At 64.8% G+C, this 54898-nt stretch carries 55 protein-coding genes and 1 tRNA gene (2 of these 56 only partly in view); 39 read left to right on the plus strand and 17 right to left on the minus strand.

What is annotated here, in order from left to right:
• Both B5M41_RS06760 and greA read right to left on the minus strand, forming a co-directional pair.
• Positions 1–720, minus strand: partial view of a glycosyltransferase family 4 protein gene (locus B5M41_RS06760; protein ID WP_268998284.1) — the 5' portion only. 348 nt of this gene lie to the left of the window's left edge; the window shows 720 of its 1068 coding nt (coding positions 1–720); it begins with the start codon at positions 718–720; its stop codon lies off the left edge, out of view.
• A gap of 11 nt (positions 721–731) precedes the next feature.
• On the minus strand, positions 732–1208 hold the full coding sequence (gene greA / locus B5M41_RS06765) for a transcription elongation factor GreA (protein WP_134647113.1): 477 nt from the start codon (positions 1206–1208) through the stop codon (positions 732–734).
• A gap of 223 nt (positions 1209–1431) precedes the next feature.
• Here greA and B5M41_RS06770 point away from each other — a divergent pair, with 223 nt between their 5' ends.
• From B5M41_RS06770 to B5M41_RS06790, 5 genes are all read left to right on the plus strand, one after another.
• Positions 1432–1695, plus strand: a complete 264-nt coding sequence (locus tag B5M41_RS06770; RefSeq protein WP_134647115.1) for a hypothetical protein — start codon at positions 1432–1434, stop codon at positions 1693–1695.
• 426 nt (positions 1696–2121) lie between these two features.
• A complete protein-coding gene (locus tag B5M41_RS27005) occupies positions 2122–2439 on the plus strand; it encodes a hypothetical protein (RefSeq protein WP_134647268.1) in 318 nt (105 codons plus the stop codon).
• 10 nt (positions 2440–2449) lie between these two features.
• A complete protein-coding gene (locus tag B5M41_RS06780) occupies positions 2450–3415 on the plus strand; it encodes an SDR family oxidoreductase (RefSeq protein WP_134647117.1) in 966 nt (321 codons plus the stop codon).
• Between the two features lie 58 nt (positions 3416–3473).
• Positions 3474–4703, plus strand: a complete 1230-nt coding sequence (locus B5M41_RS06785) for a putative DNA modification/repair radical SAM protein (protein WP_134647119.1) — start codon at positions 3474–3476, stop codon at positions 4701–4703.
• Positions 4703–6157, plus strand: a complete 1455-nt coding sequence (locus tag B5M41_RS06790; RefSeq protein ID WP_134647121.1) for a UdgX family uracil-DNA binding protein — start codon at positions 4703–4705, stop codon at positions 6155–6157. Before B5M41_RS06785 ends, B5M41_RS06790 begins: the two co-directional genes overlap by 1 nt.
• A 183-nt stretch (positions 6158–6340) precedes the next feature.
• On the opposite strand, the gene carB is transcribed toward B5M41_RS06790, so the two are convergent.
• A complete protein-coding gene (gene carB, locus B5M41_RS06795; protein ID WP_134647123.1) occupies positions 6341–9823 on the minus strand; it encodes a carbamoyl-phosphate synthase large subunit in 3483 nt (1160 codons plus the stop codon).
• Between the two features lie 241 nt (positions 9824–10064).
• Positions 10065–10871, minus strand: a complete 807-nt coding sequence (gene blaOXA / locus B5M41_RS06800; RefSeq protein WP_134647124.1) for a class D beta-lactamase — start codon at positions 10869–10871, stop codon at positions 10065–10067.
• 110 nt (positions 10872–10981) lie between these two features.
• On the opposite strand from blaOXA, the gene B5M41_RS06805 reads away from it, so the two are divergent.
• Positions 10982–11869, plus strand: coding sequence for a LysR family transcriptional regulator (locus B5M41_RS06805; protein WP_134647126.1), 888 nt, complete (start codon positions 10982–10984; stop codon positions 11867–11869).
• Here the strand turns inward: B5M41_RS06805 and B5M41_RS06810 are convergent.
• Together B5M41_RS06810 and B5M41_RS06815 are read right to left on the minus strand one after the other, a co-directional pair.
• Positions 11866–12897 (minus strand): zinc-dependent alcohol dehydrogenase family protein, encoded by a 1032-nt coding sequence (locus B5M41_RS06810; protein ID WP_134647128.1) that lies wholly within the window; start codon positions 12895–12897, stop codon positions 11866–11868. The two genes, B5M41_RS06805 and B5M41_RS06810, sit on opposite strands and share 4 nt — an antisense overlap.
• Positions 12898–12953: 56 nt before the next feature.
• Complete coding sequence (locus B5M41_RS06815) at positions 12954–13613, minus strand: dihydrofolate reductase family protein (RefSeq protein ID WP_134647130.1); 660 nt, start codon at positions 13611–13613, stop codon at positions 12954–12956.
• Between the two features lie 222 nt (positions 13614–13835).
• Here B5M41_RS06815 and ypfJ point away from each other — a divergent pair, with 222 nt between their 5' ends.
• The 3 genes from ypfJ (at position 13836) to B5M41_RS06830 (ending at position 17717) form a co-directional block, all read left to right on the plus strand.
• A complete protein-coding gene (gene ypfJ / locus B5M41_RS06820) occupies positions 13836–14768 on the plus strand; it encodes a KPN_02809 family neutral zinc metallopeptidase (protein ID WP_134647132.1) in 933 nt (310 codons plus the stop codon).
• A 175-nt stretch (positions 14769–14943) separates the two neighbouring features.
• Positions 14944–16197: a TCR/Tet family MFS transporter gene (locus B5M41_RS06825; RefSeq protein WP_134647134.1), complete on the plus strand. Its 1254-nt coding sequence runs from the start codon at positions 14944–14946 to the stop codon at positions 16195–16197.
• A gap of 149 nt (positions 16198–16346) precedes the next feature.
• On the plus strand, positions 16347–17717 hold the full coding sequence (locus tag B5M41_RS06830; protein WP_134647136.1) for an MATE family efflux transporter: 1371 nt from the start codon (positions 16347–16349) through the stop codon (positions 17715–17717).
• 84 nt (positions 17718–17801) lie between these two features.
• On the opposite strand, the gene carA is transcribed toward B5M41_RS06830, so the two are convergent.
• Positions 17802–19010 carry a glutamine-hydrolyzing carbamoyl-phosphate synthase small subunit gene (gene carA, locus B5M41_RS06835; protein WP_134647138.1) on the minus strand — a complete coding sequence of 403 codons (1209 nt, stop codon included), beginning with the start codon at positions 19008–19010 and terminating at the stop codon, positions 17802–17804.
• 323 nt (positions 19011–19333) lie between these two features.
• Here carA and B5M41_RS06840 point away from each other — a divergent pair, with 323 nt between their 5' ends.
• The 3 genes from B5M41_RS06840 to recQ all read left to right on the plus strand — a co-directional run bounded on the left by B5M41_RS06840 (position 19334) and on the right by recQ (position 23819).
• Positions 19334–19783 (plus strand): GatB/YqeY domain-containing protein, encoded by a 450-nt coding sequence (locus tag B5M41_RS06840; protein WP_134647140.1) that lies wholly within the window; start codon positions 19334–19336, stop codon positions 19781–19783.
• Positions 19784–19907: 124 nt separating this feature from the next.
• A complete protein-coding gene (dnaG, locus tag B5M41_RS06845) occupies positions 19908–21905 on the plus strand; it encodes a DNA primase (RefSeq protein ID WP_134647142.1) in 1998 nt (665 codons plus the stop codon).
• A gap of 75 nt (positions 21906–21980) precedes the next feature.
• Complete coding sequence (gene recQ / locus B5M41_RS06850) at positions 21981–23819, plus strand: DNA helicase RecQ (protein WP_134647144.1); 1839 nt, start codon at positions 21981–21983, stop codon at positions 23817–23819.
• Between the two features lie 54 nt (positions 23820–23873).
• Here recQ and B5M41_RS06855 read toward each other — a convergent pair whose 3' ends face one another.
• Complete coding sequence (locus B5M41_RS06855; protein ID WP_134647146.1) at positions 23874–24644, minus strand: SDR family oxidoreductase; 771 nt, start codon at positions 24642–24644, stop codon at positions 23874–23876.
• A 152-nt stretch (positions 24645–24796) separates the two neighbouring features.
• Between B5M41_RS06855 and B5M41_RS06860 the strand changes: the two genes are divergently transcribed.
• The 7 genes from B5M41_RS06860 (at position 24797) to B5M41_RS06890 (ending at position 32991) form a co-directional block, all read left to right on the plus strand.
• The gene (locus B5M41_RS06860; RefSeq protein ID WP_134647148.1) at positions 24797–25525 is read left to right on the plus strand and encodes a class I SAM-dependent methyltransferase; all 729 of its coding nucleotides are present in this window, start codon (positions 24797–24799) and stop codon (positions 25523–25525) included.
• A 25-nt stretch (positions 25526–25550) separates the two neighbouring features.
• Positions 25551–26006, plus strand: a complete 456-nt coding sequence (locus B5M41_RS06865) for a GFA family protein (protein WP_134647150.1) — start codon at positions 25551–25553, stop codon at positions 26004–26006.
• A 37-nt stretch (positions 26007–26043) separates the two neighbouring features.
• On the plus strand, positions 26044–27231 hold the full coding sequence (locus tag B5M41_RS06870) for a glycine C-acetyltransferase (RefSeq protein WP_134647152.1): 1188 nt from the start codon (positions 26044–26046) through the stop codon (positions 27229–27231).
• Between the two features lie 33 nt (positions 27232–27264).
• Positions 27265–28302 carry an L-threonine 3-dehydrogenase gene (gene tdh / locus B5M41_RS06875; protein ID WP_134647154.1) on the plus strand — a complete coding sequence of 346 codons (1038 nt, stop codon included), beginning with the start codon at positions 27265–27267 and terminating at the stop codon, positions 28300–28302.
• A gap of 43 nt (positions 28303–28345) precedes the next feature.
• Positions 28346–28693 (plus strand): GFA family protein, encoded by a 348-nt coding sequence (locus B5M41_RS06880; RefSeq protein ID WP_134647156.1) that lies wholly within the window; start codon positions 28346–28348, stop codon positions 28691–28693.
• Between the two features lie 416 nt (positions 28694–29109).
• Positions 29110–31164 carry an RNA polymerase sigma factor RpoD gene (gene rpoD, locus B5M41_RS06885; protein WP_134647158.1) on the plus strand — a complete coding sequence of 685 codons (2055 nt, stop codon included), beginning with the start codon at positions 29110–29112 and terminating at the stop codon, positions 31162–31164.
• Positions 31165–31344: 180 nt separating this feature from the next.
• Positions 31345–32991: an alpha/beta hydrolase gene (locus tag B5M41_RS06890; protein ID WP_134647160.1), complete on the plus strand. Its 1647-nt coding sequence runs from the start codon at positions 31345–31347 to the stop codon at positions 32989–32991.
• Between the two features lie 88 nt (positions 32992–33079).
• Here the strand turns inward: B5M41_RS06890 and B5M41_RS06895 are convergent, their stop codons facing one another.
• Complete coding sequence (locus B5M41_RS06895) at positions 33080–34186, minus strand: branched-chain amino acid ABC transporter substrate-binding protein (RefSeq protein WP_134647163.1); 1107 nt, start codon at positions 34184–34186, stop codon at positions 33080–33082.
• 297 nt (positions 34187–34483) lie between these two features.
• Here B5M41_RS06895 and B5M41_RS06900 point away from each other — a divergent pair, with 297 nt between their 5' ends.
• From B5M41_RS06900 to B5M41_RS06920, 6 genes are all read left to right on the plus strand, one after another.
• A complete protein-coding gene (locus B5M41_RS06900; RefSeq protein WP_134647165.1) occupies positions 34484–35056 on the plus strand; it encodes a transglycosylase SLT domain-containing protein in 573 nt (190 codons plus the stop codon).
• Between the two features lie 96 nt (positions 35057–35152).
• On the plus strand, positions 35153–35506 hold the full coding sequence (locus B5M41_RS06905; protein WP_134647167.1) for a DUF1428 domain-containing protein: 354 nt from the start codon (positions 35153–35155) through the stop codon (positions 35504–35506).
• Between the two features lie 50 nt (positions 35507–35556).
• The gene (locus tag B5M41_RS26845) at positions 35557–35679 is read left to right on the plus strand and encodes a hypothetical protein (protein ID WP_256365802.1); all 123 of its coding nucleotides are present in this window, start codon (positions 35557–35559) and stop codon (positions 35677–35679) included.
• Positions 35680–35692: 13 nt separating this feature from the next.
• Positions 35693–36115 (plus strand): secondary thiamine-phosphate synthase enzyme YjbQ, encoded by a 423-nt coding sequence (locus tag B5M41_RS06910; protein WP_134647169.1) that lies wholly within the window; start codon positions 35693–35695, stop codon positions 36113–36115.
• Between the two features lie 58 nt (positions 36116–36173).
• Positions 36174–36524 carry a nuclear transport factor 2 family protein gene (locus B5M41_RS06915; RefSeq protein WP_134647171.1) on the plus strand — a complete coding sequence of 117 codons (351 nt, stop codon included), beginning with the start codon at positions 36174–36176 and terminating at the stop codon, positions 36522–36524.
• A gap of 110 nt (positions 36525–36634) precedes the next feature.
• Complete coding sequence (locus tag B5M41_RS06920; protein ID WP_134647173.1) at positions 36635–37063, plus strand: hypothetical protein; 429 nt, start codon at positions 36635–36637, stop codon at positions 37061–37063.
• Between the two features lie 204 nt (positions 37064–37267).
• Here B5M41_RS06920 and B5M41_RS06925 read toward each other — a convergent pair whose 3' ends face one another.
• A complete protein-coding gene (locus tag B5M41_RS06925) occupies positions 37268–38026 on the minus strand; it encodes an SIMPL domain-containing protein (protein ID WP_134647175.1) in 759 nt (252 codons plus the stop codon).
• Between the two features lie 157 nt (positions 38027–38183).
• Between B5M41_RS06925 and B5M41_RS06930 the strand changes: the two genes are divergently transcribed.
• Positions 38184–38259 (plus strand) — tRNA-Ile (locus B5M41_RS06930).
• A 209-nt stretch (positions 38260–38468) separates the two neighbouring features.
• Here B5M41_RS06930 and B5M41_RS06935 read toward each other — a convergent pair.
• Positions 38469–39215: an SDR family oxidoreductase gene (locus B5M41_RS06935; protein WP_134647177.1), complete on the minus strand. Its 747-nt coding sequence runs from the start codon at positions 39213–39215 to the stop codon at positions 38469–38471.
• Positions 39216–39307: 92 nt separating this feature from the next.
• Between B5M41_RS06935 and B5M41_RS06940 the strand changes: the two genes are divergently transcribed.
• The gene (locus tag B5M41_RS06940; RefSeq protein WP_134647179.1) at positions 39308–40240 is read left to right on the plus strand and encodes an AraC family transcriptional regulator; all 933 of its coding nucleotides are present in this window, start codon (positions 39308–39310) and stop codon (positions 40238–40240) included.
• Between the two features lie 88 nt (positions 40241–40328).
• Here B5M41_RS06940 and catB read toward each other — a convergent pair whose 3' ends face one another.
• Both catB and B5M41_RS06950 read right to left on the minus strand, forming a co-directional pair.
• On the minus strand, positions 40329–40955 hold the full coding sequence (gene catB / locus B5M41_RS06945; RefSeq protein ID WP_134647181.1) for a type B chloramphenicol O-acetyltransferase: 627 nt from the start codon (positions 40953–40955) through the stop codon (positions 40329–40331).
• A gap of 194 nt (positions 40956–41149) precedes the next feature.
• The gene (locus B5M41_RS06950) at positions 41150–42067 is read right to left on the minus strand and encodes a LysR family transcriptional regulator (RefSeq protein WP_134647183.1); all 918 of its coding nucleotides are present in this window, start codon (positions 42065–42067) and stop codon (positions 41150–41152) included.
• Positions 42068–42205: 138 nt separating this feature from the next.
• Between B5M41_RS06950 and B5M41_RS06955 the strand changes: the two genes are divergently transcribed.
• The 3 genes from B5M41_RS06955 to B5M41_RS06965 all read left to right on the plus strand — a co-directional run bounded on the left by B5M41_RS06955 (position 42206) and on the right by B5M41_RS06965 (position 44510).
• The gene (locus B5M41_RS06955; RefSeq protein WP_134647185.1) at positions 42206–42535 is read left to right on the plus strand and encodes a nuclear transport factor 2 family protein; all 330 of its coding nucleotides are present in this window, start codon (positions 42206–42208) and stop codon (positions 42533–42535) included.
• Positions 42532–43311: an SDR family oxidoreductase gene (locus B5M41_RS06960; protein WP_134647187.1), complete on the plus strand. Its 780-nt coding sequence runs from the start codon at positions 42532–42534 to the stop codon at positions 43309–43311. Before B5M41_RS06955 ends, B5M41_RS06960 begins: the two co-directional genes overlap by 4 nt.
• A gap of 212 nt (positions 43312–43523) precedes the next feature.
• A complete protein-coding gene (locus B5M41_RS06965) occupies positions 43524–44510 on the plus strand; it encodes an aldo/keto reductase (RefSeq protein ID WP_134647189.1) in 987 nt (328 codons plus the stop codon).
• Between the two features lie 69 nt (positions 44511–44579).
• Here B5M41_RS06965 and B5M41_RS06970 read toward each other — a convergent pair whose 3' ends face one another.
• Positions 44580–44777, minus strand: a complete 198-nt coding sequence (locus tag B5M41_RS06970) for a hypothetical protein (RefSeq protein ID WP_134647191.1) — start codon at positions 44775–44777, stop codon at positions 44580–44582.
• 489 nt (positions 44778–45266) lie between these two features.
• Here B5M41_RS06970 and B5M41_RS06975 point away from each other — a divergent pair, with 489 nt between their 5' ends.
• Genes B5M41_RS06975 through B5M41_RS06990 form a run of 4 tightly spaced genes read left to right on the plus strand, consistent with a single transcriptional unit; the run spans position 45267 to position 49086 of the window.
• Complete coding sequence (locus B5M41_RS06975) at positions 45267–46292, plus strand: sulfate ABC transporter substrate-binding protein (RefSeq protein ID WP_134647193.1); 1026 nt, start codon at positions 45267–45269, stop codon at positions 46290–46292.
• A 5-nt stretch (positions 46293–46297) separates the two neighbouring features.
• On the plus strand, positions 46298–47161 hold the full coding sequence (gene cysT, locus B5M41_RS06980; protein ID WP_230640006.1) for a sulfate ABC transporter permease subunit CysT: 864 nt from the start codon (positions 46298–46300) through the stop codon (positions 47159–47161).
• Positions 47151–48014 carry a sulfate ABC transporter permease subunit CysW gene (cysW, locus tag B5M41_RS06985; protein ID WP_134647197.1) on the plus strand — a complete coding sequence of 288 codons (864 nt, stop codon included), beginning with the start codon at positions 47151–47153 and terminating at the stop codon, positions 48012–48014. The genes cysT and cysW overlap by 11 nt, the downstream gene beginning before the upstream one ends.
• 19 nt (positions 48015–48033) lie before the next feature.
• Positions 48034–49086, plus strand: a complete 1053-nt coding sequence (locus B5M41_RS06990; protein WP_134647199.1) for a sulfate/molybdate ABC transporter ATP-binding protein — start codon at positions 48034–48036, stop codon at positions 49084–49086.
• A 15-nt stretch (positions 49087–49101) separates the two neighbouring features.
• On the opposite strand, the gene B5M41_RS06995 is transcribed toward B5M41_RS06990, so the two are convergent.
• Entirely contained in the window at positions 49102–49245 is a 144-nt protein-coding gene (locus tag B5M41_RS06995) for a hypothetical protein (RefSeq protein ID WP_160869614.1), read from the minus strand.
• A gap of 169 nt (positions 49246–49414) precedes the next feature.
• Here B5M41_RS06995 and B5M41_RS07000 point away from each other — a divergent pair, with 169 nt between their 5' ends.
• The 5 genes from B5M41_RS07000 (at position 49415) to B5M41_RS07020 (ending at position 54419) form a co-directional block, all read left to right on the plus strand.
• The gene (locus B5M41_RS07000) at positions 49415–51055 is read left to right on the plus strand and encodes a phosphoethanolamine transferase (RefSeq protein ID WP_134647201.1); all 1641 of its coding nucleotides are present in this window, start codon (positions 49415–49417) and stop codon (positions 51053–51055) included.
• A gap of 94 nt (positions 51056–51149) precedes the next feature.
• On the plus strand, positions 51150–51806 hold the full coding sequence (locus tag B5M41_RS07005) for a response regulator (RefSeq protein ID WP_134647203.1): 657 nt from the start codon (positions 51150–51152) through the stop codon (positions 51804–51806).
• Entirely contained in the window at positions 51803–53146 is a 1344-nt protein-coding gene (locus B5M41_RS07010; RefSeq protein WP_134647205.1) for a histidine kinase dimerization/phospho-acceptor domain-containing protein, read from the plus strand. Before B5M41_RS07005 ends, B5M41_RS07010 begins: the two co-directional genes overlap by 4 nt.
• 171 nt (positions 53147–53317) lie before the next feature.
• Positions 53318–53539, plus strand: a complete 222-nt coding sequence (locus B5M41_RS07015; protein WP_134647207.1) for a hypothetical protein — start codon at positions 53318–53320, stop codon at positions 53537–53539.
• A 103-nt stretch (positions 53540–53642) separates the two neighbouring features.
• On the plus strand, positions 53643–54419 hold the full coding sequence (locus tag B5M41_RS07020; RefSeq protein WP_134647209.1) for an SDR family oxidoreductase: 777 nt from the start codon (positions 53643–53645) through the stop codon (positions 54417–54419).
• 7 nt (positions 54420–54426) lie between these two features.
• Here B5M41_RS07020 and B5M41_RS07025 read toward each other — a convergent pair whose 3' ends face one another.
• Both B5M41_RS07025 and B5M41_RS07030 read right to left on the minus strand, forming a co-directional pair.
• A complete protein-coding gene (locus B5M41_RS07025) occupies positions 54427–54681 on the minus strand; it encodes a hypothetical protein (protein ID WP_134647211.1) in 255 nt (84 codons plus the stop codon).
• A 63-nt stretch (positions 54682–54744) separates the two neighbouring features.
• Positions 54745–54898 carry the 3' end of a LysR family transcriptional regulator gene (locus tag B5M41_RS07030; RefSeq protein ID WP_134647213.1) on the minus strand. 695 nt of this gene lie beyond the right edge of the window, so 154 of the gene's 849 nt are visible here — the last part of the coding sequence; the start codon falls outside the window, past its right edge — the gene reads right to left on this strand; the stop codon is at positions 54745–54747.

Below are 54898 nucleotides of genomic sequence, written 5' to 3' on the forward strand. Positions count from 1 at the left end.
GTGCTCGCCGATGAAGAGGATGCGGTCGGACAGGCCGGCATTCTCGACCTTGCGCTTCAGTTCCGCCTCGAAGGCGGCGTGCTGCGGCGTGGTCCGGCCCGCGACGATGGCCGACCAGGCTGGCCGTTGCGGCAGCAGCGCGATCATCGCATCGACGAAGAGGTCGGTGCCCTTCTGGTGGCGCACGCGGCCGAAGCAGCCGACGAATTTCCGGCTTCCATCCAGTCCGCAGGCCTTCTTTGCCGCGGCCTTGTCGGCCGGCGGCGAGAAACGGGCGATATCGATGCCGTGCAGGACGACGGTATTGGGGACACGCAGATAGGACGCCGTCTTTTCACTGGTCGCGACGACCGCATCCATCTTCGAGACGAGGAAACGGGTCCAGCCGCTGTGGGCACGCTGCGAGGCGGAAGTGAAGACCAGCCTGAGCTTCATGCGCAACAGATCGCGCATCAGAATGCCCGGCAGCATTTCGAGATTGCGCCGGGCGTGCCAGACACGGAACGGCTTCTGCGCCGGCGCCTTCCAGAGGGAAAGAAGGTGGCGCCAGCGCATCGACGGCAGGCTGGCGGGCAAGCCAGGCCCGAGGGTGGAAACCTTCTGGCCGAGCCGGTTCTGTACGGGGACAAGCTGGATGATCGTGGACGTCACGCCGGACAGCCGCCGCTTGAAGTTCGGCGCGATGACCTCGACGTCCTGCATGTCCTTTATGTATGCCATGGAGGGAGGGTTCAGCCCCAGGTCACGGCGAGGATTTCGTAGGCCTTGGCGCCGCCTGGAGCGTTCACCTCGATCGAGTCGCCGACTTCCTTGCCGATGAGGGCGCGGGCGATGGGCGAGGAGATGGAAATGCGGCCCTGCTTCACATCGGCTTCCTGGTCGCCGACGATCTGGTAGACCTTTTCCTCCTCGGTATCCTCGTCGACGAGCTTCACCCGTGCGCCGAACTTGATCTTGTCGCCGGACATCTTGGAGAGGTCGATGACCTCGGCGCGGGCGACGAAATCCTCCAGCTCCGTGATGCGGCCTTCATTGTGGCTCTGGGCTTCCTTGGCCGCGTGGTACTCGGCGTTTTCCGACAGGTCGCCATGGGCGCGCGCCTCGGCAATCGCTTCAATGATTCGCGGACGCTCTTCCTGCTGACGCCAGCGCAGTTCCTCCTGCAGCTTGACGAAACCGCCCTGAGTCATCGGCACCTTTTCAACCATTTTTATCCCGTCCTTCAGAGTGCACCACGCGGATTTCGACCCGCGTGAACGCAAAAGAAAACGGTCTCCGGAGAGGAATCCCCGGAACCGTCTGAAACATTCGAACGCCCCTTATAACAGATTGCCTGTTCCGAAAGCCAGTTTTTTCGCCGCAGGGGGAAGACGTTCACCGGTCGGAACATTCGTGCAGGGCTTCCGTTAGCCGTTCAGGCAGGAGGCAACAATGGCCATTGACGACACGATTCATCTGGAAGGCAGGATCAACGCACACAGGCGCCTGCTGGTGGAACTCATCTCCGTCATGGCCGCCATTCCCGCGGCGCGCGAGGCGCTTGTCGCCATGGCGCGCGACAATGAAACGGTCATCGACCACGAGGAGGATCCGGGCAGCGACCCCGATCCGGCCTTCGCCGCCCAGCAGATCGCCGATGACGAACTGCGCGCGATCCTCAAGGCGGCGATGGCGCGTCTCGAAACCAGATTGTGAGGAAAGACCATGAGCGTGATGCACAAGATATCCGGTTATTTCAAGCAACTCGCCGGCGAGGTTTCCGGCAGTCAGGCGCTGCATGACGAAGGCCGCCGCAAAGCGGGTTATCAGGAAAAGGATGAGCCGGCGGTTCCCGTGGTGCCCGTTGCCGGTTCCGGCAATGTGGTGTCCGCGCAGACAGGGCGCAGGACGACGGTCGAGGCCGATGCCGTTCCGCAGTTTGCCGTTTCGCAGGCGGGCGGCACCAATGACGGCGTTGTAAGCGCCAAGCCGCGCGTCATCACCGGCAGCGACGATGCGACGGCGCATCGCACGCCGCCCGGAACGCCGGCGCCGGATGCGGATTGGTCGGCCGGCTTCGACGAAAACGCACCGCGGCAGGATAGGGAAGCACCGGTTGCGGATTATTCCGATGTCGAGCAGCTGAAGCTCTACCGGCTCGTCCCGGTCGCGGCGGCTTCCGACACCAACTGGGACAACGCGCCCAACCAGGGTGAAGTCGTGGTGCGCGCCCGCTCCAGCGGCGACGCGCGTGTCGTGGCGGCGGAAGCGGAGCTGGATTTCACTGAAATCGATGCGCTTCCCGGCGACGGCAATTCCACGACGTCGTCGAGCGCCTTCCGCAACGAGAAGCTCTACACCGTCATCGACGAGACGAACCCGTCCTATTCGGTCGACGGTCCGCGCGGGGTCGTCGACGGCACCGTCCGCGTCGACAATATCCGCCCCACCCAGCTTTGAGGAGGCTGTCATGACTCCCCACCAATCCGCAAGAACGGCTGCCAAGCAGCGCGATATCCAGGAGGATGTGGCCAAGGCCGACCGCAAGGGCGGCAGCCAGGAGCCGGAGGCCATGCAGGCCGGCGCGCGCCTTTATCCCGTGCCGCCTTTTCCCAGGCAGCACCAGCCGAAACCCGGCTTGGAGGCGGAGCTCGATCCGCCACCGATGTATGATGCGCCCTTCTACAAGGGATCGGGCAAGCTGGAAGGGAAGGTCGCGCTCATCACGGGCGGTGATTCCGGCATCGGCCGGTCGGTCGCGGTGCTCTATGCGCGGGAAGGCGCTGATATCGCCATCTGCCATCTCGCCGAGGGCCGGGATGCGAAGGATACCATCGCCGCCGTGGAAGCCGAAGGGCGCCGCTGCATCGCCTTTGCCGGCGACGTCAAGGACAAGGCGTTCTGCGTCCAGACGGTGAAATGTGTGGTGCGCGATCTCGGCCGGCTCGATGTGCTCGTCAACAATGCCGCCTTCCAGGTCCACAGCAAGGATATCCTCGATCTCACCGAGGAGCATTTCGACGAGACCCTGAAGACCAATCTCTACGGCTACTTCTATATGGCGCAGGCCGCCATTCCCCATATGGAGCCGGGCTCGGCGATCATCAACACGGGCTCCGTCACCGGGCTTGAAGGGTCGAAGGACCTCATCGACTACTCGACGACGAAGGGCGGCATTCACGCCTTTACCCGTTCGCTTGCCAGCCAGCTGGTGCCGCGCGGCATTCGCGTGAACGCGGTCGCGCCGGGACCGGTCTGGACGCCGCTCAACCCCTCCGACAAGGAAGCCGAGGATGTCTCGAAATTCGGTGCGCAGACGCCGATGAAGCGGCCCGCCCAGCCGGAGGAGCTTGCGCCCGCCTATGTCTTCCTCGCGTCGCCGCAGTGCTCCAGTTACATCACCGGCGAGGTGCTCCCCATCGTCGGCGGCTACTGAGCCGCCGACCCCGCCGTTTTCCGTTGACTCACTTCATTAGAACATATAGTGAACAAATATGAAGAAATCGCTGCAGGAACGTTTGGCCATTCTTTCGGATGCCGCCAAATACGATGCCTCTTGCGCATCGAGCGGAACGGAAAAACGCGACTCCGTGAAGTCGGGAGGCCTTGGCTCCACGGAGGGGGCGGGGATCTGCCACGCCTATGCGCCGGATGGACGGTGCATTTCGCTCTTGAAGATCCTGCTCACCAATTTCTGCGTTTTCGATTGCGCCTATTGCATCAACCGCTCCTCCAGCAATGTGGAGCGCGCGCGCTTCACGCCGGACGAGGTGGTCTGGCTGACGCTGGAATTCTACCGGCGCAATTATATCGAGGGGCTGTTCCTGTCGTCGGGCATCATCCGCTCGCCCGATCATACGATGGGGGAAATGGTGCGGGTGGTGCGCGACCTGCGCACCGTGCACGGCTTTCGCGGTTACATCCACCTCAAGTCCATTCCCGATGCCGCGCCTGAGCTCATCGAGGAGGCGGGGCTCTATGCCGATCGCCTGTCGCTCAATATCGAGCTGCCGACGGATGCCGGAATCGGGCGTTTCGCGCCGGAAAAGCGGCCGGACGGCATTCGGCGTGCCATGGGCGACCTGCGCCGCAAGATCGAGGCGGCCGGCGAACCGACGCTGCGCACGAAGCAGCGCAAGCGGTTCGTGCCCGGCGGCCAAAGCACGCAGATGATCGTCGGTGCCGATGGCGCCGATGATGCGACCATTCTCAAGACCAGCGCGCGGCTTTACGGCAGCTACGGGCTGAAACGGGTCTATTATTCCGCCTTCAGCCCCATTCCCGATGCTTCGCGTGCGCTGCCTCTGATCAAGCCGCCACTGGTGCGCGAGCACCGGCTGTACCAGGCGGACTGGCTCTATCGCTTCTACGGCTTCGGAGTAGACGAGATCACATCGGCAACCGGCGGCATGCTCGATCTCGACATGGATCCCAAGCTTGCCTGGGCGCTCGCCAACCGTGCGCGCTTTCCCGTCGATGTGAACCGGGCGGAGCGCGAGATGCTGCTGCGGGTTCCGGGCATGGGCACCAAGACGGTGACGGCCATCCTGTCCAGCCGGCGTTTCCGGCGCCTGCGGCTGGAGGACCTGGCGCGGCTCGGCGTTTCGCTGCGCAAGGTGCGCGCCTTCATCGAGGCGGAAGGCTGGACCCCGCGGCAGCTTGCCGACCGCGCGGACCTGAAGACGCTGTTTGCGCGCAAACCGGAACAGCTTTCGTTGCTCTGATGCACACGATCCCTCTCCTTGGCCGGGGTGATTTTTCCGAATGGCGCGATGCCGCGCGCGCACTCGCTGCCGCCGGCATCTCGCCGCGCGAGGTCGACTGGCGGGTCAACGGATCGGAAGAGCTGTTCGAGGTCGCGGCCCCCGAATTGCCCGCGCCTTCAGCCACGGCGCCGCCGCTCACCGTGCCGCCGGCCTTCCTGCCGCTGGCCGAGGCGGTCGTCTGCCATACGGAGCCGGGCCGGTTCCATCTGCTCTACCGGCTGCTCTGGCGGCTGCAATCCGACAAGCGGCTGCTGGAGCTTTCGGCCGACAAGGATGTCGCCTGGGCGCGGATCCTGGCCAAGAACATCCATCGCGACAGCCACAAGATGACGGCCTTCGTGCGTTTCAAGGAAATCCCCGGCGAGGTGGAGGGGCGGCGGCGCTTCTTCGCCTGGTTCGAACCGTCGCATTTCATCGTGGCCCGCACCGCCCCCTTCTTCCGGCGGCGCTTTGCCGACATGGACTGGATCATCGCCACGCCCAAGGGTACGGCGAGCTGGGATGGCGAGAGCCTGATCTTCGATACGCGTCCGGGCGACAACCCCGGCCATGGCGACCCGACGGACGATCTGTGGCGCACCTATTATGCCAGCATCTTCAATCCGGCGCGGCTGAAGCTGAAGGCCATGCAGGCGGAGATGCCGAAGAAATACTGGCGTCATCTGCCCGAAGCCGACCTGATCCCGGAACTCATCGCCAATGCCGAGGCGAATGTGCGCGCCATGGCCGAGCGCGCCGCAAGCGACCCGCCGCTCTTCCACTATCGCCTGCGCGAGAATGCGCCGGCGCTGCCGCAGATCGTGCCGGCCGGGGCCGACACCATCGACGGGCTTCGCGAGGAGGCGCGCCGCTGCCAGCGCTGTCCCTTGCATTGCACGGCCACCCAGACCGTGTTCGGGGAGGGGCCGCCGGATGCCCGCATCATGATGGTCGGCGAGCAGCCGGGCGACCAGGAGGACCTGGCCGGCCGCCCCTTCGTCGGCCCGGCGGGCAAGGTGTTCGATGCCGTGCTGAAAGAGGCCGACATCGCGCGCAATACGCTTTACCTCACCAATGCGGTGAAACACTTCAAATACGAGCCGCGCGGCAAGCGCCGTATCCACCAGAAGCCCGACCGCAACGAAATCGAACATTGCCGCTGGTGGCTGGCCAAGGAGGTGGAGCTCGTCAAGCCGAAGCTCATCGTGGCGCTCGGCGCGACCGCCGTCTTTGCGCTCAGCGGCGAACGCAAGCCGCTCAGCCAGTTGCGCGGCAAGCCGATCACCATGCAGGGCGACGTCGTGCTCTACCCGACCATCCACCCGTCCTTCCTGCTGCGCCTGCCAGATGAAGCCGAACGTAAACGCCAACACACCCTCTTCATCGAGGACATGCAGATGGTGCGGCATCTCTCGGAGATGATGGCGGCCTAGGTGGCCGATCCATATCGTTGTGGCAGTTATCCTTGGGAGGCGCTTACCCCCTCATCCGGCCTTTCGGCCACCTTCTCCCCACGGGGAGAAGGGGAAATGAGACGTAGCATCCTTCTTCCTTCTCCCCGGCGGGGAGAAGGTGCCGGAGGGCGGATGAGGGGGCCGGTTCGGCCCGCCTTGTTGTCAGAAATACGCCTGCAACGGACGCACTTCCAGCTGGCCCTGCTTGAGGGCCTGGATGGCCTGGGCGGCGGCGAGCGCGCCGGCCATGGTCGTGTAGTAGGGCACCTTCTGCATCAGCGCGGCGCGGCGCAGCGATTTCGAATCCGAGATCGCCTTGTTGCCGTCGGTCGTGTTGATGACCAGCTGGACCTGGCGGTTGCGGATGGCGTCCTCGATATGCGGACGGCCTTCCTGCACCTTGTTGATCTTGATGGCCTCGATGCCCTTTTCGGCGAGGAAGCGGGCGGTGCCCGACGTTGCCATCACCTTGAAGCCGATGCCCGTCAGGATGTTGATGGCGGCGAGCACGCGGTCCTTGTCCTCGTCGCGCACCGACACGAAGACCGTGCCTTCGCGCGGCAGGTCGACGCCGGCGCCGAGCTGCGACTTGGCGAAGGCCAGCGCGAAGTCGGTGTCGAGGCCGATGACCTCGCCGGTCGAGCGCATTTCCGGGCCGAGCAGCGTATCGACGCCCGGGAAGCGGGCGAAGGGGAACACGGCTTCCTTCACGGCGATGTGCTTGAGGTTGCGCGGGTCGGGCTTCTTGCCATAGGCGGCAATCGCCGCATCGAGGCCTTCACCGGCCATGACGCGGGCGGCGATCTTGGCGATCGGCGCACCGATGGTCTTCGCCACGAAGGGCACCGTGCGCGAGGCGCGCGGGTTGACTTCCAGAACGTAGATCGTGCCGTCCTTGATGGCGTATTGCACGTTCATCAGGCCGCCGACATTGAGCGCCTTTGCAAGGGCTTTCGTCTGGCGCTCCAGCTCGTCGACGATCTCGTTGGAGAGCGTGTGGACCGGCAGCGAGCAGGCCGAGTCGCCCGAATGGATGCCGGCTTCCTCGATATGCTCCATGATGCCGGAGACGAAAACGTCCTTGCCATCGCAAAGCGCGTCGACGTCGACTTCCACGGCATTCGACAGGTAGCTGTCGAAGAGCAGCGGGTTCTTGCCGAGCAGGGTGTTGATCTGGCCGGTCTTGTCGTTCGGGTAGCGCTGCTTGATGTCCTCGGGCACCAGTTCCGGCACGGTGTCGAGCAGGTAGGTCTGCAACATCGATTCCGAATGGATGATCTGCATGGCGCGGCCGCCGAGCACGTAGGACGGGCGCACGACGAGCGGGAAGCCGATCTCGCCTGCGATCAGGCGGGCCTGTTCGACGGAATAGGCGATGCCGTTGTTCGGCTGGGTCAGGTCCAGCTTCTGCAAGAGCTTCTGGAAGCGGTCGCGGTCTTCGGCCAGGTCGATCATGTCGGGCGCGGTGCCGAGGATCGGGATGCCGTTCTTTTCCAGCGCTTCGGCGAGCTTCAGTGGGGTCTGGCCGCCGAACTGCACGATGACGCCGACGAGTTCGCCATTGGTCTGCTCGGCCTTCAGGATCTCGATGACGTCTTCGGCCGTCAGCGGCTCGAAGTAGAGACGGTCCGACGTGTCGTAGTCGGTCGAGACGGTTTCCGGGTTGCAGTTGACCATGATCGCCTCATAGCCGGCATCCTTCAGTGCGAAGGCGGCGTGGCAGCAGCAATAGTCGAATTCAATGCCCTGGCCGATGCGGTTCGGGCCGCCGCCGAGGATGACGACCTTCTTGCGGTCGGAAATGCCGGCTTCCGAGCGCGTGGCGCCGGCGAACGGCGTCTCGTAGGTCGAGTACATATAGGCGGTCGGCGAGGCGAATTCGGCGGCGCAGGTGTCGATGCGCTTGAAGACCGGGCGCACGTCGAGGCCGTTGCGGAGTTCCGCGACTTCCTTCGGGCGCTTGCCGGAGAGCGTGGCGAGGCGGGCGTCGGAGAAGCCCATGGCCTTCAGCATGCGCAGGTTCTCGGCATCATCAGGCAGGCCATGCTCGCGGATGCGCGCTTCCATGTCGACGATGGCCTTGAACTGCTCGAGGAACCAAGGGTCGATCTTGGAGCCTTCGTGCACTTCCTCGAGCGACAGGCCGAGGCGCAACGCCTGGGCGACCATGCGCAGGCGGTCCGGCGTCGGCGTGGAGATGGCGGCGCGGATGGCGTTCTTGTCGTTGCCGTCGCCGAGGCCGGGGATCTCGATCTCGTCCAGGCCGGTCAGGCCGGTTTCGAGCCCGCGCAGCGCCTTTTGCAGCGATTCGGCGAAGGTACGGCCGATGGCCATGACCTCACCGACCGACTTCATGGCGGTGGTCAGCGTCGGCTCGGCGCCGGGGAACTTTTCGAAGGCGAAGCGCGGGATCTTCGTCACGACATAGTCGATCGACGGTTCGAAGGAGGCCGGTGTCGCGCCACCGGTGATGTCGTTCTCCAGCTCGTCGAGCGTGTAGCCGATGGCGAGCTTGGCCGCGATCTTGGCGATGGGGAAGCCGGTGGCCTTGGAGGCCAGCGCCGACGAGCGCGAAACGCGCGGGTTCATCTCGATGACGACGAGGCGGCCGTTCTTCGGGTTGACGGCGAACTGCACGTTCGAGCCGCCGGTCTCCACGCCGATCTCGCGCAGAACCGCAATCGAGGCGTTGCGCATGATCTGGTATTCCTTGTCCGTCAGGGTCAAGGCCGGCGCGACGGTGATCGAGTCGCCCGTATGAACGCCCATCGGGTCGATGTTCTCGATGGAGCAGATGATGATGCAGTTGTCCGCCTTGTCGCGGACGACCTCCATCTCATACTCCTTCCAGCCGAGCACGGATTCTTCGATCAGCACTTCGGTGGTCGGCGAGGCGTCGAGGCCGGAATTGACGATCTCGAAGAATTCCGAGCGGTTGTAGGCGATGCCGCCGCCGGTGCCGCCGAGCGTGAAGGACGGGCGGATGATGGCGGGCAGGCCGATCTCGTCGAGCGCCTGAGCGCCGATCGCCATGGCGTGGCTCATATAGCGCTGCTTGCGGTCGGTCTCGCCGAGGTTCCACTGGTTTTCCAGCTCGTCCAGCGCCTTGTCGAGCGCATCGCCGGACAGTTCGGCCTTCAGCTTGGCGCGCTCGGCCTCATGAACCTTGCGGTCCTGGTCCTTGATCTCGGTGGCGTTGGCGAGCAGCGATTTCGGCGTTTCCAGGCCGATGCGGGCCATCGCCTCGCGGAACAGCGCGCGGTCCTCGGCCATGTCGATGGCGGCGGGCTTGGCGCCGATCATCTCCACATTGTAGCGGTCGAGAACGCCCATGCGCTTCAAGGAGAGCGCGGTGTTGAGCGCCGTCTGGCCGCCCATGGTGGGCAGCAGCGCGTCCGGGCGTTCCTTGGCGATGATCTTGGCGACGACCTCAGGCGTGATCGGCTCGACGTAAGTGGCGTCGGCCAGGCCCGGATCGGTCATGATCGTTGCCGGGTTGGAGTTCACGAGGATGACCCGGTAGCCTTCCTCTTTCAGCGCCTTGCAGGCCTGCGTGCCGGAATAATCGAATTCACAGGCCTGACCGATGACGATCGGCCCCGCGCCGATGATGAGGATCGATTTCAAATCTTGGCGCTTGGGCATATCTCTATCCGTTCTTCCGCTTTGCCGCGTGCGCGAAAAACCGGCATGGCGATGGGTTCACCGGGCCGGGCGCGCAAAAGTGGTCTTTCAAGGCTAGAAGCGGCTTATAGGCAAATGCAGGGGCGAGCGGAACCCCGAAAATTGCCCCGTCGACAGGAAAAATGCGGCGCGCCGGATCAGCCGCTCGGGGCGGCGGCGGGAGGGTGCGCGCTCCCCGCGCCGGAGCGGGGAGCGACGGGCCTCAATTCTTCGCCAGAATGGCCGGCAGTTCGGCGAGGATGCCGTCGCGGGCGCGCAGGCTGGTGCGCGGTTCCTGCTTCTTCTCGTCCTGCAACAGACGGGCGAAAACGACGGTGCGGTCGTCGCGCCGCGCCCAGCCGACATACCAGCCCCAGGGCCTCGCATAATCGAAATTGCCGTCCGCCTTGCGGGGATAGGCCATGCCGGTCTTGCCCTGCACGCGCCAGCCGTCGGCAATGTCCTTTCCTTCGACGATCTCCATGGCCGCGTCCATGGCGTCGGCGGAGACGGGCAGTTCGTGATTGACGAGCTTGGCCAGGAACGCGACCTGCTCGCGCGGCGATATTTTCAAAGAGGACGCGATCCAGGCCCGCTCCAGCCCGTTGTCCTTGCCGGGATCGCCCGTCATGTCGCCATTGCCGTAGCCGAAGGCATCCGCATAGTCGCGCAGCTGCTCGTAGCCGAGGAATTCGGTGATGCGCTGCGAATACCAGACGACCGAAAATTCCATCCAGCGCTTCGGCGTTGTCGGCTGGCGCCAGTTGTCGCCGCCCCAGTCCGGATAGCCCTTCATGAAGGGCAGGACCGGTTCCTCCGCATTTTCCAGAAAGCCGGCGTCGTAGCCCATCACGGCGAGCGGCACCTTGAAGGTGGAGGCGGGCGTCACGCGCGTCTTGCAGTCGCCCTTCTCCAGAATCACCGCGCCGTCTGCGGCATCGGTCACGATGGTACAAATAATGCGGGCTTCGGCCGGCGTGCAGAGGCTTGCAGCCAGCAGGGCGCCGGCCGCGAAAAGACGGATATCCATCACGGTTTCCTTGAATTCTGAATGGCTTGCGTATTGTGGATAGCAATGATCTGATGCCGGGACAAAAGATCAATACTGGTCTCAGCCATTAGGAAAATTGGGGCATTGCCATGGTTCGGCCCTATCTGCCGCTGAACGCGTTCCGCGCCTTCGAGGCGTCGGCACGTCATCTCTCCTTCACCCGCGCCGCCATCGAGCTGAACGTGACGCAGGCGGCGGTCAGCCACCAGGTGAAGAGCCTGGAGGAACAGCTGAACGTCGTGCTCTTCAAGCGGCTGCCGCGCGGGCTGATGATCACCGCGGAGGGCGAGAGCCTGTTGCCGGTGCTGCGCGACAGTTTCGATCGCATGGCCGATGTCGTGGAGCGGTTCCGGGGCGGTCATGTGCGGGAAATCCTGACGGTCGGTGCGGTCGGCACCTTCGCCGTCGGCTGGCTTCTGCCGCGCCTTGCTGCATTTCGCGAGCGCCATCCCTTCGTGGAAATCAGGCTTTCGACCAACAACAACCGTGTCGACCTCGCGGCCGAAGGGCTCGATTTCGCCATCCGCTTCGGGGCCGGCGCGTGGCACGGCACGGATGCCGTCAGGCTGTTCGATGCGCCGCTTTCCGTGCTCGCCATCCCCGCCATCGCGCGCGGGCTGAAAACGCCGGAGGACCTGCTCGGCCTGACGCTGCTGCGCTCCTATCGGCGGGACGAGTGGACGCGCTGGTTCGAGGCCGCCGGCCTGCCGCGCACCCCGCCGCCGCAGAACGCCATCGTCTTCGACACCTCGCTCGCCATGATGGAGGCGGTGCTGCAGGGGGAGGGCGTGGGCCTCGCTCCGCCGCTGATGTTTTCCCGGCTGCTTTCGGCCGGCACCGTCGTCCAGCCCTTCGACACCAGCGTCGCGCTCGGCAGCTACTGGCTGACCCGCCTGCAATCGCGCAGCCTCACCCCGGCCATGTCGGCTTTCGCGGCATGGCTGGAGGAGACCGTGGCGGCCGAGGCGCTTGCCTAGTCTCGACGTCCTGGCATGACCAGCACCTTCACCTCTCCCGGCCGCGGCGGGTTCGCCAGAGCGTCCGGCAGGGCATCGAGGCCGATGCGGCGCGAGATCAGCGGCTCGACCCGGATCGTTCCTTCCGCGATCAGGGCGGCGGCGCGGGCATGGGTATCGGGATTGAGGAAGGCGGTCAGCACGCGCACTTCCCGGAACAGCAGGTCGAACGGCTCGATGGCGACCGTCTCGCCCTGCGGCATCACGCCGAGAATGACGACGGTGCCGCCGTTGCGCGCCAGTTTCGGCGCGTCCGCCATGGTCTCCGCCACGCCGGCGCATTCGATGACGACATCCGCGCCGCCGGGAAGCAGGCCATCGGGACCGCCGATACCCTCGATGACGTTGCCGCTGCCGGGATCGAAGGACGCGGTTGCCCCGGTTGCTTCCGCCAGCTGACGGCGTGCGGCCTGGCGGGTGACGAGGACGACGGATGTCGCGCCCGCCAGCCTTGCGAGCTGCACCACCAGCATACCGATGACGCCGCCACCCAGCACTATAACGGAACCGCCCGGCCGGATGCCGGCCATGTCGATGCCGTGCAGGCAGCAGGCCAGCGGCTCGCAGAACGCGCCATGTTCCGGCGGCAGGGACAGCGGCAGTTCATGGGCCTGCCTTTGCGGCACCAGCACATAGTCCGCAAAGCCGCCGTCGCGGTGGATGCCGATGGCCTCCAGGTTCTCGCACAGATTGATGCGGCCGCGCCGGCACTGCACGCATCGCCCGCAATGGATGTTGGGATTGCCGGTGATGCGCATGCCGGGGCGGAAATCGATGACGGCATCACCGACGGCCTCCACGATGCCGGAGAATTCGTGGCCGAGCGTCACCGGAGGCCTGCAGGGAAATGTGCCGTGCAGGAGGTGGCGGTCGGTGCCGCAGATGCCGGCGGCTTCGACCCGCACGAGCAGTTCGTCCGGGCCGGGCGAGGGCGTTTCCACCGCGCGCACGTGAAATTCGCCGATCGCTTCGAGCCGCGCCGCCTTCATGCCGTCCTCCCTTGTCCTCGCCGCCGATTGGATCGGGGAAGGCGCGCGCGGTCAAGTCATGTCAGGTTGCGGCGGCGCTCCAGTTCGGCCTCGGTCGGCGTGTCGAACTCGAAGGAGCCGGTCGCGACATCGCCGGCGCGGGTATAGCGGCTGATGACGATGCCGTTCTGGCTCGTCCTGGAGCTTTCAAGGGTGAGGGCGCGCGGGAAGGAGGCATCGCCGAACAGGCGCTTGCCCTTGCCGAGGATGACGGGGAAGACGAAGACGTTGATCTCGTCGACAAGGTCGTTTTCGAACAGGGTCCTGAGGAAATCGGGCGAGCCCTGCGTGAGGAGATCCGGCCCGTCGCCGCCCTTGAGCGCCTTCACGGCCGCGACGGCATCGGCGCCGAGCGTCCGGCTGTTCTGCCAGGTCGTGCGGAAGGCCGGGTTGCGGGTCGCGACATATTTGGTCACACGGTCGAAGAGCGGGCCGATCGGGTCGTTCGCATCCGCATAGGGCCAATGGGCCGCGAAGATGTCGTAGGTCTTGCGGCCGAGCAGCAGGTCGAAGGGGCGGGCGAACAGCTCGTCGATGACGCTGCCCGCCGTCTCGTCGAAATAGGGCGCGACCCAGCCCCCGAAGCGGAAGCCGCCGATGGGATCCTCCTGCGGCCCGCCCGGCGCCTGCATGACGCCATCGAGACTGATGAATGCACTGACGATGAGCTTTCGCATGGGGTTACTCCTGGCCCTGATCGATGGATGATATCCAAAGACGATCGATGCGGCGACCGGCCGACAGGGTGGACGAAAAATCTTTGCAGCGCCGCTTCGGAGACGGTGCCGGGCGCTCGCTTTTCGTTTTGCAAGCGGGCCCGGCACGCCCTATAAGCTGTTGCTGAGGAACGAATTCGTGTCGTGAACGTTCGTCGCCAATTCAATGCGGGGAAATGCGCCATGGAATGGAAAGGTCGTCGCCAGTCGGACAATATCGAGGACCAGCGCGGAGCCGGGCCTTCCATGGGTGGCGGCAACCCGTTCGGCCGCGGCGGCGGGTTCCGCATTCCCATGGGCGGCGGGCGTCGTGCCGGCGGCGGCATGAGCATCGGCACGATCATCTTCCTCGTGGTGATCTATTTCATCTTCAAGGCCATGGGCATCGACCTGCTGCAGGTCATGGGCAATGGCGGCCAGGTCAGCGTGCCCGGTGTCGAGCAGACGGAAAGCGCCAACCGGCGCACCTCGCCGCAGGAAGAGGAAACCAAGGCCTTCATGGCGACGGTTCTGGCCGAGACGGAAGACACCTGGAACGGCATCTTCCAGGCGGCCGGCGAGCGCTACGAGGAGCCCAAGATGGTGCTCTTCTCCGGTTCGGTCCAGTCCGCCTGCGGCTTCGCGTCGGCGGCATCCGGCCCGTTCTATTGCCCCGGCGACCGCAAGGTCTATCTCGACATGAGCTTCTTCGACGAGCTCGCCAGCAAGTTCGATGCGGCCGGAGATTTCGCCCAGGCCTATGTCGTCGCCCATGAGGTCGGCCATCACGTGCAGAACCTCACCGGCGTGCTGCCGCGCTTCAACCAGCAGCGCCAGCGCATGAGCCAGGAGGAAGCCAACCAGATGTCGGTCCGCGTCGAGCTTCAGGCGGATTGCTATGCCGGCATTTGGGGCAAGTACACGCAGCAGAAGGGCCTGCTGGATGCGGGCGACCTCGACGAGGCGCTGAACGCCGCCACCCAGATCGGCGACGATACGATCCAGAAGCGCATGCAGGGCTATGTCGTGCCCGAGAGCTTCAACCACGGCACGTCCGAACAGCGCCGCCGCTGGTTCAAGCGCGGCTTCGATACCGGCCGCGTCGATCAGTGCGACACCTTCAAGGGCGACGTCTGATCCCGTCGATCCATCGTCAACGAAAACCCTCCGGTCTGCCTGGCCGGAGGGTTTTTCGTTGGAGCGGGCGGCGATTTGCGATGTTCATGGATTGTTTCGCCCGGAAAACTGAAATAGAAGTCGCGGCCTGACATTTCCGCGCCCGATGGCGGGTGTTTTCGTTCGAGGTCTCTTCATGGTCGATGCCAGGTCCACCCGGCGCGGGCTCTTTCTCGTCTTCATGATCATGTTCCTCGACGTGATCGGCATCGCCATCGTCGTGCCGGTGCTGCCCACCTATCTGCACGAACTGACCGGCGACGATATCAGCCAGGCGGCCATCGACGGCGGGTGGCTGCTGCTCGTCTATGCCGGCATGCAGTTCCTCTTCGCGCCGCTCATCGGCAATCTCTCGGATCGCTTCGGGCGCCGGCCGGTGCTTTTGGCCTGCATCCTGACCTTCGCCATCGACAACCTGATCTGCGCGCTGGCGACGAGCTATTGGATGCTGTTTGCCGGCCGCGTGCTGGCGGGCATCAGCGGAGCGAGCTTCTCGACGGCCGCCGCCTTTATCGCCGATGTCTCCGACGACGAGACGCGGGCGAAGAATTTCGGCCTGATGGGCATCGCGTTCGGCACCGGCTTCGTGATCGGACCCGTGATCGGCGGCGTGCTCGGGGAATTCGGCCCGCGCATCCCCTTCTACGGCGCCGCCGCGATCGCCTTCCTCAATTTCGTCGCCGCCTGCATCCTGCTGCCGGAAAGCCTCGCGCCGAAGAACCGCCGCCGGTTCGAACTCGCCCGCGCCAATCCGCTCGGCGCGCTGCTTCAGATGCGCAACCATCCCGGCGTGCTGTGGGTGGGCGTCGTGCTGTTCTGCTACGGGCTGGCGCATGCCGTCTATCCGGCCGTCTGGCCCTTCGTCGCCGCCTTGCGCTACGGCTGGAGCGAAGGCCAGATCGGCCTGTCGCTCGGCGTCTTCGGCATCGGCGGGGCGCTGGTCATGGGCTTCGTGCTGCCGCGCATCGTGCCGCGCATCGGCGAATACCGCACGGCGGTCGTCGGCATCTGCTTTTCCGTCCTCGGCCTTTGCGGCTATGCCGCGGCCTGGCAGGGCTGGATGGTCTATGTGGTGATCGTGCTGACGGCGCTCGAAAGCCTCGCCGACCCGCCGCTGCGCTCGATAGCGGCGGCACGCGTTCCGCCATCCGCGCAGGGCGAGTTGCAGGGCGCGCTCACCAGCATATCCAGCATCACCACCGTCATCGGTCCGCTGCTCTTCACCCAGGCCTTCAGCTACTTCACCGGCCCGAAGGCGCCGGTCACCTTTGCCGGCGCGCCCTATGCGCTGGCGGCAGCGATCCTGTTCATCGGGCTCATCGTCTTCATCACGACGTTGCGCGGCGCGGGTGCGGGCCCGAAGGCGAAAACAGCGCCGGAAACGGCTTGAAGGCGCTTTCAATCGTGACATTTCGACGAAACCGTGCGGAAGCGGCCTGTTTCGGGCCGCTTTTCGTCTTTTTGATCAAAGCATCAATTCTATTCGATTGATCGCGGGCGGGACTTGTGATCGGAAGCGATGCGAAAGTGAGAACCACCATGGACACCGCATCGCATCACGCCGACAACAGCTGGCGCGCGCATTTCCGCGCAACCTTGACGCTTGGCGTGCCGCTGATCGGCGCCCAGCTCGCGCAGCTCGGCATCCACACGACCGATGTGGTGATCCTCGGCCGGCTGGGTGCCGCGCATCTCGCGGCCATCGTGCTGGGAAGCCAGTTTTTCTTCACGCTGTTCATTCTGGGTTCGGGCTTCGCCAATGCCGTCATGCCCATGGTGGCGCAGGCCTATGGCCGGGGTGACACCGTGTCGGTGCGCCGTTCCGTGCGCATGGGCATGTGGGTGGTGCTGATCTATGCCGCACTGATGATGCCGATCTTCTACAATGCGGAGCGCATCCTGCTCTATGCCGGCCAGAAGCCCGAAGTGGCGGCGCTCGCCGGCAGCTACCTGAAGATCGCCCATTGGGGCATGGCGCCGGCACTGCTCTTCATGACGCTGCGCGGGCTTGTCAGCGCGCATGGCCGCGCCGGCATCGTGCTCTATGTCACGATCGTCATCCTGACGGTCAACGCCTTCTTCGCCTATGCGCTGGTGCTCGGCCATTTCGGCTTTCCGGCCTGGGGCATCGAGGGAGCGGCCGTGGTCTCCTTCGGGGTCAACCTTCTCAGCTTCGTGCTGATTACCGCCTACATCCAGTCGCGGCCCGCCATGCGGCGCTACGAGCTCTTCGTGCGCTTCTGGCGGCCCGACTGGGCCGCATTCCGGGAGGTCGTGCAACTGGGGCTGCCGATCGGCCTGACCATGCTGGCGGAAGTAAGCCTCTTCACCGGCGCCTCGCTTTTGATGGGCCGTCTCGGCACGCTGGAGCTTGCCGCCCACGGTATCGCGCTTCAGCTCGCCTCGCTCGCCTTCATGATCCCGCTCGGCCTTGCGCAGGCCGGCACGGTGCGTGTCGGCGTGGCGCATGGGCGCGGCGATCGTCTGGGTGTGGTGCGTGCGTCCTGGGCGGTGCTCGCCGTCGCCGCGACCATCGCGGTCTTCGGCGGCCTGCTCTTTGCGCTCGTTCCGCGCGAACTCGCCGCTGTCTTCCTCGACAAGGCCGGCAAGGATTCGGCGGCGGTGCTGGCGATCGCCGGCCCCTTCGTGGTGGTCGCCGGCCTCTTCCAGCTGGTCGACGGCCTCCAGGCCATTGCCGCCGGCCTGCTGCGCGGCCTTAAGGACACGCGCATACCGATGGTGCTGGCCCTCATTTCCTATTGGCCGATCGGTTTCTTCTGTGCGTGGTTCCTGGCCTTCCCGGCGGGCTTCGGCGGGGTCGGCATCTGGTTCGGCTTCGTCAGCGGGCTGGCCGCCGCAGCCGTCCTGCTCAACTGGCGCTTCTACCGCCTCGTGCGGCAGCGGGTCTGATGGACGGCGCGCACTGACGTGTATTCACAAACTGAAAAGGCCCCGGACATGTCCGGGGCCTTCCTGTTTCCGTAGGTCGGAACCTTACGCGCGTTCCGGCAGGGCTTCCTCGCCCTTCTTCGCGCGCACCAGATTGATGAAGCGGCGGAAGAGGTAGTGGCTGTCCTGCGGGCCGGGGGAGGCTTCCGGGTGGTGCTGCACGGAGAAGACCGGCTTGCCGACGAGGCGCAAGCCGCAATTCGTGCCGTCGAACAGCGAGATGTGGGTTTCCTCCACGCCGTCGGGCAGCGACGACGAGGCGACGGCGAAGCCGTGGTTCATCGAGACGATCTCCACCTTGCCGGTCGTGTGGTCCTTGACCGGGTGGTTCGCGCCATGGTGGCCCTGGTGCATCTTCTCGGTGGTGGCGCCGACGGCGAGGCCGAGCATCTGGTGGCCGAGGCAGATGCCGAAGATCGGCAGGCCGGTTTCGATCAGTTTCTTGATGACCGGCACGGCGTATTCGCCCGTCGCGGCCGGGTCGCCCGGGCCGTTGGACAGGAAGATGCCGTCGGGCTTCTGCGCCAGGACGTCATCGGCGCTTGATGTAGCCGGCATGACGGTGACCTTGCAGCCGAGGCCGGCGAAGAGGCGCAGGATGTTGCGCTTCACGCCGTAGTCGAGGGCCACGATGTGGTACTTCACGTCGCTGTCGGCGAGGTCTTCATAGCCTTCGTTCCACACCCATGGCTTCTCGCTCCAGCGCGAGGACTGGCCGGAAGAGGCGACCTTGGCGAGGTCGAGGCCGACAAGGCCGCCCCAGGCCTTGGCTTCGGCCTTCAGCGTCTCGATGTCGAAGACGCCGTTCGGGTCATGGGCGATGACGGCGTTCGGCGCGCCGTTCTCGCGGATCCAGGCCGTCAGCGCGCGCGTATCGATGCCCGACAGGCCGATGATGCCGCGGGCCTTCAGCCAGGCGTCGAGGTCCTTGGCCGAGCGGTAGTTCGAGGGATCGGTGATGTCGGCCTTGAAGATGGTGCCGACGGCGCCGTGGCGGGCGGCCGGCGTCAGGTCCTCGATATCCTCGTCATTGGCGCCGATATTGCCGATATGCGGGAAGGTGAAGGTGACGATCTGCCCGAGATAGGAAGGATCGGTCAGGATTTCCTGGTAGCCCGTCAGCGCCGTGTTGAAGCAGACTTCCGCGGTCACCTTGCCGGTGGCGCCGATGCCCTTGCCTTCGATGACGGTGCCGTCGGCCAGCACGAGCAGGGCGGTCGGCTTTTCAGAGGTCCATGCGGGGGTCGAGGTCATGTTCATCCCGTTTCCGGCACCGGAGCCACCGGCTTGAAAGCCGCGGGGCCAGGCACCATTTGAGGTCGCAGGCAAGGGCGCGCGGAAACCCGCGTTGGTTCGCCCTGATTGCCAAATTTCGTGCAGGTGCCGGAAAATAGACAAAGCGGATGGCGGGGTCAACCGCCGCCTGTGGATTGCGTGGAATTATAAAGCGTTTTGAATCATGCGCTTACGCAATCCGTTTGCGGTCGGGCCCGTTGCCGGTCTATGAGCATGCACAATCGAACGACGACAAGGGCCTGTCGCGCATCCGGCGCCGGCGGCCTTTCATGGAGAAAATGATGCGCGAAATCTTCGCAAACGACCTGAAGGAAGCCCTCAAGGCAAAGGACGCCTGCCGTGTCTCCACGCTGCGCCTGATCCAGGCGACGCTGAAGGACCGCGACATTGCCAACCGCGGCGCGGGCAAGGGCCCCGTCGAGGACGACGAGGTGTTGCAGATCCTCGCCAAGATGATCAAGCAGCGCGAGGAATCGTCCAGGATCTTCGCCGATAACGGCCGCCCGGAACTCGCCGCCCAGGAACAGCAGGAAATCGCCGTCATCAAGGGTTTCCTGCCCGAGCAGCTTTCCGACGAGAAGGTGCGCGAACTGATATCGGGCGTCATCACCGAGATCGGCGCGCAGGGCCTGCGCGACATGGGCAAGGTCATGGCCGTGCTCAAGGAGCGCTATCCGGGCCAGATGGACTTCGCCAAGGCCTCCGGCGTGGTGAAGGACCTGCTGAAGTAAGACGGGAAGGGCGGCTTTGGCCGCCCTTTTCCTTTGTGCCGCCGCCTGTGGATTGCTGTGGGTGACGGACTATCGCTGGCGGCGGGGCGTCCGCGTGGTTATATGAACCTCGACCGAGGTAACCATGCGCTTTTCCAATGCCTTCCTAGACGAGATCCGTGACCGCGTTCCCATTTCGGACGTGATCGGCCGGCGCGTGACCTGGGATCGCAAGAAGACCAACGTTTCGCGCGGCGATTACTGGGCCTGCTGCCCGTTCCACGGCGAGAAGTCGCCGAGCTTCCACTGCGAGGATCGCAAGGGCCGCTATCATTGCTTCGGCTGCGGCGTGTCGGGCGATCATTTCCGCTTTCTCACCGATCTCGACGGGCTGTCCTTCCCGGAGGCCGTCCAGCAGATCGCCGACCTTGCCGGCGTGCCCATGCCCCAGCCCGACCCGCAGGCCGAGCAGCGGGAAAAGGAGCGCATGGGCCTCGTCGAGGTCATGGAGATGGCGACGCGCTTCTTCGAGGACCAGTTGCAGACCCCGGCCGGCGCCAAGGCGCGCGCCTATCTGCGCGACCGCGGCCTGACGGGGCGCACCATCGAGACGTTCCGCCTCGGCTATGCGCCGGAAAGCCGCAATGCGCTGAAGGAGCATCTGGCGCGCAAGGGCGTGCCGAAGGAGGCGATCGAGGCCTGCGGGCTCGTCGTGCACGGGCCCGAAATCCCCGTTTCCTACGACCGTTTCCGCGACCGCATCATGTTTCCCATCCATTCGGTGCGCGAGAAGGTCATCGCCTTCGGCGGCCGCGCCATGTCGCCGGATGCGCCGGCGAAGTATCTCAATTCCAACGAGACCGAGCTCTTCCACAAGGGCAGCGTGCTCTACAACCATGCCCGCGCCCGAAAGGCCGCGCAGGGGGCCGGCCGCGCCGGCAACGCCGGCCAGGACGACCGGGCGACCGGCACGATCATCGCCGTCGAAGGCTATATGGATGTGATCGCGCTCCATCAGGCCGGCATCGAGAATGCGGTGGCGCCGCTCGGTACGGCGCTGACCGAAAACCAGCTCGACCTTCTGTGGCGCATGACGCCGGAGCCCGTGCTGTGCTTCGATGGCGACGGGGCGGGCATCCGTGCGGCCAACCGCGCCGCCGATCTCGCCCTGCCGCTCATCAAGCCGGAGCGCACCGTGCGCTTTGCGCTTTTGCCCGACGGCAAGGACCCGGACGATCTGGTGCGCCATGAAGGCCGCGCGCCCTTCGACAAGGTCATGGCCAGCGCACGGCCGCTCGCCGACATGATCTGGAACCGCGAGGTGCAGGGCGCGAATTTCGACACGCCGGAAAGCCGCGCGGCACTGGAGGCACGGCTGCGCCAGGTCACGGCCGTCATTGCCGACGAGGACGTGCGCCGCCATTACCAGCAGGCGATGCGCGATCGGCTGAACAGCTTCTTCCGTCCAGTGCCGCGGCAGGGCGGCGGCAATTTCAGCGGCAACCGCCAGCAGAGGGGCGGCGCGCGCGGCGGCCAGCAGGGCAATGGGGTCGCGACGGGTATTTCCGACCGGCTTGCCCGCTCGGCGCTGGTGCGCGGCGCGCAGGAACTGCCGGCGCTGCGCGAGAGCGTTCTGGCGCTCACCGTCGTCAACCATCCCGGCCTGCTGTTCAGCGATTACGACGATATCGCCAGCATCGAGTACGACAACCGCGATCTTCAACGCCTGTGGTCGGCGCTGCTCGGCATTGCCGGCTCCGTCGGCGCGCGGCTGGAGCGCGACCGGCTGATCGAGGATCTCGAAACGGCCGGCTTCGAGACGCTGCTCAAGGGGCTGGAACAGCAGATCCGCAATTCACGCCTGTGGACGGCGACGGCCGAGGCCGCGCCGGAAGATGCGCGCGAGGGCTATCTCCAGGCGCTTGCCCTGCACAAGCGCACCCGCGCGCTGCTCTGGCAGCGCCGCGAACTGGAGCGGGAACTGGCCGTTTCTACCGAGGAGGGCGACGATGAGCGCGTGCCCCAGATCCTGCGCGCCCTTCAGGAGGTGCAGCTGGAGACCGTGCGCATGGAGAACCAGGAAGCCATCATCGAAGGCTTCGGCGTGCTCTCCGGCCGCGTGAAGGGGCCTGCCGGCAAGTAGGGGTAAACGACCTTGCAAAGGTTGCCTCCCCACGCTGCAAACCCCATAGTCCGCCGTGAACGAAACGGGATTCGCATGCTCGACACCTCCACCGCAACCGCCCGCCCATCTCCCCTCGACGTGTTGAAGCGCGTCTATGGCTACGACGCCTTCCGCGGCAAGCAGCAGGCGGTGGTGGAGCATGTCACGGATGGCGGCGATGCGGTCGTGCTCTTCCCCACCGGTGCCGGCAAGTCCCTGTGTTTCCAGATCCCGGCGCTGTGCCGCGATGGTGTGGGCATCGTCATCTCGCCGCTGATTGCGCTGATGCGCGATCAGGTGGAGGCGCTGAAGCAGCTTGGCGTCAGGGCGGCGGCGCTCAATTCCTCGCTGTCGCGCGAGGAGTTTTTCGCCGTGCGTGATGCCATGCGCGCCGGCGAGCTCGACATGCTCTACGTCACGCCGGAGCGCATCGTTACGGATGGTTTCAGCGACCTTGTGGCGGGCGCCCGCATCGCGCTCTTCGCCATCGACGAGGCGCATTGCGTCTCGCAGTGGGGGCATGACTTCCGGCCGGAATACCGCACGCTCGGCATGCTCGGCGAACGTTATCCCGGCGTGCCGCGCATCGCGCTGACGGCGACCGCCGATCCGCATACGCGCGAGGACATCATCGAGCGCCTGGGCCTCGACAGCGCGGAGGTCTTCACCACCAGCTTCGACCGGCCGAACATCTCCTACGAGATCGCCGAGCGCGACCAGCCGCGCCAGCAGCTCCTGCGGTTTCTTTCCAAGCATCAGGGCGAGAGCGGCATCGTCTATTGCCTGTCGCGCGCCAAGGTCGAGGACACGGCGGAGTGGCTGAACACGCAGGGTGTTCGGGCGCTGCCCTATCATGCGGGCTTCGACCGGGCGGTGCGCGATGCCAACCAGGATGCGTTCCTGAAGGAGGAGAACCTCTGCCTCGTGGCGACCGTCGCCTTCGGCATGGGCATCGACAAGCCGGATGTGCGCTATGTCGCGCATCTCGACCTGCCGGGCTCGGTGGAGGCCTATTATCAGGAGACCGGCCGCGCCGGACGCGACGGCCTGCCGTCGGATGTCTGGATGGCCTATGGCATGGCCGATGTCGTGCAGCGCCGCAAGATGATCGACGAGGGCGGGGCGGCCGAGGAGATCAAGCGCATCGAGCGCGCCAAGCTGATGTCGCTGCTGGCGATCTGCGAGACGGCCGGTTGCCGCCGGCAGGCGATCCTCGCGCATTTCGGCGAGAGCCATGCGGGCCGCTGCGGCAATTGCGATACCTGCCGCAATCCGGTCGAGACCTGGGACGGCACCGAGGCGGCCATCAAGGCGCTGGCCGCGGTCTACCGCACCGGCGAGCGTTTCGGCGCTGCCCATGTCATCGATGTGCTGGTGGGCGCCGTCAACGAAAAGACGGAGCGTTTCGGCCATACCGAAATGCCGGTTTTCGGCGCGGGCAAGGACGTTGCCAAAAGCGTCTGGCAATCGATCTTCCGCCAGCTCATGGCCATGGGGCTGGTCAGTGTCGACCATTCGGCCTTCGGCGCTCTGAAGCTGGAACCGGAGGCGCGTGCCGTCTTCCGTCGGGAGCGGGAGGTGCTTTTGCGCAAGGACCGGCCGCAGACCGGCCGCAAGGCCCGGGCGGGCGGATCGCCCGCGTCGCGCGAACGCTCCAACCTCAGCGGTTCCGACCTGGCGCTGTTCGAGGCGTTGCGCGCCGAGCGCCTGGCCATCGCCAAGGATCTCGATGTTCCGCCTTACGTCGTCTTCCCCGACACGACGCTGATCGCGCTCGCCCGCGAACGTCCCGCCGATCTGGAGGAGCTTCTGGATATTCCCGGCATCGGCGTTTCAAAACGCGACCGCTTCGGCGAGGCCTTCCTGGCCGTCATCGAGGATTTCGCCGGTTAGAGCATTTACAGCCGAAGCGGGATCGCTTCGGCGTCGGACAATGCGGCAAAGAAGCTACATCCTGACCGTCATGCCGCCATCGACGACGAGCACATGGCCGTTGACGAAGGAGGCGGCGTCGCTGGCAAGGAACAGGGCGGCGCCGGCGATCTCGTCGGGGCGGGCCCAGCGCTGGACGGGAATGCGCTGGCGCACGAAGGGCATCAGCTCCTCATTGGCGGCCATCGCCGCGTTGGTCTCGGTGGCGAACCAGCCGGGCGCGATGGCATTGCTGGTGATGCCCAAGGGGCCGTAATCCACGGCCATGCTGCGCATGAGGCCGGTCAGGCCCTGCTTGGCGGCGGGATAGACCCCGTCATTGGGCATGGCGACATGCCCGCCGATGGAGGTGACGGCGATGAGCCGGCCGTGGCCGTTCTTCTTCATCAGCGCGGCGGCGTCGCGCGAAAGGCTGATGGCGGCCGAGAGGTCGGTGAGGATGAGGTCGTCGATGGCGGCGTCGTCCATGTCCGCGAGGGCGCGCCGGTCCCGCGCGCCGACATTGTTCACCAGCACGTCCAGCCGGCCATGCCTGGCCTCGATGTCAGCGAGCGCCCTGCGCTGGGCCGCCCGGTCGGCGATGTCGAAGGCGGCGGCGGAGGCCTGGCCGCCGCCGGCGGCGATCCGGGCGACGGCCTCCTCCAGTGTCGCGGCGGTGCGTCCGCTCACGACGACATGCGCGCCGGCCTGCGCCAGCCCCAGCGCGATCTCGAAGCCGAGCCCGCGGCCGCCGCCGGTGACGAGCGCCACACGACCCTTCTGGGAAAACCTGTCCAGTATCGTCATCGCCCCAACCCCCGTTGTTCCCGCCACCGGACAAGAGGAATGCCGGGCTGTCAAGCCTGCTCTGGTCACCGGCCCGCCATGGTGACTGCCGTCACCCCTCGCTTTTCCGCATGTCGAAAACGCGTTATGTCCTTTCTCTGAAAGGATCCGCGATGGCTCAGAACATCTATGACCAGCCAGCCTTCTTTGAGGGATACAGCAATCTGCCCCGTTCGCTTTACGGACTTGCGGGTGCGGCAGAATGGGGCTCGGTGCGGGCGATGCTGCCGGACCTCGCGGGCAAGCGTATCGTCGATCTCGGCTGTGGCTTCGGTTGGTTTGCGCGTCATGCGGCGGGCGAGGGCGCGCAGAGCGTGCTGGGCCTCGATCTCTCGCAGAACATGATCGCCCGCGCGCGCGCCGAAACCACTTCACCGGTCGTGCGCTACGAGATCGCCGATCTCGACCGGCTCGACCTGCCGGCGCAGGCTTTCGATCTGGCCTATTCGTCGCTCGCCTTCCACTATACCGCGGATTTCGAGCGGCTGGTTCGCACGATCCATGCCGCGCTGGTGCCGGGCTCGGATTTTGTCTTCACCATCGAGCATCCCATCTTCATGGCGCCGTCCGCGCCCGATTGGGCCGAGGTCGGTGGGAAAACGATCTGGCCGGTCGATGGCTACCTTGTCGAAGGCCAACGCACGACAGATTGGCTCGCCGAGGGGGTCGTCAAATATCATCGCACGCTGGGCACGACGCTGAACGCGTTGATCGCGGCGGGCTTCACGCTTCGCCATGTCGAGGAATGGCGGCCGAGTGCCGCGCAGCTCGCCGAGCATCCGGAATGGCAGGTCGAGCTTAACCGACCGATGTTCCTGCTGATCGCCTGCGGGCGTCCCTAAGCATCCATCCTGAGAGGACCGAGCCATGAAAAGACTGAAATTGCCGCTCGATGGTGCCTGCCGTTGCGGGCGGGTCAAAATTCGCGTGAGTGCACCGCCGCTGATCACAATGGCCTGCCATTGCACAGGCTGCCAGCGCATGTCGGCCAGCGCCTACTCGCTGAGCGCAGCGATCCCGGCTGAAGGGTTTGCCGTTATTGCCGGCGAACCCGTCGTTGCCGGTTCCAGTCCGCATATCGGGCATCATTTCTGTCCGGATTGCATGACATGGATGTTCACGCGGATGCCCGGGCTGGATTTCTTCGTCAACGTTCGGCCGACCATGCTGAACGATGTGGCGTGGTACAGTCCCTTCGTGGAAACCTACACGAGCGAGAAACTGGCCTGGGCGACGGTCCCTGCCGTGCATAGCTATACGAAATTTCCTGAAATGAGCGAGATGGAGCCTCTGATCGCCGCCTATGCGGCCAGCGTCGCCTGATCCGCCGAATGTCCCTTCCAGCCGTGAGTGCGCGACCATGACGTCCACCTTTATCACCCATCTGCAATCCGAGATCGAGGGCCTCAAGGCCGGCGGCCTTTACAAGTCCGAGCGTGTCATCACCTCCAAGCAGGCCGGCGAGATCGCGGTCCAGTCGGGCGAGCGGGTGCTGAACTTCTGCGCCAACAACTATCTCGGCCTCGCCGACAACGCGGAACTGGCCGAAGCCGGCAAGGCGGCGCTCGACCGCTACGGCTACGGCATGGCCTCCGTGCGCTTCATCTGCGGCACGCAGGAAGAACACAAGCAGCTGGAGGCACGCATTTCCTCCTTCCTCGGGCTGGAAGACACGATCCTCTATTCCTCCTGCTTCGATGCCAATGGCGGCCTGTTCGAGACCCTGCTCGGTGAAGAGGACGCGATCATCTCGGATGCGCTGAACCACGCCTCGATCATCGATGGCGTGCGGCTCTCCAAGGCCAAGCGCTTCCGTTACGCCAACAACGACATGGGGAGCCTTGAAGAGGAACTGAAGAAGGCGGAGGGCAGCCGCTTCAAGATGATCGCCACCGACGGCGTCTTCTCCATGGACGGCATCATCGCCAATCTCGGCGGCGTCTGCGACCTCGCCGAAAAATACGGCGCGATGGTCATGGTCGATGACAGCCATGCCGTCGGTTTCTTCGGCAAGCATGGGCGCGGCTCGGCCGAACATTGCGGTGTCGAAGGCCGCGTCGATATCATGACCGGCACGCTCGGCAAGGCGCTGGGCGGGGCCTCGGGCGGCTATACGTCCGGCAAGCGCGAGGTGGTCGAATGGCTGCGCCAGCGCTCGCGGCCCTATCTCTTTTCCAACACGCTCGCCCCGGTCATCGCGGCCGCCTCGCTCAAGGTCTTCGACCTCATCGACCACGGCGATGCGCTGCGCGCCCGCCTCAATGCCAATGCCGATCTCTTCCGCAGCGAGATGACGAAGCTCGGCTTCACGCTGGCGGGCGAGGGGCATCCCATCATTCCCGTCATGCTGGGCGACGCCGCGCTGGCGCAGGAAATGGCAAGCCGCATGCTGGCGAAGGGCGTCTACGTCATCGGCTTCTCCTTCCCCGTCGTGCCGCGCGGGCAGGCGCGCATCCGCACCCAGATGTCGGCCGCGCACAGCGAGGCGGATGTCCGCAAGGCCATCGACGTCTTCGCTGAGGTGGGACGCGAACTCGGCGTTATTTGAACTGTCTTCTGAATCCCTTGCGGAGGTTTCGTCATGTCGAACATGATGCGTGCGCTGGTTAAGGCAAAGCCCGAGGTCGGCCTATGGATGGAGCACGTGCCCGTGCCCGAGGTCGGCCCGAACGATGTGCTGATCCGGGTCAAGAAATCGGCGATCTGCGGCACGGACGTGCATATCTGGAACTGGGATCAATGGGCGCAGAAGACCATTCCCGTTCCCATGGTCGTCGGCCACGAATTCGTCGGCGAGATCGCCGAGATCGGCTCGTCCGTCACCAAGTACAAGGTCGGCGAGCGCGTCTCGGGCGAAGGGCATATCGTCTGCGGCAAGTGCCGCAACTGCCGCGCCGGGCGCGGGCATCTGTGCCATTATACCAAGGGTGTGGGCGTCAACCGGCCGGGCTCGTTCGGCGAATTCGTCTGCCTGCCGGAATACAATGTCGTGCCGATCCCCGATGACGTGCCCGACGAGGTGGCGGCGATCTTCGATCCGTTCGGCAATGCCGTGCACACCGCGCTTTCCTTCGATCTCGTCGGCGAGGACGTGCTCGTCACCGGCGCCGGCCCGATCGGCATCATGGGCGCGATGGTCGCCAAGCGGTCGGGCGCGCGCAAGGTCGTCATCACCGACATCAATCCCGTCCGCCTCGAACTCGCCCGTAAGGTCGGCATCGATTACGTCGTGGATGCATCCAGCCAGGACCTCGCGGACGTCATGACGCAGATCGGCATGACCGAGGGCTTCGACGTGGGGCTGGAAATGTCGGGCGCGCCGCCGGCCTTCCGCTCCATGATCGACACGATGAACAATGGCGGCAAGATCGCCATCCTCGGCATCGCGCCTGATGGTTTCGGTATCGACTGGAACAAGGTCATCTTCAAGATGCTGACGCTCAAGGGCATCTATGGGCGCGAAATGTTCGAAACGTGGTACAAGATGATCGCTTTCGTGCAGGGCGGCCTCGACCTTGCCCCGATCATCACCCACAGGATCGGGATCGACGACTTCCACGACGGCTTCGAGGCGATGCGCTCGGGCAATTCCGGCAAGGTCGTCATGGACTGGTATTGAGGCTTGCCACGCGGGCGGCGAACACAGGCAGGGAGGAGACACGATGAGGTATGAGGGAAGCTGCCATTGCGGCAACATCGCCTTCGAGGTGGAGGGCACGTTCGACAGCGGGCTCGACTGCAACTGTTCCCTGTGCCGGCGGCGTGGCGGGCTCCTGGCCTTCGTTCCGGCGGAAAACCTGCGGCTGACGACGCCGCGCGAGAACCTGTCGACCTACACCTTCAACCGCCACGTCATCCAGCATCACTTCTGTGCCAATTGCGGTATCGCGCCCTATGGCGAGGGCACCGACCCCAAGGGAAACCGCATGGCGGCGGTCAATCTGCGCTGTCTTCCGGCAATCGACATCGAGGCGCTGACGATCACCAAGGTGGATGGGCGTTCCTTCTGACCTTCTGAAGCGAATCGCCTTGGCCGGATCGCCGGACATCAGGCGTTGGCAGGCCCTTGTCTTTGGGCGAAGAGCGCCTACATGAGGGACAATCACCCTGCTATGCCGGCTTTCCCGCCTAGAAACCCGAATCGTAGGCTTTTACGGGTTTTTTGCCGGAAAAGCTTGACGCAACCGAAAATTCTGGGAATCACCATTGTTGGCGAGCAAGGAATGGGTACGGCTATCGGGAAGTCATGCAGTCGTGTCGCCTCGGCGGCGCGTTCACAAGCCCGCAGGCCGGGCGTGGTTAATCGGGATTTAATTGTCCATCCGTTAGGTCAGGGATGCTGATTCGCGGTAACGCACGCCGAAGGGCGATCGGCTGCGGACCCCCAACCGCTTGGAAACGGATATTCAGGAAAGCGACAGAGTAAATGGCGACGAAGGTCAAAGAGAACGAGGAAGTCGAAAACGAACGCGAAGGCGCATCCGACGGCCCTCTTCTCGATCTTTCCGATGATGCCGTCAAGAAGATGATCAAGGCCGCCAAGAAGCGCGGCTATGTCACGATGGATGAGCTGAATTCCGTTCTGCCCTCCGAGGAAGTCACTTCGGAGCAGATCGAGGACACCATGTCCATGCTCTCCGACATGGGCATCAACGTCATCGAGGATGAGGACGCAGAAGAGGCGGCCCAGGGCGGCGACGACGAGGCGAGCGACGACGACAACGACGGCGAGGGCGGCGAGCTTGCCCCTTCCGGCGGCACCGCGCTTGCGACTGCCAAGAAGAAGGAGCCGACGGACCGTACCGACGACCCGGTGCGCATGTATCTGCGCGAGATGGGTTCGGTGGAGCTCCTGTCGCGCGAAGGCGAAATCGCCATCGCCAAGCGCATCGAAGCCGGCCGCGAGACCATGATCGCCGGCCTCTGTGAGAGCCCGCTGACGTTCCAGGCCATCATCATCTGGCGGGATGAACTCAACGAAGGCCAGACGCTGCTGCGCGAGATCATCGATCTCGAAACCACCTATTCCGGTCCGGAGGCGAAGGCCGCCCCGCAGTTCCAGTCTCCTGAAAAGATCGAGGCGGACCGCAAGGCCGCCGAGGAGAAGGAAAAGAACCGCAAGCCGCGCGCGGCAAATGACGACGACATCACCAATGTCGGCGGCGAGGGCCAGCCGGCGGAAGAAGAGGAAGAGGACGACGACGAGTCGAACCTTTCGCTCGCCGCCATGGAAGCGGAACTGCGTCCGCAGGTCATGGAAACGCTCGACACGATCGCCGAGACCTACAAGAAGCTGCGCAAGCTGCAGGACCAGCAGGTGGAAGCCCGCCTGCAGGCCACCGGCACGCTGTCGCCTGCCCAGGAGCGCCGCTACAAGGAGCTCAAGGACGAGCTGATCACGGCCGTCAAGTCGCTGTCGCTCAACCAGAACCGCGTCGACAGCCTTGTCGAGCAGCTCTACGACATCTCCAAGCGCCTGATGCAGAACGAAGGCCGCCTGCTGCGCCTGGCCGAAAGCTACGGCGTCAAGCGTGACTCGTTCCTCGAGCAGTATTCCGGCGCGGAACTCGATCCGAACTGGATGAAGTCGATCGCCAACCTGTCGGCCCGCGGCTGGAAGGAATTCGCCAAGAGCGAGAACACGACGATCCGCGACATCCGCCAGGAGATCCAGAACCTCGCCACCGAAACCGGCATCTCGATCGCCGAATTCCGCCGCATCGTCTCGATGGTGCAGAAGGGCGAGCGCGAGGCGCGCATCGCCAAGAAGGAGATGGTGGAAGCCAACCTCCGTCTCGTGATCTCGATCGCCAAGAAGTACACGAACCGCGGCCTGCAGTTCCTCGATCTCATCCAGGAAGGCAATATCGGCCTCATGAAGGCGGTCGACAAGTTCGAGTATCGCCGCGGCTACAAGTTCTCCACCTACGCGACGTGGTGGATCCGTCAGGCGATCACGCGTTCGATCGCCGACCAGGCCCGCACGATCCGCATCCCGGTGCACATGATCGAGACGATCAACAAGATCGTCCGCACCTCGCGCCAGATGCTGCACGAGATCGGCCGCGAGCCGACCCCGGAAGAACTGGCCGAGAAGCTCGCCATGCCGCTCGAAAAGGTCCGCAAGGTCCTGAAGATCGCCAAGGAGCCGATCTCGCTGGAAACGCCTGTCGGCGACGAAGAAGATTCGCACCTCGGCGACTTCATCGAGGACAAGAATGCGCTGCTGCCGATCGACGCTGCCATCCAGGCGAACCTGCGCGAGACGACGACCCGCGTTCTGGCCTCGCTCACGCCGCGCGAAGAGCGCGTGCTGCGCATGCGCTTCGGCATCGGCATGAACACCGACCACACGCTGGAAGAAGTTGGCCAGCAGTTCTCGGTGACGCGCGAACGTATCCGCCAGATCGAGGCGAAGGCGCTGCGCAAGCTCAAGCACCCGAGCCGCTCCAGAAAGCTCCGCTCGTTCCTCGACAGCTGAGCCTGTCCTGAACCGTTCAAGGGCCCGGTCGTTCTCGCGACCGGGCCTTTTTCGTTTCCGGATCGGGCCGGGCGGGCAAGAGGCATGCCTTCATGCCCAAAGCATGGGCAAAAAACCCGCCTGCGGTTGCCTCGGGGCGGTCGCCGTGCAAGGTTCCCTGTGACTGCGAAGGAGGTGCGGATGCGGGATCGGTTGTGGTCTTTTCTCTTGTCGTTCTCCGTGGTCGGCCTCCTGCTCGGCACGCTGTTCTTCGCGGTGTCGCTGACGCCAAGCCTTTTGCCGCGCACCTATGTCACGCAGGGCATTCTTTCCGGCGTCGCCATGGCCTGCGGCTATGGACTGGGCGTCGCGCTTGCCGCGCTCTGGCGCTGGTTCGAGCTGCCGGTGACGCAGGGGCCGGTGCGGCTGTGGCTTCGGGCCGCGGCCGGCGCGTTCTGCGCCATCGTCGTGCTCGTCTTCCTCTGGCGGGCGGCCGAGTGGCAGAATTCCATCCGCACGCTGATGCATCTGCCGCCGATCGAGACGGCGCATCCGTTCTATGTCGGCGCCATCGCGCTCGGCATCTTCCTGCTCCTGCTTGCCGTCGGCAAGCTCTTCGCCCTCGTCGTGCGGCTCATTGCCAGCACGTCGCGCGTTGCCGCGCCGCGGCGGCTCTCCTACGTCATCGGCACGGCGCTTGCCGCCACGCTGTTCTGGACCATGGCTGACGGGTTGCTGCTGCGCTTCGTGCTGCACACGGCGGATTCGTCCTTCCGGCGGCTCGACCAGGTCATCGAGCCCGACACGGAGGAGCCGTCCGATCCGCTGAAATCGGGAAGTGCCGCCTCGCTGGTGCGCTGGGACGAGCTTGGCCGCATGGGGCGCTCCTTCGTGGCCAGCGGTCCCTCGGCGCAGGACATCGCCTCCTTCACCGGCAAGCCGGCCGTCGAGCCGCTGCGCGTCTATGCCGGGCTCAATGCTGCGGAGACGCCGGAGGCGCGCGCGAAGATCGCGCTCGACGAGCTGATCCGCGTCGGCGGCTTCGAGCGCTCGACGCTGCTGGTCGTGATGCCGACCGGCACCGGCTGGATCGATCCCGAGGCCCTGGATACGGTCGAGTACCTGCACCATGGCGATATCGCGAGCGTCGCCATCCAGTACTCCTATCTCGCAAGCTGGCTTTCGCTGATCGCCGAGCCGGATTACGGCGCGGAGGCGGCCCGCGCGCTGTTCCGCGCCGTCTACAATCACTGGACGACGCTGCCGAAGGGCAGCCGTCCGAAGCTCTATCTCTACGGTCTCAGTCTGGGTGCGCTGTCGTCGGAGCAGTCGGCCGAACTGTTCGAGGTGATCGGCGATCCCTATCAGGGGGCGTTGTGGGCGGGCCCGCCGTTTCCCAGCCGCATCTGGCGCAAGATGACCGCCGACCGCAATCCCGGCACGCCGGCCTGGCTGCCGCGCTTCCGCGACGGCTCCTATGTGCGCTTCACCAGCCAGAAGAACGTGCTGCCCGAGGCCGGCGACCATTGGGGGCCGATGCGCATCGTCTACCTGCAATATGCCAGCGATCCCGTGACCTTCTACGATCCCTATTCGCTCTACCGCCAGCCCGCCTGGATGGCCGTGCCGCGCGGGCCGGATGTCTCGCCGGATTTCCAGTGGTATCCCGTCGTCACCTTCCTGCAATTGACGCTCGACATGGCGATGGCCACCACCGCACCGATGGGCCTGGGCCATGTCTATGCCGGCGAGCACTATATCGACCCTTGGATCGCCGTCACCGATGTGCAGGACTGGGGCGATGCCGATATCGCACGCCTGAAGGAGAAGTTCCGCGCCGAGCGATAAACGCTTCAAGGGATGAGGGGCAGCATCCTCTTCACAAACAAAAACGCCGGGGCAGTGCCCCGGCGTTCGACTGTCCAGGTCGCGCCGCTTACTCAGCGGAGACGATCTTGCCGTCTTCCCACTTGAAGAGCGAGAAGCTCTGCGAGGTGAGGTCGCCGGTTTCGCCGTAGGTCAGCTTGCCGATGGCGGTCGGGATCTCTTCGCCCGACTTCAGCGCGGTCGCGACAGCGGCCGGGTCATCGGCACTGCCGGCCTTCTCGATGCCGGCCTTCAGCACTTCCACGGCGGCATAGGCATTGAGCGTGAAGGCTTCCGGCGGGATGCCCTTTTCCTTGAGCGCCGCGACGGCAGCCGAGGAGTCGGGGTTCTTCAGCGCGTCAGATGCGTTGGTGAAGATCGTGCCGGCAGCCGCTTCGTTGCCGATTGCCCAATATTCGCTGTTCGACAGGCCTTCGCCGCCGATGATGGTGGCGTTGACCGAGAGGTCCTTCAGCTGGCGTGCGAGCAGGCCGCCTTCCGGGTGGTAGCCGCCGAAATAGATGACTTCGACGCCATCGGCCTTGAGGCGGGTGAGCAGCGAGGAGAAGTCCTTCTCGCCCGGCGTGACGGAGTCATAAAGCGCCTCGGTGATGCCGCCGGCATTGATCGCGGCCTTGAACGCATCGGCAAGACCCTTGCCGTAGGCGCCCTTGTCGTGGATCACGGCGACCTTCTTGTCCTTCAGGTTCTTCAGGACATAGGCGGCGGCGACTTCGGCCTGCTGGTCGTCGCGGCCGCAGGTGCGCAGCACGTTGGTGAGGCCGCGGGCCGTGAGATCCGGAGCGGTCGCGGTCGGCGTGACCATCAGGATGCCGTTTTCGGCCAGAACGTCGGAGGCCGGGATGGCGACGCCCGACGTGACCGGGCCGACCACGAAGCGGATGCCTTCGCCGACGATCTGGTTGGCGGCCGAAACGCCCTGCTTGGGCTCGCCGCCGTCATCGGCCAGTTTCAGCACGACCTGTTCGCCGAGGATGCCGCCGTTCTTGTTGATCTCGGCGACGGCTGCTTCAGCACCGTTCTTGACCTGGTCGCCATAGGCCGCGACGGGGCCCGTCAGCGGGGCGATGAGGCCGATGACGATATCGGCGTGCGCAAGCGGCGCGAAGGCGACGGAAGCGGCGAGCAAGGCTCCGGCGAAAATGGGCTTCTTCATGATTTTCTCCTCAACGGGGGCCATTGGGGCCCGGTTGCAAGCGCCCGTGCGAACGGGATGGCGTTGGCCGAAAATCCGTTGCAGGGCCGTGTTCAGCGGTCCGGAACAATCGTGCGCGAGAGGCCGGCTAGCTATGGATTGATTAGGCCGCGAGGGCAAAAAGAGCAACAAAATAATGCATTTGCATCTTTGATGGGCGGATCAGCCGCGTAGATGGAACGGATATGCGGCAATTGAATCAAAACGAATTGTTAAGATTTACGATTTATAAATATCCGCGATTTTTGAGGAACTGCGATGCGTTGCGTATTGATCGTCGTTCTCCTGCTGCTTGCCGGTTGTGCGTCTGTCCCCAGGCAGACACAGAATGCCTGCGCGATCTTCGAGCAGCGCGATGGACTTTTCGATAACTGGCGGAAAGCCGCCTATGGCGCCCAGCGGGAATACGGCGTGCCCGTGCCCGTGCTGATGGCGACGATCTATGCCGAATCCGGTTTCCGGCACAATGCGCGCCCGCCGCGCACCAAGCTCTTCGGCTTCATTCCGTGGAAACGCCAGTCGACGGCGCTCGGCTTCTCGCAGGCGCTCGACGGCACCTGGAAGCGCTACCAGCGCGAGACGGGCCGCTGGTCGGCCAAGCGCACCAACTTCAACGACGCGATCCGCTTCATCGGCTGGTATCACACCGAGAGCAACCGCCGGAACGGCATTGCGCTCAACGACACCTACCGCCTCTACATCGCCTATTACCACGGACATGCCGGCTATCAGCGCGGCAACTGGAGCGGCACGGCGAAGGCCGGCGCGAAACGGGCCTCGACCATGGCGTCGAACTACGCCCGCCAGTTGAGGTCCTGCGGCGGCTGGTAGGCCGCCGTCGCAAGGCGCCAGAAAAAGTTCGTCCCCCTGTCGGATCGGGCCTCGGCCCCGCGTCCTTGTTCTGTGTGAGCAGAAGGAGAGACGCGCATGACCTATGTTGACGGTTTCGTGCTGGCCGTACCGAAGGCCAATATCGAGGCATACAAGGAGATGGCCCGTACCGCCGGCGATGTCTGGAAGGAACTCGGCGCCGTCGACTATGTGGAATGCATCGGCGACGACGTGCCCTATGGCGAGCTGACCTCGTTTCCCCGCGCCGTGCAGGCGCGTGACGACGAGGTGGTGATCTTCTCGTGGATCACCTACGCCTCCCGGGAAAAGCGCGATGAGATCAATGCGAAAGTGATGAAGGATCCGCGCATGCAGGGGGACGCATGGAAGGAGGTCTTCGACGGCAAGCGCATGATCTATGGCGGCTTCCGGCCCTTCCTCGAATTGTGAAGACCTGCGGGCTGCGCTACTACTGTGCCATCCACAGGAAAGGACGCAGCATGAACCTCTATTACGCGATCGTCGGCGAAACGACGGATACCAATATGGGTCTCGCCCGCTTCATGGGCGTGATCGTGGTGTTCATCGTGCTGGGCGGCGGGCTGTCCTGGCTCATCGGCTGAGGCTGCGTTCGTCGTGCCGCAACGGCTGATCGAGATATCCACGCGCGGGCAGGGGCTTTACGAGTTCACCCGCGAGGTCGAGACTTTCGTTCGTGAAGCCGGCGTAACGGAGGGTCTTCTGACCGTCTTCGTGCGCCACACCTCCTGCTCCCTGCTGATCCAGGAGAATGCCGATCCCGACGTGCGGCACGATCTCGACCGGTTCTTCCGCCGGCTCGTGCCGCCGTCCGACGATCCCTCCATGCGCTGGGTCGTCCATACGATGGAAGGGCCGGACGACATGCCGGCGCATATCAAGGCGGCGCTCACGCAGGTCTCCATCTGCATCCCCGTCATGGCCGGGCGGCTTGCGCTCGGCACCTGGCAGGGGCTTTATCTCTTCGAGCACCGTGACCGCCCGCACCGGCGCGAGATCGTGCTGCATCTCAGCGCCTGACGGGAACCCTTTTCGGGCTCGTCCGTTTGGCGCCTTGCCCACCGGAGAGGAGACCCCCATGGCTGATACGACAGACCTTGCCCGCAGCGTGATCGCCGCGCTGAACGCCCGCGATTTCGCCACGCTTTCCGCCCGCGTGCAGGAGGATGTCGTGCTCTCCGGCATCGGCGAGGGCAGCGACAACGGCCGCGAGGCGCTGCGCGACCGCTTCGCCCGCTATTTCCAGTCATCGGACGAGACCTATGCCGACGCCCTCGTCATGAGCGATGCCGGCGGCCAGGCCGTGGCCATCCGCGTGACGGCGCATGGCAAGACGGCGGGCGGCAGCGCCTATTCGCGCGAAAAGATCGTGTTCCTGGAGGTCGATGAGGGCGCGATCACCCGCATTGCCCTGTTCAACGGTTCATGAAGTTGAACGCAAGCTGAACGGACGATTCCATTTGCGTTCAGCATCGCCGCCATAAGGTGTTCTCAATCGCCGGCGAGAAAAGGTTCTGCCGGAGCCAACAGGAGCCTCTCATGAAGACCTTTCTGACCAAGACCATTGTCGCCGCCGTCCTCGGCCTCGGTGCGTTGACCGCTTCTGTTCCGGCCGCCTCGGCTGCCGGCCTCAGCGTGACCATCGACAACGTCGGCTACCGCAACGGTTTCCTCCAGGTCCAGCAGGGCTGGGGCGATGATGGCGGCTGGGATCGCCGTGAGCGCCGTGACCGGGGCGATCGCTGGGATCGCCGCGACGACCGCCGTCATGGCGATGGCTGGGGCCGTGGCCGCGGCCGCTGCGCGCCGGGCCTTGCAATCGAGAAGGCGCGCGATTTCGGTATGCGCCGCGCCAGCATCGCCGACATGTCGCCGCGCCGCGTCGTGGTCGAAGGCTTCCGCCGTGGCGAATACACCCGCATGGTCTTCGCCAACGAGCGCGGTTGCCCCGCCATGTGGCGCCGCTGAACAGCTGCGGGGCCGGCGTGACGCCGGCTCCCGCGAGGAAAGCTGTTCGCCTCGTCACCCCCGGCCGGCGGACGGCCTGCCCTCCCGACATCGTCGGGAGGGCTTTTGCGTTTGCACGCACCTGATATGCGCCCCGATTCTTCCGACAACGAAAAAAGGGCCGGTTTCCCGGCCCTTCCGTCATGTCTGCAAGGCGGCAAGGCCTCAGTTGTTCAGCGCGAAGGTCACGTTGACGGTGACCGAGTAGCTGTTTTCGCCGGCCGCGATCGGCACGGCGCCGGCGGCGGCGAAATCCTTGGCCATGGTGCGGGCGATCGGCATCGCCTCGGCGCGGTAGGAGGTTTCGGAAATCTCGATCACGCGGCCAAGGCCCACGCCGGCGGCTTCCGTCAGTTCCTTCGCCTTGGCGACGGCGTTCTCGACGGCCTTCTTGCGGGCGGCGCTCACGGTTGCTTCCGGCTTGTCGTTGACGAAGCGGATGCCGCTGCCCTGGTTGGCGCCGAGCGTCACGGTCTTGTCGACGATCTCGCCGAGCTTGGAGAGGTCGCGCACGCGCAGCGTCACCGTGTTGGTGACCTGGAAGCCGATCAGCACCGGCGGCGGGTTTTCGCCCGTCGAGCTCTGCGGATACTGGTACTGCGGGTTGATCATGAAGCCGGAGGTCTGCACGTCGCGTTCCTCGATGCCGGCTTCCTTCAGCGCGGCGAGTATCTCGGCCATCGCCTTGTTGTTGGCGTCGAGCGCCTCGCGCGCCGTCTTGGCGTCCTTGACGACGCCGAGATCGACCACGGCCATGTCAGGGGCCACTTCCGCGCTGCCTTCACCGGTTACGATGATGGTCGCCTCGCGCGGCTTCGAGGCGGCGTCCTGGGCCCACGCGGCGAGCGGGAGCGCGGTGGCGGCAGCAAGCGAAAGGGCGAACAGGCTGGCAGCCGTGCGACGGCCGGTGATTGCATGGAACATGCTCGAATATCTCCTGATGATTGTGTCCCTTGCCGTGTTCATCGTCGTTCATTGTGTAGAGATTACGGCAGTGCTTGTGAGAAAAGACTATTTCGTCTAGACGGTTAACACCGTCGGCCGCCATTGACCGACGAACCCCCGCCCACAGGGCCGGGAAGGGCCTGTAGCTCAATGGTTAGAGCCGGCGGCTCATAACCGCTTGGTTGGGGGTTCGAGTCCCTCCGGGCCCACCATTTCCCATTATCCAATGTCGCCCAAGTGGTCTCCGGGCACCATTTCTGGAATATCATAGGGAAGTCCCCGCCGCCGACGGCTACAAGACCAGGTTCGGCTTCGGCGACCGGTTTTTTCTTCACGATGAAAACCACAGGACGGTCCACGCCTCTCTCATCAGCCTGGGGATCGAGTTCGCCATTCCGCAGGCCTTCCGCCGTTTCCTCCGTCAGCGCGCCTGGGCCAGCGCGACGGCGTCGGCTCCTGCGGGGAATCGAAGCCGGTTGCCGGTCTCGTGGACGGCCTGCCAGATCGCTTCTGCAACATCGCTTTCCGTCGTGGTCAGGGACGGATTGGCGAATGCTTCTAGGATCGGCCGGGCGAAATCTGTGTAGTCGCCGGGAAGGAGGTCCGAGACCGGAACGATGGCATTCGCCCCGAACCGGGTGGTCGGCGCATAACCGGGCTCGACGAGCTTCACCCGCACGCCGAAATAGCCGAGCTCATGCGCAAGCGAAGCCGAGAAGCCTTCGATGGCCTGTTTCGTTGCGGTATAGGCCGCCGCGAGCGGGAATGCTCCCAACGCGACGCTCGACGTGACGTTGATGATGGTGCCGGATCGACGCTCGCGCATCTGCGGGATGACCGCCTGGCACATGGCCATGACGCCGATCGTGTTGGTCTCGATAAGCTGCCGGACGAGGGACATCGGCATCGCCTCGAATGCACCCACACCGCCAAGCCCGGCATTGTTCACGAGAACGTCGATTGGACCGGCGGATTTGAAAAGGCTGGCGATGCTGTCGGGGCACGTCACATCGAGCGGCAGCACGCGCAGCCGTTCGTTTGCCGCAAAAAGCGATGGATCCGGACGCCGCATGGTCGCCAGGACATTCCACCCGCGGGAAAGGAAGTGTTCGGCGGTGGCCTTGCCGTAGCCGGATGATGTGCCGGTAATGAGGATGGTCTTCGTCATGTCGGTCTCCTTGGTTTCGGTGAGACAGCAATAGACAATCGCGGGAAGACGATCTATAATTCCACGTCCAGGAAATTTTATGGATCGTCCAGATGGACCCGCTCAGTGATATCGTCGCTCTCCTGCGGCCCAGGGCCGCGATCGCGAAGCCCATTTCCGGGCGCGGCCGATGGGGCGTTCGTTACAGGGCCTATGACGCGCCCGGCTTCACGCTCGTCCTCACCGGGGAAGCCTGGGTCGCGTTGGGCGACCGGGAGCCGCTTCGCATTGCCGAAGGCGACTTTCTGCTTTTGCCGACGACGCCGGCGTTTTCCCTGTACAGTGAACCCGGCGTCGCCTGCATTCCCGCCGAACCTCTGGCGGAAGCTGTCCGCCATGGCGAGCAGCACGGTGCGCCGGACTTCGCGGCGCTGGGCGGGAGCTTTTCGATCGAGAGCGTCAACGCACAGCTGCTGCTCACGCTGCTGCCCGACGCGATCTTTATCCCTGCGTCGGCGGGGCGGGGGACGCGGTTCGGCCGCATGATCGAACTCTTGTCCGAGGAGTGCATGGCTGATCATCCGGGCAAGGAACTGGTTATCCAGCGCTTGCTGGAAATGCTGCTGGTCGAGGCGCTGCGGTGGGACGTCGGCGGCGACACCGCGGCATCGGCGAACCTGTTGAACGGGCTGCGCGATCCCGCCATGGCCCGTGCCCTGCGCGCCATCCACGAGGATGTCCGCACGCGATGGACGGTCGCCGAACTCGCTGGAATAGCCGGCATGTCGAGATCGGGTTTCGCCGCGCGATTCAACGAGGTTGTCGGTTGCGCGCCGATTGAATATCTCGCGCGCTGGCGCATCGCTATCGCCAAGCAGGCACTGCTGAGCGGCGCAAAGTCGCTCGACAGGATCGCGGATGAAATCGGTTACGAATCCGCCAGCGCGTTCAGCACGGCGTTCAGCAAGCGGCTCGGCTGCTCTCCGGGCCGGTTCGCGAGACGCCATGCCGTCAATGCGGGCGGCGGCATGCCGGCGGCCTCGTAACGCTGCCGCCTGGCGGAGAGGGACCACCGGCTGTTGCCGGTGGTCGAGAGTTTACAGGCAATCTGCCGAGCGATGACCGTTGCCGGTTTTATCGTACCGACAGCCAGTACCGGTGAAGATCATCGATCCGTTCGCTGGTCATGATCGGCATCGCGTCCTTCAGGCGGTCCTCCGGCCAGTCCCACCACCGCATCTCCAGGAGCAGCGCGATCTCCCGTTCGGCGAAACGCTTCCGGATCACCTTGGCGGGATTTCCGCCGACGATGGCGTAGGGTTCCACGTCCTTCGTCACGAGGGCCCGTGTCCCGATCACCGCACCGTCGCCGACCTTGACGCCGGGCATGATGATCGCTTCGGAGCCGATCCAGACATCGTTGCCGATAACGGTGTCTCCGGCGGGAAGATAACCATTTGCCGCGCCTTCGAATGCCGCCACCTCCGACATGAAGAAGAAGGGGAAGGTGCTGATCCATTCGTGTCGGTGGCCCTGGTTGCCCGCCATGATGAAGGCTGCGCCGGAACCGATCGAGCAGAAGCTCCCGATGATCAGCTTGTCCGCGCCCTCGTCAGGCAGGAGAAAGCGTGCGCAGTCATCGAAGCTGTGGCCGTGGTAGTAGCCGGAATAGTAGCTGTATCGTCTGACGATCAGGTTGGGATTGGTGACCTGCTTGTCGAGCGTCACGCCTCGAAAGGGGCTTTCGAAAAAGTTTTCCATCTGTGTATCTCTGCATATGAACCTTCGTTTCCGCATGCCCAGGCAAGCGGATGCGAGACGCGAACCCTGCAGGGTTCGCGTCGAAGCTCCTCGCGTTCAGCGGGAGCTAGATGCAGGGAATACTCGCGGCCTTGATCATGGGGTTTTCTACCGCACATTTTCATGCCAGCCAAGGGCGCTCAGGCCGCAACCGGTCAAGGACCAAGTTGATCTTGTCTGCCATTCGCGAAGTCCCGCGCAGCCTTGATGAAGGCCGTGAAGGCAGCCGGGGGATTCTTCCTTCCGGGATAGTAAAGGGCCAGAGGCGCCAGGGCCGGGGTCCAGTCCTCGAGGACGCGGACAAGCCGCCCTGCTGCAATGTCCTCGCGCACGTCCGCCTCCATGACATATCCGAGGCCGATGCCGTTCTGGGCCGCGATCCTGACGAGGCTTGACTCGTCGAGGGTGATCGCGCCCTGCACATCGATCTGGACGGCTTCTCCATCCTTCTCAAATCGCCATCGGAACAAGGCATTGTTCGGCAGGCGCGCCCGGATGCAGCGAAACCGGTACAGGTCCGCCGGAACGGTCGGCGCGCCGTGCATGCGGAGGAACGCGGGGGACGCCACGACCGCATTGCTGCGCTTCAATCCGAGCGGCACGGCAATCATGTCGTTCGGCACCAGGTCCGCGGGCCTCAGTCCGAGGTCGAACCCGGCCGCGACGATGTCGACCAGCCGCCCCTCCGTGACCAGGTCGATATGCACCTGGGGATGGCGCTGCAGGAACGAGAGGATAAGCGGCTCCATCACCTCCCGGGCTGCCGTGGCGAACGCATTGATGCGCAGCGTCCCGGTCGGAACCTCCTGGAGCGACTGGGCGGCCAGCATGGCGTCGTGGATGTCGGTCATCGCCGGACCGACCCGTTCGACGAAGGTCTTTCCCGCATCGGTCAGCGAAACGCTTCGCGTTGTCCGGTTGAAGAGGCGGATGCCGAGGCGTTGTTCGAGTTTTGCGATGGAATTGCTCAATGCTGTAGTCGATATGCCGAGATCGAGGGCGGCCGCTCTGAAAGAGCCCAGGCGGGCGATGCTGAGAACGGCATCAAGTTCGGCAAGAACGGATCGGGTCATTGTCCCTCTTTTCGCAACGTCTCATCCTCCTTTGTCCCGCTTATCCTGTCAATGAGGGTGGTCTACCTTTGGGCCAGTCGATCTCAAACGGAGGTCGAACGGGAGCCGAAGGGCTCAGACGGGACCAGGAGGAATCGCATGACAATCAAATTACCCAAAGCCATCGAAGCCTATTTCGAGGCGGACCGGACAGGTAGCCCGGATGCGATCGCCGCCACATTCACCGAGAACGGTGTCGTGAAGGATAAGGGCAAGACCCATAAGGGACGTGAGGCCATCCGCGCGTGGATGGCCGACGAGGCCCAGCAGTACAGCTACACCGTCGAGCCCTTCCTGATCACCACCGAGAACGGAAAGACCCAGGTAACGGCGCACGCGGCTGGCGACTTCCCCGGCAGCCCGATCGACCTGCGGTTTTTCTTCGTCCTCGCGGGCGACAAGGTATCGGAACTGGAGATCACCGTATGAGCGATTTTCTCTCCCTGGAGGGCCGCAGGGCCCTCATCACCGGCGGCACCTCGGGGGCAGGCGCGGCAACCGTGTCGCTGTTCAAGGAACTCGGCGCGCGCGTGCTGACCACCGCTCGTTCGAAGCCGAAGAACTTCTCCGGTGCGGCATTCGTCGAAGCCGACCTGACGACCAAGGACGGTGTCCGAACGGTCGTCGATGCCGTGGCTCGGGAGCTTGGCGGGCTCGACATCCTCGTGAACGTGCTGGGCGGTTCGTCCGCGCCTTCAGGTGGCTTTGCCTCGCTGAGCGACGAGGAGTGGGACAAGGAATTCAACCTCAATTTCTTCCCGGCGGTCCGGTTGGATCGCGCGCTCATTCCCGGAATGATCGCGCAGGGACATGGCGTCGTCATCCATGTCACATCGATCCAGAACCGGCTGCCTTTGCCGCAGGCGACGACGGGTTATGCTTCGGCCAAGGGTGCTCTCAACACCTACAGCAAAAGCATCTCGAAAGAGGTTTCGCCGAAGGGCGTGCGCGTCGTGCGGGTGTCTCCCGGCTGGATCGCCGATCCGGGCTCCAATGGCCTGGCTCTGCGCATAGCCGAGGAAGCGGGCATCAGCTATGACGAGGCGGTTCAGGTGATCATGAACACCCTTGGCGGCATCCCGCTGGGAAGGCCCGCCGCACCCGAAGAGGTTGCCGACCTGATCGCCTTCCTTGCCTCGGACCGCGCATCGTCCATCACCGGGACGGAGCATGTGATCGACGGTGGCACCGTTCCCACGGCTTGAAGACAGGGGATTTGCGGCGAGCCGCAACTCCACGTCCCGACGGAATGTAACGGGATCAGCAGCGGCCGGGGAGGGCACTCCGCCCTGGCCGCTTATCCGACGCCCGAACTCGCTGCGGCGCTAAAAAGGATGGCTGAGCAGTGGAACCGATTGGTTTATGCGATAAGGTGCTGATAGCGGCCGGCAGGCCGGTGTCATGAGGAGAGCATTGCATGAAGGATAGACAGTTCGGGCGCACGGGCCGCGTGGTCTCGGAGATCGGGTTCGGAGCCTGGGCCATCGGTGGCGCCTGGGGGGACGTTTCGGAGGAGGAGGCGCGGGGCGCGTTGCATGCGGCGCTCGATGCCGGCACGACCTTCATCGATACGGCCGACGTCTATGGCGACGGCCGCTCGGAGCGCATCATCGCGGACGTGCTGAAGGCGCGCGGCGGCGAGCGGCCCTATGTGGCGACCAAGGCCGGGCGTCGCGCCGTGCCCCATGTCGCGGACGAATATAACCGCAAGAACCTGACCGCCTTTGTCGACCGTTCGCTGCAGAACCTTTCGACGGATTGCCTCGATCTCGTACAGCTGCATTGCCCGCCGACCGAGGTCTATTACCGACCCGAGGTGTTCGGCATCCTCGACGACCTCGTGCAGGCGGGCAAGATCCGCAATTACGGCGTCTCGGTCGAGAAGGTCGAGGAAGCGCTGAAGGCGATCGAATATCCCGGCGTCGTCTCGGTGCAGATCATCTACAACATCTTCCGCCAGCGCCCGGCCGGCCTGTTCTTCCGCGAGGCGAAGGCGAGGGACGTGGCCGTCATCGTGCGCGTACCGCTCGCCTCGGGCCTGCTGACGGGCAAGATGAACGCCGCCACGCAGTTCGCAGCCGACGACCATCGTGCCTTCAACCGGAACGGCGAGGCCTTCGACAAGGGCGAGACCTTCTCGGGCGTGCCCTATGATGTTGCGCTGGACGCCGTCGAGGCGGTGCGCAAGCTGGTGCCCGACAATGTCACGATGGCGCAGTTCGCCTTGCGCTGGATTCTCATGGAGGAGGCGGTGAGCGTGGTCATTCCGGGCGCGAAGAACGCCGCCCAGGCGAAGACCAACAGTGCGGCGAGCGACGCGGCGGCGCTGCCGGCCGGGACGATGGAGGCGCTGCGTGCGCTCTATCGCGAGCGGATTGCGCCGCACGTGCACCAGCTCTGGTAGGCATCGGGCAAGTCGGGCGGCGGCCGGAGAGCGCCGCTGCCTGACCTGCTCCGCCGGTCCTGATGCGGCTCAGAAGTTGAGGAACTGCCTGGGGTCCTGCCGCGCGCGCATCAGGAGGTCGAGCTCCCGCTTGGACGGGCCGAACTTTTCGAAAAGCCGTTCGGCTTCCGTGTGCGAAAGCCCGTAGGCCGTTCGAAAACTGTCGAGTGTATAGCGTTCTCCCGAAAGCCGCCGGTGATCGGGAAAGAGTTTAGACTGTTCCTGCATTTGCCATCGTGCCCAAACAAGGTTGCGTGCCCTTTCAACCGGTTGGGGCAGCGATTGTTCCGGGCGTCCGTCGCAAAATCGCGGGCCGATACGGGGCGCGTGGCCGCACGGCGAAAGGTTGCCGCGCCGCATCGCGATTCGGCCGCAATCGGACCGGGCGATTGCCGCATGAACCGTCGCCTCGTGACGGGCCCCGATCGCACGACGGCCGCCGCCGAGCGGCGCCATTGCCCGCGGCGCTCGGCGCAGCGGCCCGGATTCTTCGCTGAACGGACGCCGTGTAAGGCCCTTAAGGGTGATTTCCCGTGAACGAATATGCTCGCGAAAGTAGGCTTGTCCCCGTTGTCTGTTCCATGTGCCGGGTCTTTCGCGATGCGGCTTTTGCCCTATCCCGGCTGAAAGGGAACCGGTTTTTCAAACGTGTCGAGCATTGTTGACTAACTCTAGTAATTCCCTAGGCTTTTGGCAGAAACGCACAGGAGGTTGGACATGTCTATTTTGGTGAAACGGGTAGGGGCCTTGCTCCTGGGTGTCGGGCTGGCTTTTGGCAGCGTCACGGCGACATGGGCGCAGACGACGCTGCTCAATGTGTCCTACGATCCGACCCGCGAACTCTACAAGGATTACAACGAGGCGTTCGCCAAGCACTGGAAGGCCGAGACTGGCGAGGATGTGACCATCCAGCAGTCGCATGGCGGCTCGGGCAAGCAGGCCCGCGCGGTGATCGACGGCCTGGAGGCCGATGTCGTGACGCTGGCGCTCGAGAGCGACATCAACGCCATCGTGGAAAAGACCGGCAAGATCAACAAGGACTGGCGCACGCGCCTGCCCAACAATTCCTCGCCCTATACCTCCACGATCGTCTTCCTGGTGCGCAAGGGCAACCCCAAGGGCATCAAGAACTGGGGCGACCTGGTGAAGGGCGACGTGCAGATCGTGACGCCGAACCCGAAGACCTCTGGCGGCGCGCGCTGGAACTACCTCGCCGCCTGGGCTTGGGCCAATGAGGAATTCGGCGGCGATCAGGACAAGATCAAGGCGTATATCGCCGACCTCTACAAGCGGGCGCCGGTTCTCGACACGGGTGCGCGCGGCGCGCTGACGACCTTCGCCCAGCGCCAGATCGGCGACGTTCTGCTCGCCTGGGAAAACGAGGCCTATCTGGCCGGTGCCGAGTTCGGCGCTGACGCCTTCGACATCGTCGCCCCGCCGATCTCGATCCTCGCCGAGCCGCCGGTCGCCGTGGTCGACGGCAATGTGGATGCCAAGGGCACGCGCAAGCAGGCCGAGGCCTATCTGAACTACCTCTATTCCGAGGAAGGCCAGAACATCGCGGCCAAGCACTTCTATCGCCCGTCTAAACGCGAGGTGGTGAAGCCGGAGTTGCTGCAACAGCTTCCCGAGATTAAGCTGGTCACCATCGACGACCCGATCTTCGGCGGATGGGCCAAGGCGCAGCCCGAGCACTTCGGCGATGGCGGCGTCTTCGACCAGATCTACAAGCCGGGGAACTGAGAACCTTGACGACGACTGCTGCTGCTTCCGGGCGGTGGCGACTGAGACAACCGAGCGTCATTCCGGGTTTCGGACTGACGCTCGGTTTTTCGCTCGCCTATCTCACGCTCATCATCCTTATTCCGCTTGCCGGCCTCGTCTGGCGTTCGGCGTCCCTGTCGGGCGCTGAATTCCTCGGCATCCTTTCCGATCCCCGAACGGTCAATGCGTTGAAGGTCTCCTTCGGCACCGCCTTCATCGCGGCCATCGTCAATGTGGTCTTCGGCGTCATCGTCGCCTGGGTCATCGTGCGTTACGAGTTCCCCGGCCGGCGCATCGTCGATGCGGTCGTGGACCTGCCCTTCGCGCTGCCCACGGCGGTTGCCGGCATCGCGCTTGCCGCGCTCTACGCCCCGAACGGCTGGATCGGCCAGATCCTCAACGTCGTCGGCATCAAGGCGGCCTTCAACCCGACGGGCATCGTGATCGCGCTGGTGTTCATCGGCCTGCCCTTCGTGGTGCGCACGGTGCAGCCGGTCATGGAGGAGATCGACAGCGAGATCGAGGAAGCCGCGGCGACGCTCGGCGCCAACCGTTTCCAGACGGTGTTCCGTGTGCTGCTGCCGGGCCTGGCGCCGGCCATCCTCACGGGGTTCGCGCTCGCCTTTGCGCGCGGTGTCGGCGAATACGGGTCCGTCATCTTCATTGCCGGCAACATTCCCTATGTGTCGGAAATCGCGCCGCTGCTCATCGTCATCCGGCTGGAGGAGTTCAGCTACGGGGCTGCGACCGCCATCGCCACGATCATGCTGGCGCTGTCCTTCGCCATGCTGCTGGTCATCAACCTCATCCAGGCGTGGAGCCGCAGGAGATACGGTCATGGCGCATAAGTCTTCCCGCCGCCTGCGTTCGCCCACGACGGAGGCGCCCGCCGCCCGCTACACGCTGATGGCGCTGGCCTTCCTCTTCCTGACGCTCTTCCTGCTGTTGCCGCTGGTGGCCGTGTTCATCGAGGCGTTCCGCAAGGGCACCGCGGAGTTCCTGGCGGCCTTCGGCGATCCCGATACGCTGGCCGCCATCCGGCTGACGCTGCTGGTGGCCGTCATCGCCGTGCCGCTCAACCTGGTGTTCGGCGTGGCGGCGGCCTGGGCCATCGCCAAGTTCGAGTTCAAGGGCAAGGCGTTCCTGACGACGCTGATCGATCTTCCCTTCTCGGTCTCGCCGGTCATTTCCGGCCTCGTCTATGTGCTGCTGTTCGGCGCGGGCAGCGTGCTCGGGCCCTGGCTGAAGAGCCACGGCATCGAAATCCTCTTCGCGGTGCCGGGCATCGTGCTCGCCACCATCTTCGTGACCTTCCCCTTCGTGGCGCGCGAGCTTATCCCGCTCATGCAGGAGCAGGGCACGGGCGACGAGGAGGCGGCATTGTCGCTCGGCGCGAGCGGCTGGCAGACCTTCTGGTATGTCACGCTGCCCAACATCAAGTGGGGCCTGCTCTACGGCGTGCTGCTCTGCAATGCGCGCGCGATGGGCGAGTTCGGGGCGGTCTCGGTGGTTTCGGGCCATATCCGCGGCCTCACCAACACGATGCCGCTGCATGTGGAGATCCTCTACAACGAGTACAATTTCGTCGCCGCCTTTGCGGTGGCGTCGCTGCTCGCCGCACTCGCGCTCGTCACGCTGATCGTCAAGACGGCGCTCGAACTTCACTACGGCGCGGAAATCGCCGCCGGCCGCAAGCATTGATCTGAAAGGCACGCCCGCAATGGACGTCAGTGTAAAAAACCTTCGCAAGGAATTCGACCGCTACCCGGCGCTGCACGATGTCTCGCTCGACATCCGCTCCGGCGAGCTGATCGCGCTTCTGGGGCCATCCGGTTCCGGCAAGACCACCCTGCTGCGCCTCATCGCCGGCCTTGAGCAGCCCACGCTCGGCAGCATCCATTTCGGCGACGAGGATGCCTCGCACAAGACCGTGCAGGAGCGCAATATCGGCTTCGTGTTCCAGCATTACGCCCTGTTCCGCCACATGACGGTGGCCGACAACATCGCCTTCGGGCTGACGGTGCGTCCGCGCGGCGAGCGGCCGCCCAAGGCGGAAATCCGTCGCCGCGTGAGCGAGCTTCTGGAGATGGTGCAGCTTTCGGGGCTTGAGAAACGCTATCCCAACCAGCTGTCCGGCGGCCAGCGCCAGCGCGTGGCGCTCGCCCGCGCCATGGCGATCGAGCCGCGCGTGCTGCTGCTCGACGAGCCGTTCGGCGCGCTCGATGCCAAGGTGCGCAAGGAGCTGCGCCGCTGGCTGCGCGAGTTCCATGACCGCACCGGCCACACCACCGTCTTCGTGACCCATGACCAGGAGGAAGCGCTGGAGCTCGCCGACCGTGTCGTGGTGATGAGCCAGGGCAAGATCGAGCAGGTCGGCTCCTCGGACGACGTCTACGACCGGCCGAATTCGCCCTTCGTCTTCTCCTTCATCGGCGACAGCGCGAGCGTGCCGGTCAGCATCGTCGACGGCTCGGTGCGGTTCCGGGGCGACGAGATCGGGGTTGCCGCGCCTGAGGGCGATATCGTGAGCGGCGAGGCGACGCTGTTCTTCCGCCCGCAGGACGTGGCCGTCGTCACCGATCCGTCCGCACCGGCGCTGGAAGGGCGCGTCGTAACCTCCCGGCGGCTTGCCGGCACGCGCATCGCGGATCTGGATATCGGCGGGGCGGACGACCCGCTCCATGTGGAGATCGAGGTGCCGCTGGATGCGCAGGCGGCCAATGGCACGTCGATCCGCTTCCGTCCGCTCCGCTTCAAGCTGTTTGCGAAATAAAGGGAGGGACCGGCCTCAGTCGGTCCCCGTTCCGAAGGCCTGCCGCAGCGCCTCGTCATGCGAGCGCAGGGATGGACCCTGCGCGAGCGGTATGATCAGGACGAGAACGACCAGTGTCGTGATAAAAAGCGCCCCTGGCAGCAAGAACCTCGATTTCACGCATCACCTCATATCTGCACGCGCCCCTTTTTCCCGCTCAACCTGACAGAGGGCTGAATGGGCGGGGGCGGCATTCGTTCAGCCGTCTGTCAGCTTGCATGGGCAGGGAAGGCGTCAGGATGGCGGAGCGCGCATGCGCGTTTGCCGGATGGACGCGAAAGGATAGACCATGCGCGAAGGAAGCGGCCGCTTCACCCTGTGGCGGCCCGAATTGGGAAGCGTCACCGTCAGCATTCTGACGGCGATTTACCTGCTGGCCCTGACGAACTGGAGCTTCTGGTCCAAGGGCTGGCTCTATCTGCAAGGCCGGCCGACGACCTTCGCCTCCATCGCCATCGGCGTCACCTGCCTCTACATCGCGCTCTGCGTCGCCGTTTCGGTGAAATACGCGATGAAGCCGATCTTCATCGTGCTCATTCTCTGCGCGGCGTCGGGCGCGTGGTTCATGGACCGCTTCGGCGTCGTCATCGACATCGAGATGATCCGCAACGCGGCACAGACCAACAGCTCGGAGGCGGGCCACCTCGTCACGCCGGGCTTCCTGCTGCACATGTTCGTCTACGGCGTCCTGCCGTCGCTTCTTCTGATCTGGGTTCGGGTGCGCCACAGGACCTTCTTTGCGAAGGTGCGCGGCAACCTCGCCGTCATCGCGCCGGCTCTGGTCATCGCGCTCGTCGCCGGCCTGTCGCATGGCCGCATCTATGCCGCCACCGTCCGCGCCCATCACGACTGGTTCGAGACGCTCAATCCCTTCGTGCCGCTCGTCACGGCCATCCAGTATGCCGCCGGCGAGACGAGCGACAGCAACATCGTCGCCGCCCCGCTGGGTGAGGACGCCCATGTCGCCGACAGCCCGCTTACCGAACGCAAGCCGCGCCTGATGATCGTGGTCGCCGGCGAAACGGCGCGCGCTGAGAATTTCTCGCTTGGCGGATATGGCCGCAACACCAACCCCGAGCTTGCCAAACAGGATATCCTGTACTTCCCGCAGACGTCGAGTTGCGGCACGGCGACCGCCGTTTCGCTGCCCTGCATGTTCTCGGTCTATACACGGGCGGAATACACCCATCGCAAGGGCCTGGAGACGCAGAACCTCGTCGACGTGCTCGGCCATGCCGGCGTCAACGTCGAATGGTGGGACAACAACACCGGCAGCAAGCAGATCGCCAGCCGCATCAAGGAGCTGGAGCTGTTCAAGAGCGGCATTCCCGGCCTCTGCTCCGGCGAGGAGTGCCGCGATCAGGTGCTGCTTGACAATCTCGATGCGTTCATCGGGTCGGTGAAGTCGGACACGGTTCTCGTCCTGCACCAGATCGGCAGCCACGGGCCGGCCTATTACCAGCGTTATCCGGAGGAGTTCCGCCGCTTCACGCCCGAGTGCCGCGCCGCCGATTTCTCCGAATGCAGCCGCGACGAGATCGTCAACGCCTATGACAATTCCATCGCCTATACGGACCATATCCTGTCGACCGTCATCGACAAGCTGCGCGGGCAGGAGGATCGCCTCGACGTCTCCATGCTCTACATGTCGGACCACGGCGAATCGCTCGGCGAACTCGGCCTCTACCTGCACGGCACGCCCTACATGATCGCGCCCAGCCAGCAGACCCATGTGCCGTTCGTTCTGTGGCTCGGCAAGGATGAAAAGGCCGCCTATTCCGCGGATTGCCTCAAGGCGGAGACGGAAAAGCCGCAGTCGCACGACAACCTGTTCCACACGGTGCTCGGTATGATGCGGGTGCAGACCAATGTCCGCGACCCCGCGCTCGACCTCATGTCGGCGTGCCGGCGCCCCGGCGCCATCAGCTGAAACGGAGGTGATGGCGAGGCGCGCCGCATCCATGTATTCTCCGGATTCGGAAGGCGGGCGAAAACGCGCCGCTCACAAACGGAGAGCGCGGCGCTTGAGGGTTCTGCTGATCGAAGACGATGCCGTCCTGGGCGAGGCGGTGCGTGATTACGTCGCCGGCCTCGGCCATGCGGTGGACTGGATGCAGACGCTGGAGGACGCGCGGTCGGCGGCGGACGCCGTGGCCTACGATCTGCTTCTGCTCGATCTCAGGCTGCCCGACGGCAGCGGGCTGTCGCTGCTGACGGCGCTGCGCCGCGCAGGCGCGACCATGCCGATCATCATCCTCACCGCGCATGACCAGATTTCCGACCGCATCGAGGGACTGAACAGCGGCGCGGACGATTATCTCGTGAAACCGTTCAATCTCGGCGAGCTCGGCGCGCGCATGCTGGCCGTCACGCGGCGCTATTCGGGCGCCGCCGTGCCGGTCGTGGCGGCCGGGCCGCTGACGATCCAGCTCGCCGACCGGCGCGTGCTGCGCGAAGGCGAAGCCATCGATCTTTCCAGCCGCGAATGGGCCGTGCTTGCGCGCCTTGCGGCGCGCCCGGAGGCGATCGTCTCCAAGGGGCAGATCGAGGAAGCGCTCTATGCCTTCGGCTCGGAGATCGAGAGCAATACCGTCGAGGTCTATGTCAGCCGGCTGCGCAAGAAGCTCGGCAAGGATTGCATCGAGACGCTGCGCGGCATCGGTTACAGGCTCGGCCGATGAGAGGGATCAACAGCCTTGCCGGCCAGCTCATGCTGTGGATCGCCGGCACCATCACCCTTCTCTGGCTGGTCGCCGTGGCCTTCGGCGCCTTCGTCATGCGCGAGGAGTTCGGCGAGATCTTCGACGGCGTCCTGCAGGAGACGGCCGAACGGCTCGTGCCGCTCGCGCTGGACGATCTTCTGGCGCAGGCCAAGGCGGGTGCGGCGCTGCGCCGGGGCTCGCTGCCGGCCGAGCCGGGCGAGGGCAACCTGACCTATCAGGTCCGCGACGGTGCCGGAAACGTGCTGCTCCACTCCCATGCCGCAGCCGAAAAGGCGTTTGACGCGCCGCTGGAGACGGGGTTCTCCGAGGGCAGGGACGGGCGCGTCTATACCGCCTCGGATGAGGACGGCACGATCTTCGTGCAGGTGGTCTATTCCGCGGACGAGCGGCAGGAGGCGGTGATGGAGGGCTCGCTTGCGCTTCTCCTGCCAGTGCTGCTGATCGTTCCGGTCACGCTTCTGGCCGTGTGGTACGCCGTGCGGCGCGTGCTGTCGCCGGTGGAGGCGCTGCGCGCGGCGATCGGCGAGAAGGACGGCGGCAACCTCGCGCCCATCGAGGAGGTGACGCTTCCGCGTGAGCTGAAGCCGATCCAGCGCTCGGTCAACCTGCTGCTCGCCCGCCTGCGCGCCGTCATCGACGCCGAGCGCGAATTCACCTCCAACAGCGCGCATGAACTGCGCACGCCGCTTGCCGGCGCGCTCGCCCAGACGCAGCTCCTCCTCTCCGAACTGAGGGACGGCCCCGCGGAAACCCGTGCCCGCCAGATCGAGGCTGCGCTGCAAAGGCTGACCAAGCTCACCGAGAAGCTGTTGCAGCTTGCCCGCGCCGAGGCCGGCGTCGGCGTGACGGAAGCCACATTCGACGTCGCCGATGTCGTCAATCTCGTCGTCACCGATTTCCAGCGCGCTTCCGAAGACGCCACGCGCATCCGCCTGCACGGCAATGTTTCGGCCGTTCTCCTGCGCGCCGGCAATGCCGACACCTTCGCCATCGTGTTGCGCAATCTCGTGGAGAACGCGCTTCTGCACGGACGCGACGGCGAACCGGTCGATATCCACATCGCGCCGACCGGCAATGTGCGCATCGTCAACGCGGCGCCGGTCATGAGCGCCGACGAACTTGCGGCCCTGCGCAAGCGCTTTTCCCGCGGCAAGACGCTCGCCGCCGGCTCGGGGCTCGGGCTTTCCATCGCCGAGCGGCTTCTGTCGCAGATGCGCGCCAGCCTTGTGCTCTCCTCGCCCGCACCGGGCCGCTCGGATGGCTTCCAGGCGGAGATTGTGTTTCCCGTCCCGGATTGATGCCCGGTTTGCCCGGTTCTGTTTTCTTTTCGAACATCCTCGGTTCCCGGCGTTCTCTCCTGGAGCACCGGCGCGACCCTGTGAGATATTTTCGCGCGTCGTGTGAGAAAAATGTGGCTTTTTGCCATATTTTGTGGTTTTCTGTTTTCATAATCAAAAATGGTGGGGAACATGGGACGCAAACCGGAAGATTATGCGCGCCTGCTTGCCAGCGCGCTTTGCAAACTGCATGCAGCAGAGAGCGGCGGGGCACTCCCTCTGATTTCTGAAAACAGTATCCGCGTCATCAGCGAAACCTTCGCGGCAGCCATCGATGAAGCGCGGAAAATCTATATAGAACAGGATCTTGTGGCGCGGCGTGAACGCCACGAGCGCATTCACCTGCATTCCTGATCCGGTGCCGGCGGTCCATGACCGTCATGTCCCGCGATGACTTTCCCATCGCCCTGCGCTAGGTGTTCGCGCATCGAGCACGGCGATTGCGGGGAGAACGGATATGACGGACTGGGGCAGCACGGGCAGGGGCAGGGTCGCGCTGGTCACGGGCGGCGGCACGGGGATCGGCCTTGCCATCGCGCGCGGGCTGAGCGCGGAGGGCTATGCCGTGATCATCACCGGCCGGCGCGCGGCCGTGCTGGAAAAGGCGGCGGCGGAGATCGGCGCGGAGACCGGCCATGCCGTGCGGGCCATCGTCTGCGATGTCGGCGATCCCGTGCAGGTCAAGGCGACTTTCACCGAGGTGAAGCAGGCTTTCGGGCGGCTCGACCTGCTCGTCAACAATGCCGGCTCCAATGTCTCGCCCGCACTTCTGGAGGACATTCCCTTCGAGGAATGGACGAGCATCCTCGCCGCCAACCTCACCGGCGCGTTTCTCTGCACGCAGCAGGCGTTCCGCCTGATGAAGGACCAGAGCCCGCGCGGCGGGCGCATCATCAACAACGGCTCGATCTCCGCCACCACGCCCCGGCCGAACTCGGCGCCCTACACCGCGACCAAGCACGCCATTGCCGGCCTCACCAAGTCGACTTCGCTCGACGGGCGCAAATACGACATCGCCTGCGGCCAGATCGATATCGGCAATGCCGCCACCGACATGACCGCGCGCATGAGCACCGGCGTCTTGCAGCCCAATGGCGAGACGGTGAGCGAGCCCACCATGTCGGTCAAGCACGTCGCCGATGCGGTGATCTACATGGCGAGCCTGCCCCTCGATGCCAATGTGCTCAACATGACCGTCATGGCGACCAACATGCCCTTCGTCGGTCGCGGATAGCGAGGCGTCAGCGCCGCGGCTCGCCGCCTGCGGCATAGACCGTCTTCTGCTGGAACTTGAAGACGTGGCCGCAACGGCAGCGGATCATGTGCTTGTCGGGATATTTCGATGCCCGCTCCGTCATGAAACCGCGCGGCAGTTCGTCCACCCTGAAATCGGGGTCCTTGCGCGTCGGCATGTCGTCTTCCGACACTTCCGCATAGCCGGAATGGCCGCACATGGCGCATTCGAGTTTGCGCGAATAGCGGTCGCGGGCGGCCATGGGAACTCCTTCGTCGGATCTGATTTGCCGTTAATAGGCAGCGCGCGGGTCTGTTTCAATGCTTCATGCCGCAAGAAGCGCCTGAAGGATGGAGATGATGCGCCGGTGCTGGTGCGCGTGGCGGGTGCGCACGTTCACCGCGGCATAGACCGGCTGGAGGATGGGCTCGGCGCCCTCCACACGCTGCACCGTGCCGGCGCGCACCAGCCGCTCGGCG

It is taken from the genome of Shinella sumterensis (assembly GCF_004514425.2).
GTDB classification, from domain to species: Bacteria; Pseudomonadota; Alphaproteobacteria; order Rhizobiales; family Rhizobiaceae; genus Shinella; species Shinella sumterensis.

What these genes read in the sequence shown, in the direction of transcription:
- B5M41_RS06825 (WP_134647134.1), top strand. Translation starts at nt 14,944, where the DNA reads ATGGTCGATGCCAGGTCCACCCGGCGCGGGCTCTTTCTCGTCTTCATG.
- catB (WP_134647181.1), bottom strand. Translation starts at nt 40,955, where the DNA reads ATGGAAAACTTTTTCGAAAGCCCCTTTCGAGGCGTGACGCTCGACAAG.
- tdh (WP_134647154.1), top strand. Translation starts at nt 27,265, where the DNA reads ATGTCGAACATGATGCGTGCGCTGGTTAAGGCAAAGCCCGAGGTCGGC.
- B5M41_RS06950 (WP_134647183.1), bottom strand. Translation starts at nt 42,067, where the DNA reads ATGACCCGATCCGTTCTTGCCGAACTTGATGCCGTTCTCAGCATCGCC.
- B5M41_RS07025 (WP_134647211.1), bottom strand. Translation starts at nt 54,681, where the DNA reads ATGGCCGCCCGCGACCGCTATTCGCGCAAACTCGAATGCGCCATGTGC.
- B5M41_RS06810 (WP_134647128.1), bottom strand. Translation starts at nt 12,897, where the DNA reads ATGAAGGCGGCGCGGCTCGAAGCGATCGGCGAATTTCACGTGCGCGCG.
- B5M41_RS06880 (WP_134647156.1), top strand. Translation starts at nt 28,346, where the DNA reads ATGAGGTATGAGGGAAGCTGCCATTGCGGCAACATCGCCTTCGAGGTG.
- B5M41_RS06935 (WP_134647177.1), bottom strand. Translation starts at nt 39,215, where the DNA reads ATGACGAAGACCATCCTCATTACCGGCACATCATCCGGCTACGGCAAG.
- B5M41_RS06925 (WP_134647175.1), bottom strand. Translation starts at nt 38,026, where the DNA reads ATGTTCCATGCAATCACCGGCCGTCGCACGGCTGCCAGCCTGTTCGCC.
- B5M41_RS06970 (WP_134647191.1), bottom strand. Translation starts at nt 44,777, where the DNA reads ATGCAGGAACAGTCTAAACTCTTTCCCGATCACCGGCGGCTTTCGGGA.
- dnaG (WP_134647142.1), top strand. Translation starts at nt 19,908, where the DNA reads ATGCGCTTTTCCAATGCCTTCCTAGACGAGATCCGTGACCGCGTTCCC.
- greA (WP_134647113.1), bottom strand. Translation starts at nt 1,208, where the DNA reads ATGGTTGAAAAGGTGCCGATGACTCAGGGCGGTTTCGTCAAGCTGCAG.
- B5M41_RS07020 (WP_134647209.1), top strand. Translation starts at nt 53,643, where the DNA reads ATGACGGACTGGGGCAGCACGGGCAGGGGCAGGGTCGCGCTGGTCACG.
- B5M41_RS06975 (WP_134647193.1), top strand. Translation starts at nt 45,267, where the DNA reads ATGTCTATTTTGGTGAAACGGGTAGGGGCCTTGCTCCTGGGTGTCGGG.
- B5M41_RS06965 (WP_134647189.1), top strand. Translation starts at nt 43,524, where the DNA reads ATGAAGGATAGACAGTTCGGGCGCACGGGCCGCGTGGTCTCGGAGATC.
- cysW (WP_134647197.1), top strand. Translation starts at nt 47,151, where the DNA reads ATGGCGCATAAGTCTTCCCGCCGCCTGCGTTCGCCCACGACGGAGGCG.
- B5M41_RS06920 (WP_134647173.1), top strand. Translation starts at nt 36,635, where the DNA reads ATGAAGACCTTTCTGACCAAGACCATTGTCGCCGCCGTCCTCGGCCTC.
- blaOXA (WP_134647124.1), bottom strand. Translation starts at nt 10,871, where the DNA reads ATGGATATCCGTCTTTTCGCGGCCGGCGCCCTGCTGGCTGCAAGCCTC.
- B5M41_RS06915 (WP_134647171.1), top strand. Translation starts at nt 36,174, where the DNA reads ATGGCTGATACGACAGACCTTGCCCGCAGCGTGATCGCCGCGCTGAAC.
- B5M41_RS06955 (WP_134647185.1), top strand. Translation starts at nt 42,206, where the DNA reads ATGACAATCAAATTACCCAAAGCCATCGAAGCCTATTTCGAGGCGGAC.
- B5M41_RS06990 (WP_134647199.1), top strand. Translation starts at nt 48,034, where the DNA reads ATGGACGTCAGTGTAAAAAACCTTCGCAAGGAATTCGACCGCTACCCG.
- B5M41_RS06785 (WP_134647119.1), top strand. Translation starts at nt 3,474, where the DNA reads ATGAAGAAATCGCTGCAGGAACGTTTGGCCATTCTTTCGGATGCCGCC.
- B5M41_RS06960 (WP_134647187.1), top strand. Translation starts at nt 42,532, where the DNA reads ATGAGCGATTTTCTCTCCCTGGAGGGCCGCAGGGCCCTCATCACCGGC.
- B5M41_RS06905 (WP_134647167.1), top strand. Translation starts at nt 35,153, where the DNA reads ATGACCTATGTTGACGGTTTCGTGCTGGCCGTACCGAAGGCCAATATC.
- B5M41_RS06780 (WP_134647117.1), top strand. Translation starts at nt 2,450, where the DNA reads ATGACTCCCCACCAATCCGCAAGAACGGCTGCCAAGCAGCGCGATATC.
- B5M41_RS06940 (WP_134647179.1), top strand. Translation starts at nt 39,308, where the DNA reads ATGGACCCGCTCAGTGATATCGTCGCTCTCCTGCGGCCCAGGGCCGCG.
- B5M41_RS26845 (WP_256365802.1), top strand. Translation starts at nt 35,557, where the DNA reads ATGAACCTCTATTACGCGATCGTCGGCGAAACGACGGATACCAATATG.
- carB (WP_134647123.1), bottom strand. Translation starts at nt 9,823, where the DNA reads ATGCCCAAGCGCCAAGATTTGAAATCGATCCTCATCATCGGCGCGGGG.
- rpoD (WP_134647158.1), top strand. Translation starts at nt 29,110, where the DNA reads ATGGCGACGAAGGTCAAAGAGAACGAGGAAGTCGAAAACGAACGCGAA.
- B5M41_RS06830 (WP_134647136.1), top strand. Translation starts at nt 16,347, where the DNA reads ATGGACACCGCATCGCATCACGCCGACAACAGCTGGCGCGCGCATTTC.
- recQ (WP_134647144.1), top strand. Translation starts at nt 21,981, where the DNA reads ATGCTCGACACCTCCACCGCAACCGCCCGCCCATCTCCCCTCGACGTG.
- B5M41_RS06860 (WP_134647148.1), top strand. Translation starts at nt 24,797, where the DNA reads ATGGCTCAGAACATCTATGACCAGCCAGCCTTCTTTGAGGGATACAGC.
- B5M41_RS06790 (WP_134647121.1), top strand. Translation starts at nt 4,703, where the DNA reads ATGCACACGATCCCTCTCCTTGGCCGGGGTGATTTTTCCGAATGGCGC.
- B5M41_RS06815 (WP_134647130.1), bottom strand. Translation starts at nt 13,613, where the DNA reads ATGCGAAAGCTCATCGTCAGTGCATTCATCAGTCTCGATGGCGTCATG.
- B5M41_RS06805 (WP_134647126.1), top strand. Translation starts at nt 10,982, where the DNA reads ATGGTTCGGCCCTATCTGCCGCTGAACGCGTTCCGCGCCTTCGAGGCG.
- B5M41_RS07010 (WP_134647205.1), top strand. Translation starts at nt 51,803, where the DNA reads ATGAGAGGGATCAACAGCCTTGCCGGCCAGCTCATGCTGTGGATCGCC.
- B5M41_RS06855 (WP_134647146.1), bottom strand. Translation starts at nt 24,644, where the DNA reads ATGACGATACTGGACAGGTTTTCCCAGAAGGGTCGTGTGGCGCTCGTC.
- B5M41_RS06840 (WP_134647140.1), top strand. Translation starts at nt 19,334, where the DNA reads ATGCGCGAAATCTTCGCAAACGACCTGAAGGAAGCCCTCAAGGCAAAG.
- B5M41_RS06895 (WP_134647163.1), bottom strand. Translation starts at nt 34,186, where the DNA reads ATGAAGAAGCCCATTTTCGCCGGAGCCTTGCTCGCCGCTTCCGTCGCC.
- B5M41_RS07015 (WP_134647207.1), top strand. Translation starts at nt 53,318, where the DNA reads ATGGGACGCAAACCGGAAGATTATGCGCGCCTGCTTGCCAGCGCGCTT.
- B5M41_RS06865 (WP_134647150.1), top strand. Translation starts at nt 25,551, where the DNA reads ATGAAAAGACTGAAATTGCCGCTCGATGGTGCCTGCCGTTGCGGGCGG.
- B5M41_RS07000 (WP_134647201.1), top strand. Translation starts at nt 49,415, where the DNA reads ATGCGCGAAGGAAGCGGCCGCTTCACCCTGTGGCGGCCCGAATTGGGA.
- ypfJ (WP_134647132.1), top strand. Translation starts at nt 13,836, where the DNA reads ATGGAATGGAAAGGTCGTCGCCAGTCGGACAATATCGAGGACCAGCGC.
- B5M41_RS06770 (WP_134647115.1), top strand. Translation starts at nt 1,432, where the DNA reads ATGGCCATTGACGACACGATTCATCTGGAAGGCAGGATCAACGCACAC.
- B5M41_RS06870 (WP_134647152.1), top strand. Translation starts at nt 26,044, where the DNA reads ATGACGTCCACCTTTATCACCCATCTGCAATCCGAGATCGAGGGCCTC.
- B5M41_RS06900 (WP_134647165.1), top strand. Translation starts at nt 34,484, where the DNA reads ATGCGTTGCGTATTGATCGTCGTTCTCCTGCTGCTTGCCGGTTGTGCG.
- B5M41_RS06890 (WP_134647160.1), top strand. Translation starts at nt 31,345, where the DNA reads ATGCGGGATCGGTTGTGGTCTTTTCTCTTGTCGTTCTCCGTGGTCGGC.
- carA (WP_134647138.1), bottom strand. Translation starts at nt 19,010, where the DNA reads ATGACCTCGACCCCCGCATGGACCTCTGAAAAGCCGACCGCCCTGCTC.